Origin of the sequence: Actinokineospora terrae (assembly GCF_900111175.1) — a bacterium.
In the GTDB taxonomy this organism is placed as follows: Bacteria; Actinomycetota; Actinomycetes; order Mycobacteriales; family Pseudonocardiaceae; genus Actinokineospora; species Actinokineospora terrae.
In genome coordinates this window covers 13,003-69,883 of the sequence record NZ_FOGI01000019.1, presented here as the reverse complement: position 1 = coordinate 69,883, position 56,881 = coordinate 13,003, and the positions used below count along the sequence as shown (strand labels likewise).

Genomic DNA, 56,881 nt, shown 5'->3' with positions numbered 1-56,881 from the left:
GCGCTGGAGACCGCGATCCTCGCCCCGCTCGCCTTCGGGTACCTGGTGTTCACGCACGCGGGCGGCGGCGGGACGTTCGGCCACGCGGGCTGGCTCAACGCCGTGCTGCTCGCGGGCACCGGCCTGATCACCGCCATCCCGCTGCTGCTGTTCGGCGCCGCGGCGACCAGGGTGCCGATGACCACCATGGGCCTGCTGCAGTACTTCGTGCCGATCATCCAGTTCGGCATCGGCCTGCTGATCTTCCACGAGCGGATGACCACCGCGCGCTGGGTCGGCTTCGGCCTGGTCTGGCTGGCCCTGGTCATCATCACCGCCGAGTCGCTGGTCGCCCGCCGCCGCCTCGGCGCGCGCCGGGTGGCCGAGCCGACGCCCGAACTGGTCTAGCGGTCGACGAGCCTGCGGACCAGCTTCAGCCCCGACCACACCGCGTCGACCGCGCACACCTTCACGTCGACCAGGCCGTGGTCGAGGGCGTAGCCCCGCACGCCGTTCTCGTCGAGGTCGGTCGGCACCTTCGCGGCCTTCTTCTGCCAGGCGACCCACAGCGCGCCGTCGACCTTGAGCCGCGACACCGACGGCTCCCACCCGCGGACCAGGTCGGCGGTCCACGGGCAGAACAGCAGCACGACGTCGTAGGGCTCCCGGCCTGGCCGGGTGTGGTGCGGGGCGCCGAGGTCGAACCCCGCGGGCGCGCCGGTGACCAGCACCCGGGACTGCTCCTTCACGCCCAGCTTCGCGGCGAGCGGCTTGCCCGAGTACCCGGCGGTCATACCCGGACGAGCCGGTCCGGTGCGGGGTCGACGGTGTCCTTGGCGCTGAGGAACGCGACGAACATGCCGACCAGCAGGGCCGCGCGACCCCAGACGCCGATCATCACCGCCTGCGCCGCGAAGCCCTCGTAGATGCCGGAGGGCTGCTTGGCCGCGATCTGGGCGAACCAGAGGAAGATCCCGATCCCCATCGCCAGGTCGGCGACGCAGTACGCGGCGATCCAGCCCCAGCGCAGGTTCAGCAGCACGAACATCGGGACCAGCCACAGCGTGTACTGCGGCGAGTGGACCTTGTGCAGCAGCAGGAACCCGCACAGCATGGCCGCCGACACCGCGATCCACGGGTAGGTGCCCTCGCGCTGGAAGCGGAGCCAGCCGATGATGCAGGCCACCGCGAACGAGGCGAACACCAGCACCAGCGACACGACGGTGATGTAGTCGTGCACGGCGGTGTTCTGCGGGTCCGAGTCGGGGCGCAGCGCCCAGAACCAGATCGAGTTCGCGGTGATGTCGGCCTTGCGCTGCCCCTGGAAGACGAACGAGGCGAGCCAGCCGTCCGGTCCGATCAGCGCGAACGGCAGGTTCACCGCGATCGCCGTGCCCATCGCCACCAGCGCCACGCGGATCATGCCCACGACATCGCGGCTCTTGCCCGGGGGCAGTTCACGGCCCTCGCGGCCGCCGGTCAGCACGTAGAGCATCAGCGGCAGCACGAAGATCGCCGGGTAGATCTTGAACGCGAAGCCGAGACCGAGGAAGACAGCGCTCACCGTGGCTCTTTGCACCAACGGCCGCGCCACACCGCGCTTACCCCACCCGCGGTGCACGACGTAGACGGCGGCGACAGCGCAGGCCACGACCGGGAGCTCCCAGTTGTGGAACGCGTACATCACCAGCGGTGGCGACAGCACCCAGATCAACGCGCGCCACCGGGACAGCCTGCCGAGCAGCCACGCGGTCACCAGCCCGAACGGGGCCATGATCAGCGCGGAGGCCAGCAGGAACTCGGCGTCGGTGTGCGCGAACAGCGCGCCCGCCCAGATCAGCAGGCCGGTCAGCACCGGGTACTCGACGGTGCCGCCCTCCAGCGCGCCGTCCGCGGTGATCCTGCCGTGCACGTACGGGAACACGTGCCGATCGATGTCGCGGCCGATCCACAGGTACTGGATGTCGGAGTAGCAGACGTCGGCGTACTTGCGCTCGTCGAACCCGGGCTGGCTGCGGCCCCAGGTGTCGAACTGCGGGCCGGTGCAGCGGTCCTTGTTGGCGAACCCGAGCAGCAGCGTGAGCCCGCACAGCAGCACGACGACCGCGAGCGCGCCGCGGCCGAGCCTGGCGGCGCCCCCCAGCCGAGCCGGGGTGCCCTCCGGCTCGCCTGCCGGTGCGGCGGCGGTGACGCCGGCGGGCACTGTGCTCACCGTCCGAGCGCCTCACGCAGGAACGCGATATCCGCGGCTTGGCCGTCGGCCGGGGTCTCGACCACGACCGGCGCGCCCGCGGCGGCGACCACGGCGACCAGCTGGTCGGCGTCGATGGTGCCGGTGGCGATGTTGTCGTGCCGGTCGCGCGCGGAGCCGAACTCGTCGCGGGAGCTGTTGAGGTGCACCAGGTCGACCCGACCGGTGATCGCCTTGACCCGCTCCACGATGCCGACCAAGTCCTCGCCTGCGGCGAACGCGTGGCAGGTGTCCAGGCAGAAGCCGGCGCCGAACTCGGCGACCGCGTCCCAGAGCCGGGCCAGCATGTCGAACCGGCGGGCCATCGCGTTGTCGCCGCCCGCGGTGTTCTCGATCAGGATCGGCACCCCGAACCCGCCCTCGGCGTGCTGGCGCTCGAAGAACTTGCGCCAGTTGTCGATGCCGACCTGCGGGTCCTCGCCCTTGTTGACGTGCCCGCCGTGCACGACCAGGCCCTTGGCGCCGACCTTGGCCGCGGCGTCGGCGTGCTGGGTGATCAGCTTGCGCGACGGGATCCGGATCCGGTTGTTGGTCGAGGCCAGGTTGACCACGTAGGGCGAGTGCACGAAGACCTCGACCTCGGTCGCGAGCAGCTCGTCGGCCCTCGGGTGCGGCTTCGGCGCCTTCCAGTCCTGCGGGTCGGCGAGGAAGAACTGCACCACGTCGGCGCCGCGTTCGCGGGCTGCGTCGAGCGGGTCGTCATCGCGGACGTGGGCACCGATGCTCATGGCCGGAAAGGGTAGTCGCCACCTCCGACCGTGGGACCCCTCGGTGGTCGGTCACTCCACGCCCACGTGGGCCTCCACCGGGGTCGCTTGCTCCAACCGGGCTAACGCGAAGCACTTTCGGGGAAACCTGTCCCGTGGACGTCACCATGTCGGGTTACAGTCGTTGTCTCCCAGTGAAGCTACTCGCCGGTATCCGGAGGATCTTCATGCTACGGCGTGGCAAGACTTACGCGGCCGGGTTGGTGCTGGTCCTCAGCGGCACCGCCACCGGCCTGCTCGCGGGCAGCGGCACGGCCGCCGCGGCGCCGCCCATCGTGGTGGGCAGTTGCGCGACCACGATCCAGGGCGCCCCCGGCACGCCGATCTCGCTGAGCCCCGCCGCCGTGCTCGACCCGGTGCTGCGCGTGGTCAACGCCGTCCCGCTGCTCGGCCCGACCCTGGCCACCGGCGTGCGCGGCGCGGTGACCTCCATGGGCAACATCCCCATCGGCGCCATCCCGGCAGCCAACACCACCATCCCGGGCAGCACCATCGCCGCGGCCGCCGTGCCCAAGATCCAGGAGGCCATCGCCAAGGTCCCGCTGATCGGGACGGCGCTCGGCGGGATCGTCTCCGGCATCCAAGGCGCGCTGACCGCGGGCTGCTCGATCACCGTCACCGTGGTCAACGCCGTGACCGCCCCGGTCCAGGACGGCGCCGGTGCCGTCGCGGGCGTGGTCGAGAAGGGCGCCGCCGCCCTCCCGCAGGTCGTCCCCGGCTTGCCCGGCGTGCCGACCAAGCCCGGCACCACCAAGCCCCCGGGCACCGGCGGCAACCCGCAGACCCCCGGCACCGGCGGACCGGGCACTCCCGGTCCGAACACCTCCGTCATCGGCGGCACCACCCCCGGCGGCCTGCCGCTCTACCGCTCCGGCTTCACCTTCGGCCGCTCGCCGATGACCGACTACTCGGGCATCCCGTACGCCCAGGCCGGGCTCTTCGCACCGTCGCCAGGCGTGCGCTACGGCGGCGCGGTCCCGGGCTACTCGCCCCAGTTCGGCATCCTCGGCACCGGTGACGCCGACGGCGTCCAGGCGGCCGGGCACGCGGAGGCGCTCGACGCCCCCTTCGGCCGCGGCATCGCGCTGCCGGTGCTCCTCGCCGTGTTCGCGCTCTCCGGGGTCACCGCCGCCCTGGTCCGGACCTGGGTGCTGCGCCGCACCCCCGCCTGACCACTCTGCGTTGTCGGTGGTCGGTGCTGCACTGGTCACCGGCTGGGTGCCGCACGGGGCGCGAGCGGCGACTGTTACGCTCCGTCGGCGAGACCCTCCTGCCGCGGAACGTCCGCGGCCGCCGAGTCCACAGGAGGTGAGTGGTCTTCATGCGTCATTACGAGGTTATGGTCATCCTCGACCCCACCCTGGACGAGCGCACCGTTGCGCCGTCGCTGGAAACGTTCCTCAACGTCATCCGCACTTCGGGCGGGAACGTCGAGAAGGTCGACATCTGGGGCAAGCGCCGGTTGTCGTTCGAGATCAAGAAGCACGCCGAGGGCATCTACGCGGTGCTCGACGTGAACGCCGAGCCGGACGCGGTCAAGGAACTCGACCGCCAGCTCTCCCTGCAGGAGTCCGTCCTGCGCACCAAGGTCATGCGGCGCGAGACGGCCTGACCATGGCAGGGGACACGATCATCACGGTCGTCGGCAACCTGACGGCGGACCCGGAGCTGCGGTTCACCCCCTCCGGCGCCGCTGTCGCGAGCTTCACCGTGGCGTCCACCCCGCGCACCTTCGACCGCCAGTCCGGCGAGTGGAAGGACGGGGAGGCGCTGTTCCTGCGCTGCAACATCTGGCGGCAGGCCGCGGAGAACGTGGCCGAATCGCTGACCAGGGGCGCGCGGGTGCTGGTGACCGGGCGGCTCAAGCAGCGTTCCTTCGAGACCCGCGAGGGCGAGAAGCGCACCGTCATGGAGCTTGAGGTCGACGAGGTCGGCCCCTCGCTGCGCTACGCCACCGCGAAGGTCAACAAGGTCAGCCGGGGTACCGGCGGCGAAGGTGGCGGCGGATTCGGTGGCGGCGGTCGCGGCAGCGGTGGTGGTGGCGGCGGTGGCTACAACGGCCCGTCCGCACCCCCCGACGACCCGTGGGGCTCCGCACCGCCCGCTGGTGGCGGCGGCGGCTTCAACGACGAACCGCCGTTCTGACCCGGGTCACGCACCCACACCCAGACGCTTGTCTCGACATAACCACTCAGGAGTTTCACCGTGGCCAAGCCACCCATCCGCAAGCCGAAGAAGAAGGTCTGCGTCTTCTGCAAGGACGTCAAGAAGGACCGCCCGGTCAACATTGACTACAAGGACACGACGCTGCTGCGCAAGTACATCTCCGACCGCGGGAAGATCCGCGCGCGTCGGGTGACCGGCAACTGCAGCCAGCACCAGCGCGACGTCGCCATCGCGGTCAAGAACGCCCGCGAGGTCGCTCTGCTCCCGTACACCTCGACCGCCCGCTGATCAGGAGGGGACGATCATGAAGCTCATCCTCACCACCGACGTCAGCGGCCTGGGCGGCCCTGGTGACCTCGTCGAGGTCAAGGACGGCTACGGCCGCAACTACCTGCTGCCGCGCGGCTTCGCCATCCTGGCGACCAAGGGCGCCGAGAAGCAGGTCCAGGTCATCCGCCGGGCGCAGGAGGCCAGCCGGATCCGCAACCTCGACCACGCCAAGGAGGTCAAGGCCGCGCTGTCCGCGCTGGGCAGCGTCCCGCTCAAGGCCAAGGCCGCCTCGGGGTCGGGCAAGCTGTTCGGCTCGATCACCACCTCGGACATCGTCGCCGCGGTCAAGGCCGCCGGTGGCCCCGTGCTGGACAAGCGCGCCGTCGAGGTCGCCGGTCACATCAAGACCGTCGGCAAGCACTCGGTCAGCGTCCGGCTGCACCCGGACGTCACCGCCGCGTTCACGGTCAACGTCGCCGCCGCGAACTGATCGACCACCGCTGATCCGCCCCGCTCGGTCACTCTGAGTGGGGCGGATCTGCGTGTGCGCAGTTGTCCACAGGTTGTGGTCACCCCACCGAGCTAACGGTCACGCGACACGCCGAAAACCGGCGGCGGCGCGACACGCCGGGGAACAGCCAGGCGACCTTCTCCACAAGTTGTGCACAGGCTTTGACCAGGGGTTTCTCCAACAAGCCAGAGACTTGTGCACAGGTTGTCCACACCCTGCCGGGTAGCTATGCGCAGCTCACCCGGTTCATCCCCAGGTTGTCCACAGAACCGTCCCCACCGTGGTTTGCAAGGGGCTGTTCGGGGGTCCTAGCGTCGCCTGGCGACCCGACGCGTGGTGGTAGACCACCACCCGAATGTCGTACCGACGACCTAGGGTCCGCGAACCACCGAGTCTTGCTAGGAGGGGCTGTCCGTGGCGCTGGCCGACGACCACTCCCTGCCGCCGGAGCCCGGCGAGCACGGGATGGACCGCAAGCCCCCGCAAGACCTGCGCGCCGAGCAGAGCGTGCTCGGCGGCATGATGCTGTCCAAGGACGCCATCGCCGATGTCGTCGAGGCGCTGAGCCCCGGCGACTTCTACCTGCCCAAGCACCAGATCGTCTACGACTGCGTGCTCGACCTCTACGGCAGGGGCGAGCCTGCCGACCCGATCACCGTCTCCGCCGAGCTGGAACGCCGCGCCGAACTGCGCAAGGTCGGCGGCGCGCCGTACCTGCACACGCTCATCTCCATCGTGCCGACCGCGGCCAACGCCGGGTACTACGCGGAGATCGTCGCCGAGAAGGCCATCCTGCGGCGGCTGGTCGAGGCGGGCACCCGGATCGTGCAGCTGGGCTACCAGGGCGCGGAGGGCGCCGACGTCACCGAGATCGTCGACCGCGCGCAGGCCTCGATCTACGAGGTGACCGAGCGCAGCATGAGCGAGGACTACGTCGCGCTCGAGGACCTGCTGCAGCCCACCATGGACGAGATCGACGCCATCGCCTCCCGCGGCGGCAGCTCGCTGGGCATCCCCACCGGCTTCGTCGACCTCGACGAGATCACCAACGGCCTGCACCCCGGCCAGATGATCATCGTCGCCGCCCGCCCTGGCGTCGGCAAGTCCACCCTCGGCCTCGACTTCGCCCGCTCCTGCTCCATCAAGCACGGCATGGCCAGCGTCATCTTCTCGCTGGAGATGAGCCGCACCGAGATCACCATGCGCATGCTCTCCGCCGAGGCCAAGATCCGCCTCGGCGACATGCGCGGCGGCCGGATGACCGACGACGACTGGACCCGCCTCGCCCGCAGGATGAGCGAGATCAGCGAGGCCCCCATGTTCGTCGACGACTCGCCCAACATGACCATGATGGAGATCCGCGCCAAGGCCCGTCGGCTCAAGCAGCGCCACGACCTCAAGCTGGTGGTCGTCGACTACCTCCAGCTGATGAGCTCCGGCAAGCGCGTCGAGTCCCGCCAGCAGGAAGTCTCCGAGTTCTCCCGCCAGCTCAAGCTCCTGGCCAAGGAGATCGAGGTCCCGGTCATCGCCATCAGCCAGCTCAACCGCGGCCCCGAACAGCGCACCGACAAACGCCCCATGCTCTCCGACCTGCGCGAATCCGGCTCCCTCGAACAAGACGCCGACATGGTCATCCTCATCAACCGCCCCGACGCCTGGGAGCGCGACGACCCCAGAGCAGGCGAGGCCGACCTCATCCTCGCCAAACACCGAGCAGGCCCCACCGCCACCGTCGTAGTAGCCCACCAACTCCACTACAGCCGCTTCGCCGACCTCGCCCAGGGCTGACCGGGAGCAAAAGTGGTGGTCCCCCGCGCCTACGGGGGACCACCGCGAGTCAGCGGCCCCATCCCGGAAAGAACGCGGCCCAGTCTCTGCCCCGATCATTTCCGCAGCTGTGCGCCACCTGTAGGGGAATCCGGCCCGATCACAGCCGCAGTCGGCCAAACAACCACCACCGCCACTCGGCGCTGAGGTCTGGTGCGCGCCCCGGCGATCCACCATGATCGACCGTGCGCGGTACGCATCGGGTTGCCCGTCGAGCGCCTACTCGACGGGCTGGTTCCCCCGGAACGGACCGCGGCCCCATCCCGGAAGCTCAGGAAGGCGTCTCGATGTCCACATCCCCCAGGTTCTGGCGGCGCGCCGCCAGACCGCCTCGACAGTCCCCCGGAGACCGGCTCGCCCACGCGGCGGTCGCGCCTGCGTTCCAGCTCGTCACCTTCGGTGGCATCTGCTGCTACGTCGAACTGCTGGTGAGCAGAGGCCACAGCCCGGTCACGGCCGCGGCGGCTGCCGTCTTGGCCGCTGTTGGTGCCGGAGTCGCGAACAGGCGCGGCGGTACGAGCCCGGCTCGTTGGTGAAGTGACACCCGTGGGCTCCGGCGGACCACCGCCGGGGCCCACGGGTCGACTCGAGGAACAGGGCATGGCTCGACCCGAGAAACCACTGGACCCGCGGGATGGCCCGGTTGCCGAGTTCGCGACCGGGTTGCGAGAGCTGCGGGCGGGTTCCGGCACGACCTACCGGGAGATGGCGGGCAAGGCGGGCTATTCCCCTGCGGTCCTGTCCCAGGCCGCCAGCGGGCAGGCCTTGCCGACCCCTGCCGTACTGCGGGCCTTCGTCCAGGCATGTGGTGGGGACGTCGCCGCCTGGGAGCGACGACTGCTAGCAGCCCGCTCGCAGCTAGACGACAAGGAGAAGCCACGACCACCGACGACCGTCTTCCTGGTCGACGACCACGAACTGGTCCGGCGCGGCCTGCGGCAGCTGCTCGAGGTCGAGTCGGACATCGAGGTGGTCGGCGAGGCAGCGACTGTCACGCAGGCTTTGGCGCGGATACCCGCGGTGCGGCCGACGGTGGTGATCCTCGACCTACGGCTGCCGGACGGTGATGGTGTGTCGGTGTGCCGAGCGATCAGGTCGGCGATGACCCCACCACCGGCGTGCCTGATCCTCACTTCGTTCTCCGATGACGAAGCCCTCTTCGGCGCGATCATGGCGGGCGCGAGCGGGTACGTGCTCAAGCAGACCTCGGGCGGTGACCTGGTCAGTGCCGTCCGCACTGTCGCGAGTGGGCGCTCCCTCCTCGATCTCGCCAGCGCCAGGGACCTGGTGGACCGCCTGGATCTCGGGCCGCGGGGTGACCACCGCTACGCGAGCCTGACCGAGCAAGAACGGAAGATCCTCGACCTGGTCGCCAAGGGGCTGACCAACCGGCAGATCGCGGGTTACCTGTACGTGGCAGAGAAGACGGTGAAGAACCACGTGTCGTCGTTGCTGCGGAAGCTGGGGTTCGAGCGCCGGACCGAGGCGGCGGTGTACGCGGCGTCGGCTCCTACCGGGATGGCTCACGCGAGCCGGGTGCTCGAACTGTTGAGGAAGCACGATCCCGCCTAGTCCTTGCTCCGAGTCGACCGTTCGTGGACTACCTGGGTGTAGGAGTCGACGAAGGTGGAGAGGAGGGTGGCGAAGGTGGTGCGGTCTTCGTCGGTCCAGGTGGACATGGTTTGGGCGAAGATTTGGCGGCGGGTGGTGTGGACGGTGGTGGCGTGGGCTTGGCCTGCGGGAGTCAGCGAGAGGAGTACTTGGCGGGCATCGGATTGGGAGGGGGTCCGGTGGGCTAGGCCTTCGGTCACGGCGCGGGCGGCGAGGCGGCTGGCTCGGGGTTGGTCCACGGAGAGCGCGGCGGCCAGGTCGGTGATGGTGCAGGGGCCTGCGGCCTCGAGGGTGTCGACGACCAGGGTGAGCGTGGGGTCGTGGGGGCCTGCGAGGGTGCGGCGGGTTTGCAGGCGGCGGATGGCGACCATCGCGCGCTCGACCTCGGACACGGCATCCATGCATGTTACTTTACATGTACTTGTAAAGAGACATGGAGTTGGGCATGCGGCCGATCGGGTACTGGGTCAAGGAGTTGGACGGGCAGCTCGAGCGGGCGTTCGAGCGGGAGTTGGGCGATGTCACGCGCCGGGAGTGGCAGGTGCTCAACGCGTTGCCGGGGGATACCGGGCCGTTCGATGGGGCTGAGGCGTTGCGGAGTGTTCGGCGGCGCGGGTGGGTGGAGGGTGATCGGCTCACTCCGGCTGGGGAGCGGGCGAAGGCGGAGTTGGCCGCTCGGGTGGCGCGCGTCCGGCAGGCCGTGACGGACGGGATCAGTGAGCAGGACTACCTCACCACGGTGCGGACGCTGGAGCGGATGGTGCGGAACCTGGCTCAGGAATAACCGCGCCGGGCCGAACGTCGTGATAGGTTGTTCAAGTTTCAACCATCAGGGGTGAGGTCATGGCGCAACCGGTGTTGTACCTCAGTCACGGCGCGCCGCCGTTGGCGGATGACGGGCTGTGGACTGGGCAGTTGGCGGCGTGGGCCGGGGAGCTGGGCAAGCCGAGGGCGGTGTTGATCGTCTCCGCGCACTGGGAAGAGGCGCCGCTGACCATCGGGGCCACGACGACCGTGCCGCTCACCTACGACTTCTGGGGATTCCCGCAGCGCTACTACCAGGTCCGCTACCCCGCGCCCGGTGCACCCGAGCTCGCCGAGCAGGTGCGCAAGCTGCTGCGCACCCCGGCCACCCCCGTCGCCGACGACCCCGCGCGCGGACTGGACCACGGCGCCTACGTGCCGCTGGTCGAGATGTTCCCCGACGCCGATGTGCCGGTGCTGCAGATCTCGATGCCGACGTTGGACCCGGTCGTCCTGGTGGAGATCGGGCGCAGGCTCGCACCGCTGCGCGACGAGGGTGTGCTGATCATCGGCAGCGGGTTCTTCACGCACAACCTGTCCGGTCTCGACCTGGGTCGCGATGCCGCGCACACGCCGCCGTCGTGGTCGAGCGAGTTCGACGACTGGGGGGACCGGGCGGTGGCGGCGCACGACCTGGACGCGCTGGTCGACTTCCAGCGCAAGGCACCGGCGGCGCGGTTGGCGCACCCCAGGACCGAGCACTTCGCGCCGCTGTTCGTCTCCCTCGGCGCCACTGTAGACAGTCAGGTCCAGCACCGCGCGGTCATCGACGGCTACTGGTACGGGCTGGCCAAGCGGTCCTGGCAGTTCGGCTGACGAGGAACGGCCCCCCGGAGCAGGTGCTCCGGGGGGCCGCTTCCGACTAGCGGGCTATCAGCCGAACAGGTTCGACAGGCGCGACTGGGTGTCGGTCAGCGACGACACGGGCAGCGCGGAGGTCGTGTCCAGGCCGGACAGGGCCGGGGTCTGGACGGGGAGCTGGTGCAGCGACGGCGCCTGGAACAGGTTGCCGGAGAAGGCACCGGCCAGGTTGTCGGTCGGCAGGTCGCTCAGGCCGGGGACGTCGGCGCGCGAGCGGCCCGCGGGGGTGACGTGCAGCGGCAGGTTGCCCGCGGTGGGCAGGCCGCCGCCGACGAGGTCACCGGCGAGGTCGGTGGGCAGGCCACCGGTCAGGCCGCCGCCGGTCAGGTTCCCGGTGGGGAGACCGCCGCCGGTCAGGTTCCCGGTGGGCAGGCCACCGCCGGTGAGGCTGCTGGTCGGCAGGCCACCGCCGGTCAGGCTCCCGGTGGACAGGCCGCCGCCGAGCAGGCTGCCCAGCGGGTTGCCGGTGGCGGAGCGCTGCGTGGGCAGGCCGAACACGCCGCCGAAGGGCAGCTCCGTGACGCCCAGGCCACCGGCGGTGGGCAGGCGCAGCGGGGCGTCCTCGTCGGTCGTGTTCTCGCCGACCACCGCGGTGTTGGTGTGCGTGGCGGAGGTGAGCGCGTCCGCGGCCACCTCGACCGGCACGTCGTAGACCGGGGCGTTGCCGCGGACCGGCGAGGTGAGGTGGATGCCGTTCAGGCTGCCACCGCGACCGCTGGTGTCGGAGGTGCCACCGATCTGGCCGGAGGTGTTGTTGTCCGAGATGCCGAACGCGTCGCTGCCGACCGCGGACACGGCGTCGCCGTGCGGCTGCACGAAGGCACCGGCCGGGACGTCGGCCAGGGTGCCGGAGAGGAACCCGTGGTCGCCGTTGGTGGTGAGGTCGCCACCGGCGTTGGTCGCGCTGACCGAGCTGGAGTTCGCCTTGTTGTCGCCGCCGACACCGGCGACCGCGGCACCGAAGGCCTGCACGAGCGGGCCTGCCTGGGCACCGATGAGGTTGCCGGAGAGGTTGCCGTCCTTGCCGTTGGTGGTGGCCGACGAGCCGGCCGAGGTGGTGACGTCGTTGGTGGCGCCAGCCTCGTTGTCACCCGCGACGGCGACCGAGTCGCCGAAGGCCTGGGTGGCACCCGCGATGGGGGCGGTGATCAGGTTGCCGGACAGGTTGCCGTCCGAGCCGTCGGTGGTGGCGACGTCACCGGTGGTGGAGTTGGTGACGTTGCTGGCCTGCGCCTTGCCGTTGCCCAGCGCGCTGACCCCGGCGCCGAAGGCCTGGATCGGGTTGCTGATCGGGGCCTGCGCGATGTTGCCGGAGCCGGTGCCGCCGATGCCGGTGCTCTTCGACGGGCCGCCCGCGCTGATCTGGTTCTCCAGCGCGGTGTCCGAGGTGGTGTTGGCGACCGCGCCCGCGCTGTTGCCGAACACCTGCAGCGGGGTGGAGACCGGCGCGTTGACCAGGTTGGCCGCGAGCACCGCGTCGTCGTCGGCGGTGTTGGCGTCGCCGCCCGCGCTGGAGAACTTGGTCTCCGTGGCGTAGATGTCCTGGTCACCCAGGGCGCCGACGCCGTTGGCGATCAGCTCGGCCGGGGCGGTCACCGGGATCTGGCCCGAGTTGCCGCCGCCGACGGAGTCGTCACCGGCGGTACCGGCGTCGCCGCCCGCGCTGGTGGTGGTGATGTTCTCGCAGGCGATGTCGGAGTCGCCGACCACGACGCCGCCGTTGGCGCACGAGTCGATCGGGGCCGACACCGGGCCGTTGATCAGCGAGCCGCCGAGGACGCTGTCGTTGCCGCGGGTGATCGCGGTGCCGCCCGAGCTGGTGTCGATGACGTTGTTCTGGTCGGTCGACGCGTCGCCGATGACGCCACCGGCGTTGCCGATCACGCTGGTCGCCGCCGACACCGGGACGACGCCGATGGCGCCGCCGAGCACCGAGTCGGTGCCGTCGGTGCGGTTGCCGCCGCCCGCGCCGGTCACCAGGTCCGAGCTGCAGACCGCGTCGGACTGGCCGACCACGACCGCGGAGGTGCAGTCCGAGGTGACCGGGGAGGCGATGCCCGGCTGCAGGATGTTGCCGCCGCCGGTGGAGTCCGTGCCGTTGGTGTGCACGTAGACCGGGTTGCCCGCGAAGTCGGGGCTCTCCTGGCCCGCCTGCGCGGTGGTGGAGTTGATCGAGTCGGACTCCGCCTGGCCCAGCACGCCGAGGGCGGTGCCGGTGCCGCGCACCGGGGCGGCCAGCGGGACGAGCCCGCCGTTGCCGGACAGGGTGCTGTCGGTGCCGTCGGTGTAGACGACGCCGCCGACGAGGCTGTCGGAGGTGGTGGTCGACTCGGCGTCGGCGTTGCCGCCCGCGGCGATCGCGTTGCCGTTGAGCTGCACCGGGGTGGTGGCGTGGCTGCCGACGACGTTGCCGGAGATGGCCCCGTCGGCGCCGTTGGTGGTGTAGTCGCCGTCCACGGTGGAGCTCTGGGTGGCGGTGTTCTCGGTCTCGGCGTCACCGGCGACGCTGACCGCGTTGCCGGTCACCTGCACCGGCGCGGTGTAGTCGAGGCCGATGATGTTGCCCGCGATGGCGCGGTCCTCGCCGGTCGTGGTGACCGGGCGGGAGATCGAGGTCTCCTGGGTGGAGTCGTTGGTGACCGACGAGTCGCCGCCGAGGGCGATCGCGTTGCCGGACACGTCGACCGGGACGGCGACACCGCTGACGATCTTGTTGCCGCGCAGCGGGGCGTTCTGGTCGGTGGCCAGCCGCTGGGTCGCGGTCTCGGCCAGCGGGGTGACGAGCGAGCCGCCGGGCACCGCGGCGAGGACCTCGCGCGGGCTGGTGGAGATGGTGCGGTTGACCTCCGGCAGGTGCTTGTCGCCGAGGACCGTGCCGATGGAGTTGTTCTGCACGCGGCCGTCGACAACGATCTTCGCGTCCAGCGCCGACTGCGGCGTGTGGTCGGGGTTGATGTTGTCGTCCGCGGAGGCGATGCCGGTGCCCAGCATCAGCAAGCCACCGGTGACCAGCGCGGTCTGGAATCCGCGCTTAGCCCAGGTCTGCATCTGGTGTTTCTCCTTCATCTGGGGTGAGCAGGCACGGGTGACCGCGACGCGAGAGGCGTCGGAGGCGGGGTCACCCGCTATTTCGGGGGGTATGTCGCGGGCACTGGACCCGCAGGTGTGACGCGGCCTGGCACGGCGGACGTGGGCGCGTGACCGTGGGGAGCGGTGCTCCCGGCCGCGCCGTGGATCAGTCGGGCGTGACGCCGGGCTGCGCGTCGACGGTGGTGGCGGCCGCGACCGGAGCGGTGCGCGGCGCGCTGGCCGAGGTGTCGGCGGAGTCGGCCGGGGTGGTGACGACCAAGCCGTGCCCGAGCCCGTCCGCCGCGCCTGCGCCGGGGTTACCCGGGTTGGTCGGAGCGGGCATGCTCATCGGCGCCAACGGGGCTGGGCCGGTGGGCAGGGCGGGGGCGTGCTGGTCGACCCGCTCGTCGGCGGTCTCGGGGGAGCCGCGCTGGGACAGGCCGGAGCCGGCGGCGCGCTGTGCGCCCGGTTCGTGCCGGGTGGCGAGCGCGCCGGGCTGTGCCTCGGCGGTCGCGGCCGGGGTGGCCTGCGTGACGACGGGGGATCCGAGGACCGGGGCGGACCCGGTCGGCTCGGGTGCGGGGGCCACCTCGGTGCCTGCGGCCGAGCCGCGCGTGGGCAGCTCGATCCGGGGGGCGCTGAGGTGGGTGGGCAACTGCTTGGCCAGGTCGCGGCCGAACTCCTCGACCGCGTGGGTCGCCTCGTGGCTGACCCGGGTGACCCGGCTGGCGTCGACCGGATCGCCGACGAGCGCGCCGACCTGGTCGGCGAGTTCGATCAGGCCCGCCTTGGCTGGGCCGTCGAGCGCGGGGACGACGTCGACCACCGACCGCAGGTCGTGCTGCAGGTCGGTCGCCACGTCGGCCCCGGCGGTCGCGGTGGAGATGGCCCAGGCCGCCGCGGTCGAGGCGAGGGTGCCGCCCAGGACGAACAGCGTGCGGGAGACGGCGCGCCGCACTGCGGTCGCCGTCCTCACCTGCTGGTCCTCGCGGTAGCCACTCATACCTGTCCGGGGTCGCCTTCTGATCCGGGGAGCACGGCTGGGGCGCCGTGCACCGGGAACACTGGCAGGGACACGCATCGTTATGCACGCGTGACTCAGGATGCCCACCGGATCGTGTGACGAACACAGCGTGTTTCCACAGATCACGCTGAGCTACTACGGCAGGTGATCGCGAGAATCGGTCGCACCTGTCCACAGCTGTGGATCAGCCGCGCTTGAGCACCCGGGTCGCGCCGGTGGCCGCCGTGGTCGCCAGGATCCAGCCCACGGCGATCAACACCCCCGAGATCCACTGGGACGCGCCGACCATCCGCCACTTGTTGTCCTGGCCCAGGTCGATGATCGGGAGCAGCAGGTCGGTGGCCAGCAGCGGCGGGTTCCACACCGGGTTCACGTCGTTGTCGAGCTTCTCCATGACGTGGTCGCTGAACCACAGCATCCCGAGCAGCCAGAACAGCGCGAGCCACACCATCGCGAGCCAGGGCCGGTAGCCGTATCCGACGGTGATGTCCTGTAGCCGCCCCCAGAGCCGACCGGCCAGGTGCAGTTCGGCGTAGCGGCGGCGCTGACGTTCGAGGTGGATCTGCTGGGCGAGTTCCTCCTCGCCGCCCTCGGAGTAGACAGCGGCAAGTCGCTCGTAGGGGCCAGGGGCGAAGTCAGGCTGAACCTTGCGCAGCCACTGCAACCGCGTCTTGACCGGAACATCGGGGATGGCGGTAAGAGCAGTGAAGGTGAAGTCCTCTATCTCCACTCCACCCGTGGCCGCCCACAGCCCAGGTCCATCGATGACGGACACGACCGTCGCGCGCGTAAGGATCACCGTGCCCTGCGGGGGACGCCGTTCGGGGAAGACGAGCACGAGCTCTTGCGCGGACAAGCCGTAGGCGGACAGCGCCTTGTCAGTAAGAAGATGTCCGGGGCGAGTGCGTCCCCCGAGTCGGGCGCCCGCGAAGGTCGCCATCTTGCCCACCTCGACCAGCCGGACCCGCACACCGCCGATCGCGCGGAAGCCGTGACTACAGAGAAGGTCCTTGCCAACGGTCGCGACGCGCGCGTCCAGCGACGGTTTAAGCGAGCCGTCCGGACGTAAGCGGGGCTTGGTGAGCTGCGCGCCCGAGCAGTCGAGGCTGGAACCGATGTGCGCGTTCTGCAGCCGGATGGACCCGCTGGCGCGGACCTTGCGTAAGAACAAGGTGCCGCCCACACGCAGCCGGTCGGCGAAGAGGACGTCGATGGCCGGACCGCGTAACCGGGCGCGGGACAGGCTCGCGCTGCCGTGCACGTAGGCGTCGACGAGTCGAACCTGCCCGTAGGCGCGCAGCGCGGTCCCCGGGTTGCCATCGGAGTCGACCTTGCCGCCGACCGCGCCGCGGGCCTCGACGTCGCCGCGCACCTCGATGCCGTCCGCGACGAGGGCGATCGGCACCCTGGTCACCGCCCGCCGCTCGGCGAAGGCCTTCGCCAGCTCGTCCACCGCGGCCCGGTGCCCGATGGTCGCGCCGGAGAGGAGGAGGTGCCCGCCGATCTGGGCGCTGCGCAGTCCCACGGTGCCGCTGGCGGTGAACCCCTCGTCGAGCTTCACGTCCCCGTCGACCCGCAGCCGGTCGGCGTCGAGGATGTAGTGGTCGTCGACCGTGCCTCTAGGCAGCACCCGGACATGTCCGTCGCCACCGCCACCGTCGTGCAGCTGCGCACCAGAGAACACAGCATCACCGCCGATGCGCGCGCCAGACAGGATTACCGTGCCCGACGCGTCGAACTGCCCGCCGCCCACATCGCAGAACAGGTCTCCAGCGACTACGAGCCCCGTTGCCTCCAACGCCGTGCCGGACGGGTGGGACAACCTCGCGCCGGTTAGGCGAACGCTCCCGCCGATGTTCGCCCCGCGCAGTCGCAGCTCGCCGAACACCCGCAACGCCACCGCGTGGACCGACCCGGAGACGCGCAGCCGGGCACCCAGCAGTGCGGCGGCACCGGTGTTGCGCAGCACCGCGCCCGCCAGGCGCAGCGTCCCCTCGACCGTCGCGTCGGTCAGGTCGAGCACGCCGGAGCAGGTGAAGCCCGCCTCCAGCAGCAGGTCGCTGCCGACCCGGAGGTTGCGCGCGTACAACCCGGGCAGCCTGCACCCGCGCAGGCTCAACGCGACCAGCCGGGCCATCCGCAGCACCGGGGCGTGCTCGAACTCGCACCGCTGCAACGTGATGACCGACCCGACCGCGCGTCCCTCGATGTCGAACCGGCCGGTGACCGCGGCGTTGTCCAGCCGCATCGCGGGCATCGCGCCGACGCCGAGCGGGTAGGCGCCGACCAGCAGCGCGGCCAGCACCTCACCGCGCACCGCCCGGTCGTCCCGGCCTGCGAGGTCGAGCCGCGAACCCGAGTCGAAAGCCTCTCTGACCGCCTGCTCGGTGTCGGTAAGATCCTCCAGCGGCACGTAGGCGGTCACGGACCCCATCACATCAGACAACTTGTTCCCCGAGGACCCGTTCAACCGATTACGGTGATCGGCGATGACCAGAAACCGCGTCGCGGGTCTCAAGCACCGCGCCACGCTCCCCAGTTCCGACGTCACCACGCTCGTGCCCAAGGGCCTGCGGGTCAGCGCCGCGCTGTCCTGGCGGTTCCTGGTGATCATCGGCGCGCTGTACGTCATCATCTGGCTGCTCGGCTACTTCGCCCACGTCGTCATCCCGGTCGCGATCGCCTTACTGCTGGCGGCGCTGATGGCCCCCGGCGTCGGCAAGCTGGTCGAGTGGCGGGTCCCGAGGTCGCTGGCCACCGCGATCGTGCTCGTCGGCGGTCTCGCCGTGGTCGGTGGCGTGCTCACCTTCGTGATCACCGAGTTCACCAACGGCCTGCCGCAGCTGCAGAGCCAGGTCAACGACTCGCTGGACACGATCCAGAAGTGGCTGTCCAACGGCCCGCTGCACCTGCGCCAGGACCAGATCAAGTCCTTCCTGCAGAACGCCATCGACACCATCAAGGCCAACCAGTCGGCGATCACCTCCGGCGCGATCACCACCGCCGCCACCATCGGCGAGGTGCTGACCGGGCTGCTGCTGACCCTGTTCATCCTCATCTTCTTCCTGTTCGACGGCGGCGGGATCTGGCGGTTCGTGGTGCGCGGCGTGCCGGGCATCGTGCGCGACCGGGTCGACGTCGCGGGCAAGCGCGGCTTCTCGTCGCTGGTCAGCTACGTGCGGGCGACCGCGGCGGTGGCGGTCTTCGACGCGGTCGGCATCGGCATCGGCCTGTGGATCGTCGGTGTGCCGCTGTTCGTGCCGCTGGCCGCGCTGGTCTTCCTCACCGCGTTCATCCCGATCATCGGCGCCCTCATCGCAGGCACCGTCGCGGTGCTGATCGCGCTGGTCGCCAACGGGTTCATCTCGTCGCTGGTCGTGCTCGCGATCGTCATCGGGATCATGCAGATCGAGAGCCACGTGCTGCAGCCCTGGCTGCTCGGCCGCGCGGTGAAGCTGCACCCCCTCGCGGTCGTGCTCGCCATCGGCGTCGGCCTCATCGCCGCGGGCATCGCGGGCGCGCTGCTGTCGGTGCCGCTGCTCGCCGTGCTCAACGCGGGCGTCCGGTCGCTGATCAACGAGGGCGAGACCGATCCGGACGAGGTGGACGTGCTCGACGACGCCGCGTCCCAACCCAACGTGGTCGAGGACGACGAGGAAGCCGAGTCGGACGCGGACGAGGAATCCGCGAGACCGTGAGCTCGCCCCGCGCCGTGCGCAAGGACGCGCTCAAGCCGCTCTGGCGCGCCGCCGCACTGCTGCGGGTGATCACCTGGCTGTTCGCGGCAGGCGTCGTGCTCGCCCACGCGGGGGAGTACGCCAGCACCGTCCTGGCCTGGGTGACGATCGGCGCGATGGCCTGCTGGACGGTGGCCACCTCGGTCTACTACCTGCGGCGCAGCAAGGTCGCGCTCTGGTTCACCCTGCTCGACCTCGGCGTCTGCTGCGGCGTGATGTGCGTGTCGCGGCTGGTGCTCACCCACGACCAGCTGACCGTCCAGGTGGTGCCGCTGGTGCCGACCGTGTGGGTGACGGCTGTGGTCGCGGTGGGCGCGGTCCGCTCCGGCATGATCGGCGGCACGGTGTTCGGCACGGTCATCGCCGCGTTCAACTACGGCGTGCGCGGCTACTTCGACACCGACCTGACCAGGGACTTCGTGCTGCTGGTCGGGGTCGGGTTCGTGGTGGGGCTGGCCTCGACGACGTCCAAGCAGTCGGCGGAGCGGCTGGCGATGGCGATGCGCGCCGAGGCGGCCACCGCCGAGCGGGAGCGGCTGGCGCGGACCATCCACGACAGCGTCCTGCAGGTGCTGGCCCGAGTGCGCAAGCGCGGCCGGGAGCTGGGTGGCGAGGCCGCGGAACTGGCCGAGTTGGCGGGTACGCAGGAGGTAGCGCTACGCGCGCTGGTCGCCGCCGCGCCGCTGGAGTCGACCGCGAACGGTCAGGCCGACCTACGACCGAGGATCCAGGTTCTGGCGACTGACCGGTACCAGGTAGCCGTACCTGCGACGCCAGTCCTTGTCCCGGAGTGCGCCGCGGCGGAGCTGGCCTACCTGGTGCGTGAGGCGCTGGAGAACGTGGACCGGCACGCGGGCGACGACGCTAGAGCGTGGGTCTTGGTGGAGGACCTCGGTGACGAGGTAGTGGTGAGCGTGCGCGACGACGGGGTGGGAATCGCCGCAGGCAGACTCGACGACGCCGAAGCGCAGGGCAGGCTTGGCGTGGCCCGTTCGATCCGGGGGCGGGTCGCGGAGCTGGGCGGTACCGCGACCTTGGAGACCGGGCCCGGCCTGGGCACCGAGTGGGAGGTCCGGGTCCCGATGCGGGGGAGGAACTGTGGCTGAGCGCGCGATCTCGGTGATGGTCGTCGACGACCACCCGATCTGGCGGGACGGGGTGGCGCGGGACCTGTCCGAGCGCGGCTTCGAGGTGCGGGCGACCGCAGGGGACGCGCCGTCCGCGGTCCGGATCGCCCGGGTGGTGCGGCCGGACGTGGTGCTGATGGACCTCAACCTGGGCGCGGGCTCCGGGGTCGACGCCACCCGCGAGATCACCGCCGAGTTGGCCGAAACCAAGGTTCTAGTGCTGTCCGCCAGCGGAGAACACAGTGACGTGCTGGAAGCAGTCAAGGCTGGCGCATCCGGTTACCTGGTCAAGTCCGCGTCGGCGGAAGAGCTGGTGGACGCAGTTGGCCGTACCGCTGTCGGTGACGCTGTCTTCACCGCGGGCCTCGCCGGGCTGGTGCTCGGGGAGTACCGCCGGATGGCAGCCGCCCCGCAGGAGACCTCCGCGCCCCGGCTGACCGACCGCGAGACCGACGTCCTGCGGCTCGTCGCCAAGGGGCTGACCGCCAGGCAGATCGCCGACCGGCTCGTCCTCTCGCACCGCACCGTCGAGAACCACGTGCAGTCCACGCTGCGCAAACTCCAGCTGCACAACCGCGTCGAACTGGCCAGGTACGCCATCGAGCACGGGCTCGACGGCGACCCGCCGCAGTAGTCTGGACCGGTGAGCACCGAATCCCTCCCCGCCCCGATCAACCCGCGGGACCTGCGGGTCTCCGACGCCGAACGGGAGCACGTCGTCGGCATCCTGCAGAAGGCCATCGGCCACGGGATGCTCACCCTCGACGAGTTCACCGCCCGCACCGACATCGCCCTGGCCGCCAAGACCAGGGCCGACCTCAACACCGTGCTGGTCGACCTGCCCGGCGTGGTCAACCGCGAGCCGGGCAGCCCCACCTCGATCCCGCCGCAGGAGTTCCGCGCCAGGATGTCGAGCATCAAGCGCGAGGGCGCCTGGCACGTGCCGCGCGAGATGGTCGTGCACAACTGGATGGGCTCCAGCGAGTTCGACTTCACCGAGGCGGTCATCCAGCACCCCGAGGTCACGATCAAGCTCGACGTGACCGGCGGGTCGGTCGAGCTGCTGCTGCCCGCGAACTCCGGCTGCGTCGCCGACGACGTCGAGGTGATCGCGGGCAAGGTCGAGAACAAGGTCGGCGCCTCGCAGGGCGGGCCGGTGTTCGTGCTGACCGGGCGGCTCAAGGCCGGGTCGGTGAAGATCAGGCGACCCAGCTACACCCGCATCGGGTCGCTGACCATCCGCAAGCCGTGGAGGATCAGCTGGGACACCTGAGGCCGCCCACGCGCGCCGACTGTGCAGGTGCGCTGACGTAGCAGTGCGGAAAGTCCCGATGGACCGCACCGAGGCGTCGGCGCGAGACTCCCGCGCGGGGGGTGTCCCACCCGCCGCAGGGAGGACGACGTGAAGGCTCTGGTCAAACCAGCCCCCGGTCCCGGGCTGGAACTGCTCGACGTACCCGACCCGACCCCGGGTCCCGGTGACGTCGTGCTGCGGGTGCTGCGCACCGGCATCTGCGGGACCGACCTGCACATCGACGCCTGGGACGACTGGGCGGCGAACACCGTCAAGGCGCCGCTGGTGCTCGGGCACGAGTTCGTCGGCGAGGTCGTCGAGGTCGGCGCCGCGGTCACCAAGGTCTCGGTCGGCGACCTGGTCAGCGGCGAGGGGCACCTGGTCTGCGGCCGCTGCCGCAACTGCCGGGCCGGTCGCAGGCACCTGTGCGCGAACACCGTCGGCCTCGGCGTGCACACGATCGGGGCGTTCGCCGAGTACGCGGTGCTGCCCGAGGGCAACGCCTGGGTGCACCGCCACCAGGTCGACCTGGACGTCGCGGCGATCTTCGACCCGTTCGGCAACGCGGTGCACACGGCGCTGCAGTTCCCGGTCCTCGGCGAGGACGTGCTGATCACCGGCGCTGGCCCGATCGGGCTGATGGCCGTCGCGGTCGCCAAGCACGCGGGCGCCAGGCACGTGGTCGTCACCGACGTGAGCGAGCCGCGGCTGGAACTGGCCCGCAAGATCGGCGCCACGGTCGCCCTCGACGTCAGCGCCAACCGGATCGCGGCCGTCTACGACGAGCTGACCATGACCGAGGGCTTCGACGTCGGCATGGAGATGTCCGGCCAGCCCTCCGCGCTGCGCGAGATGATCTCGAACATGACCCACGGCGGCCGGATCGCCATGCTGGGCCTGCCCGCGCGCGAGATCGCCGTGGACTTCAGCGCCGTGGTGCTCAAGATGATCACCATCAAGGGCGTCTACGGCCGGGAGATGTTCGAGACCTGGTACGCCATGTCGGTGCTGCTGCAGGCCGGGCTGGACCTCTCGCCGGTGATCACCCACCGGTTCCACCACACCGACCACGCCGAGGCGTTCGCCACCGCACGGGGTGGCGACTGCGGCAAGGTCATCCTCGACTGGGAGAGCTGATGTACGGCGCGATGCGCGAAGACCTGCTCGGGACCATCGACGAGATCCGCGCGGGCGGGCTCTACAAGTCCGAGCGGGTCATCACCTCGCCGCAGCAGGCCGCGGTCCGGGTCGGCGGGTCGGCGGCGGTGCTCAACTTCTGCGCGAACAACTACCTCGGCCTCGCCGACCACCCCGCGCTGGTCGCCGCGGCCAAGCAGGCGCTCGACGAGTGGGGCTTCGGGATGGCCTCGGTGCGGTTCATCTGCGGCACGCAGGCACCGCACAAGGAGTTGGAGGCGCGGATCTCCCGGTTCCTCGGCACCGAGGACACCATCCTCTACAGCTCCTGCTTCGACGCCAACGGCGGCCTGTTCGAGACCCTGCTGACCGACCGGGACGTGGTGATCTCCGACGAGCTCAACCACGCGTCGATCATCGACGGCATCCGGCTGTGCAAGGCGGGCCGCAAGCGGTACCGCAACCGGGACATGGCCGACCTGGAGAGGCAGCTGCAGGACTCCGCCGACGCCCGCTACCGCCTGATCGCCACCGACGGCGTGTTCTCGATGGACGGCTACCTGGCCCCCTTGGACGAGATCTGCGACCTCGCCGAGCGGTACGACGCCCTGGTCATGGTCGACGACTCCCACGCCGTCGGCTTCATGGGCGCCACCGGCCGCGGCACCCCGGAGCACTTCGGCGTCGGCCACCGCGTCGACATCTACACCGGCACCCTGGGCAAGGCCCTCGGCGGCGCCAGCGGCGGCTACACCTCCGGCCGCGCCGAGATCGTCGAACTCCTGCGCCAGCGCTCCCGCCCGTACCTGTTCTCCAACTCCCTCGCCCCGTCGATCACCGGCGCCGCCCTGGCCGCGCTCGACCTGCTGGACTCCTCGGCCGACCTGCTGGTCCGGCTGCGCGAGAACAGCGCGCTGTTCCGCTCCCGGATGACCGAGGCGGGCTTCGACCTCCTCGACGGCGAACACGCCATCATCCCCGTCATGATCGGCGACGCCGCCGAAGCCGCCCGCATGGCCGACCTCCTCCTCGACCAGGGCATCTACGTCATCGGCTTCTCCTACCCCGTCGTCCCCCACGGCAAGGCCCGCATCCGCACCCAGATGTCCGCCGCCCACTCCCTCGAAGACGTCAACCGCGCCGTCGACGCCTTCATCGCCGCCCGGGACAAGATGGCCTGAGCGCGCTGTCTGATGTGGTCGGTCACCTGAGGCACTATGTGCAGGTGATCGACCCTCGACGGCTGCGGGTTCTGCGGGCTCTTGCTGACCACGGCACTGTGACGGCGGCTGCGCAGGCTTTGTACCTGAGCCCGTCTGCGGTGTCGCAGCAGTTGGCGTCGTTGGAGTCTGAGGTCGGGCAGGAGCTGCTGCAGCGCAAGGGCAGGCGGGTGTGGTTGACGTCTGCGGGGGAGTTGTTGGTCGAGCACGCGGACGCGGTGTTGGCCGAGTTGGACCGGGCGGAGGCGCGGCTGGCGGCGTTCGGGGCCGGTGAGCTGGGGCAGGTGACCATCGCGGCGTTCGCGTCGGCGATCACCAACGTGGTGGCACCGGCGATCGCGGCGCTGCGGGGGTCGGCGCCGGGGGTGACCGTGCTGGTGCGCGACGCCGAGGGGCAGGAGAGCCTGCCGATGCTGCTCGACGGCGAGATCGACATCGCCATCACCATGCACACCGGCCACACCCCGACCGAGCACCGCATCGTGTGGGACGTCCTGTACTCCGAGCCGTTCGACGCGGTCCTGCCGCCCGGCCACCCGCTGCTGGACCGGTCCGAGGTGGCCATCGCGGACCTGACCGCCGAGGACTGGGTGGTCCCGCTGCCCGGCAACCCGTGCCGCGACGTCCTGCTCGCCGCCTGCGCCGCCGCCGGGTTCACGCCCAGGGTGACCCACACGTCCGACGACTTCACCGCCCAGGCCGCCCTGGTCGCGGCGGGCGTCGGCGTGGCGCTGATCCCCCGCACCGCGCTGCGCGCCATCTCCGGCTGCCGCGGCATCCCGGTGACCCCGGACCCGCCCCACCGCCGCGTGGTCACCGCGACCCGCCGCGGCCGCGAGACGCACCCGCTGCTGCTCGTCGTGCGCAAGGCGCTGTCCGAGATCTCGATCTAGCGGGCCGGTCTGGATGCGACACCGGCGTCGGTCGCTCGGGGGGCTACGCGACCGACGCCGGTGACACGCCCGGCTCTCACCGGGGACCTACGCACCCCGCTCATGGGGTACGTCACAACTGACGCACAGTGTGGCACTCCGGATCCGCTTGGCTACCTGATCGTTCACACTTGCGCACGTTCGCTAATGGCAATGGCCGCTGACTAGGGTGTATGCCGTGGGTGGCACTCTTGTGGTAGTGGGCTCGGCGAACGCGGATCTGGTGGTCGCGGTGGCCCGTCGGCCCGCGGCGGGGGAGACGGTGCTCGGGGGTGACACCCGGGTCGTGCCGGGCGGGAAGGGCGCGAACACGGCCGTCGCGGCGGCTCGGCTCGGGGCCGCGGTTCGCTTCGTCGGGGCGGTCGGGCGGGACGCGTACGGGGACCTGCTGCTCGGCTCGCTGACCGGGGCCGGGGTCGACGTGAGCGCGGTGCGGCGGGTGGAGCGGCCGACCGGGGTCGCGGCCATCGCGGTGACGCCGGACGGGGAGAACTCGATCATCGTGTCGCCCGGGGCGAATGGCGCGCTGCTGCCGGAGGACGTGCGGCTGGACGGGGCGCGGGTGGTCGTCGCCTCGCTTGAGGTGCCGGTACCGGTGGTGGAGCACGCTGTCTTGGCGGCGGAGCGGGCGGGGATAAGAGCGGTGGTGAACCTGTCGCCGGTGGCTGTGTTGTCGCCGGACGTCTTCGCTGTGCTGGATCCGTTGGTGGTCAACGAGCACGAGGCCGCCGGATTGGGGAACCTCTTGGCGCTAGGGGTCCGTTCTGCCGTGGTCACGCGAGGTGCGCTTGGCGCGGATGTCGTCACCGCCGAAGGCATCACTACCGTGCCCGCACCCAAGGTCGACGTCGTCGACACAACCGGCGCGGGCGACGCGTTCACCGGCGCACTGGCGGTAGGCCTAGCGAACGGGGAACGCCTGGTGGACGCGGTGCGGATGGCGGTGAAGGTCGCGTCGTTGTCGGTAACCCTGCCTGGCGCGCAGCCCTCTTATCCCACGCAGGCGCGGATGAACAGGTCAGCCAACTCCCGGCCGTAGTCCTCCGAATCGGCCCCATCGATACCGCTGGCGATGGTCCTGGCCATGACCCGGACGTCGAACTCGGCGAAGACGCCCTCCCGCTGGCCTTGCGTCAACTGCCGGGCGAGCCTGCCGACGCGGAAGTCCGCCAGCACGGGCGCGAGGTCGGGCAGGTTCTGCGCGATCTCCCGGATGACCTTGACCTGGGCGGGGTGCGTGCGCAGCAGGTCGACCTGGGCCTCGATGTAGCCGCGCAGCATCCCGACCCGGTCGGTGACGCCGTCAAGCCGGGCGGTCATCCGCTCGTCGACGGTGCCGATCGCGGCGATCAGGACGGCCATCATCAGGTCGTTCTTGTCCCGGAAGTGGTACGAGATGAGCCGCGTGCTGCTGAGCCCGGCGTGCTCGACGATCCGGGCGTACGAGGCCCGCTGGTACCCCGCCGCGGCGATGACCTCGGTCGCCGCCTCGGTGATCTGCTTGCGGCGCGCCGCCTCGGTCACTGTTACCTGCATGAGTAAAGAATAACACGGCCGAGTAAATCGGGGTTCGGCGAAGATGGGCGGCATGGACCTGCCCGACGTCTCCCTGCCCGACCGCGGCGTGCCGCGCGCCGAGCTGTTCGCCGACCTGCGCACCCGCAAGACCGCCGACGCCGACTGGCGCGGCGGCCGCACGTGGAGCCTGGTGTACCCGGCGGGCGAGGACGTCGACGCGGTGCTGAAGGAGGCCAACAACCTCTACCTGTACGAGAACGCGCTCAACCCGTTCCGCTTCCCGTCCCTGGCGGACATGGAGCGCGAGGTCGTCGCCATGACCGCGGGCCTGCTCAGCGCCCCGGCGGGCGCGTCCGGCTCGATGACCTCGGGCGGCACCGAGTCGATCATGCAGGCGATCCGGGTGGCGCGGGACCGGGCGAAGGCCGAGCGCGGCGTCACCGACCCGACGCTGGTCGTACCCCGCTCGGCGCACCCGGCCTTCGCCAAGGGCGCCAAGTACTTCGGCCTAGAGCTGGTCCACATCCCGCTAGCCGACGACCTGCGCGCGGACGTCAACGCGGCCGCGGAACTCATCGACGACCGCACGGCTCTAGTCGCGGGCTCAGCCCCTAACTACCCGCACGGCGTGGTGGACCCGATCCCCGAACTGGCCGCTTTGGCTGCCGCACGCGACATCCCGTTCCACACCGACGCGTGCGTGGGCGGCTTCCTACTGCCGTTCATGCAAGACGCGCCCCCGTTCGACTTCCGCGTCCCCGGCGTCACCACCATGTCCGCCGACATGCACAAGTACGGCTACGCCACCAAGGGCGCGTCAGTCCTCTTGCACCGCAACGGCGACCACGTCCTCCAGTACCAAGCCTTCCTCTACCAAGACTGGCCCGGCGGCCTCTATGGCTCCCTAGCCCTAGCAGGCGCCCGCCCCGCCGCCCCCATCGCCGCCGCGTGGTCCGTCATGCGCTATCTCGGCACCGACGGCTACACCCGCCTGGTCAACCGGATCCTCGCCACCGCCACCAAGATCCGCGCAGAACTCACCGACCTCGACCTCACCACCCTCGGCAACCCCGTCGCCTCGGTCATCGCCTTCACCGCCCCCGAGATCATGCCCATCGGCGACCGCCTCGACGACCTCGGCTGGCACCTGGACCGCCAGAACCACCCCGACGCCCTGCACCTGATGATCTCCCCAGAACACGACCGCGTGATCGACACCTTCCTCGCCGACCTCCGCACCGCCACAGCGAATCCCGGCACCTCCCGGGGCACCGAGGCCCGCTACAGCTAGCCGCGTTCCTGCTAGACGCGTTCGAGTTCGCGGTCGTCTTCGGGGGATTCGATCTCGGAGAGGCCTGCGCGTTCCTGGAGGCGGCGCAGGGGGCCGGGGGCCCACCAGGCGGCGTCGCCGAAGAGGCGGAGGATGGCGGGGACGAGGAGCATGCGGACGATGGTGGCGTCGAGGAAGAGGGCGACGATCATGCCGAGGCCGATGAAGCGCATGCTCTGCAGGGAGGACATGCCGAAGGCGCCGGTGACGACGCCGAGGAGCAGGGCGGCGGCGGTGATCATGCGGCCGGTGCGGACCAGGCCGGTCCTGATGGCGTCCGGGGTGGACAGGCCGGAGTGGCGGGCCTCGACCATGCGGGCCAGCAGGAAGGTCTCGTAGTCGGTGGAGAGGCCGAAGACGACGGCGCCGATCAGGACCATCATCCCGGCCTGGGCGGGTTGCGGGGTCACGTCGAGCAGCCCGGCGCCGTGACCCTCCTGGAACACGAAGACCAGCACGCCGAAGGTGGCCGACAGGCTCAGCGCGCTCATCACCACGGCCTTCACCGGCAGCAGCACCGACCCGAACGCCAGGAACATCAGCACCAGGGTGGCCAGCACCAGGATCCCGACCATCCACGGCACCCGGTCGACGATGCCGCTCACCGAGTCCGCCACCAGCGCCGGGTAGCCACCGACCAGCACCTGGGCCGACGACGGCAGGGCGCGCAGCCCGTCGATGGCCGCGCGGGCCTCCGGCGAGGACGACTCGCCCGACAGCGGCGCGGTCAGCAGGACGACGTTGTCGCGGGCGCCGCTGGGGGCGACGTCGGCGACGCCGGGGACCTGCTTGGCGGCGGTGACGAACGAGCCGATCGCGGCGTCGTCCGGGGTGCCGGGGAAGCGCAGGACGATCTTGGCGGTGTCGTTGCCCGCGGCGGGGAAGTTGTCGGCGATGGCCTCGGCGGTGGCGCGGTGCGGGTCGCCCGGGGGGAGTTGGCGTTCGTCGGCGCCGCCGAAGCGGGCGTGGCCGAAGGGCAGGGCGAGCAGTACGAGGACCGCGACGATGGGGATGACGAACAGCAGCGGGCGGCGCATGACGGCGTCGGCGACGCGGCCGAGGAAGCGCGGTTCGGTGCGGTCGGCGCGGCGCCAGGGCAGCGACAGCTTGTCCACCCGGTGCCCGAGGATGCCCAGCAGCGCGGGCAGCAGGGTCAGCGAGACGACCGCCGCGATGGCGACCGCGGACATGCCGCCGTAGGCCATCGACTTGAGGAAGTCCATCGGGAACACCAGCAGCCCGGCGAGGGCGATCACCAGCAGCGTCGCGGAGAACGCCACGGTCCGACCGGCCGTGGCGACCGTCCGCCGGACCGCCTCGGCCGGGGTGCGGCCCCCGGCGAGCTCCTCGCGGAACCGGCCGACGGTGAACAGGCCGTAGTCGATCGCCATGCCGAGCCCGAGCAGGGTGGCGACGTTGACCGCGAACGTGTTGACCTCCAGCCCCAGGCTCAGCAGCCGCAGCACGCCGAGCGAGCCGAGGATGGCCATGGCGCCGACGAGCACCGGCAGCGACGCGGCGACCAGGCTGCCGAAGATCAGCACCAGCAGGATCAGCGTGACCGGCAGCGAGATGGCCTCGGCGACCGCGAGGTCGGCGTTGGACCGCTCGGTCATCGCCTGCTCGGTCGGCACCTTCCCGCCGACCTGCGTCTGCACCCCGGACACCGGCAGCGCGTCCTCGATCGCGGCGAACGAGTCCTGCCTGGCGTCGAAGGTGTCGCCCGCCAGGGTGATCGTGGCCATCGCCAGTGTCTTGTCCGCGTTCGCGAGCGCGGGCACCTTGGCCGACCAGTAGTCGACCCGGGCGGCCACGGCGGACGACGGCAGCGCGTCGAGCGCGGAGGTGACCTTGTCGGCCACGGCCGGGTCGTCCACGTTCGGGGCGCGGTAGAGGACGACGACGTCGGCGGGCTTCTGGCCCAGCTCGTCCTCGATGATCTGGTTGACCTGCGACGACTCGCTGGCCGGGTCCTCGTAGCCGCCCTGGGTCAGCTTGTCGAAGACGCCCAGTCCCCACAGGCCGCCACCGAGGGTGACGACCAGGGTGGTCACCAGCACGACCCAGCGCCTACGGTGGATCACCGATCCCCATGATGCGAACATTGGGTGCTTCCTCCGCTATCGCCGGATCAACGCACCGGCGGTCCAGCGACCACCGGGAGGCCGGTTAACACCGTTCACTCGTTCGTGGACACTACGGTGTAGTTAACGGCGTTCACAAGAGCACGGGGTAGGCACATGACGCAGGCCACACGCCGCGAGCGCGATCGGGCGGCCACCGATCGGGAGATCCGCCAGCAGGCGCGGTCGCTCCTCGTCGACGACGGCCCCGCCGCGGTCACTTTGCGCGCCATCGCCAGGGAACTCGGCATCACCGCCCCCGCGCTCTACCGGTACTACAGCTCCCGCGAGGACCTCATCGAGCACCTGCGCGCCGACGTGTGCGCCGACCTCGCCGCCGAGCTGGCAGGCGGCCTGTCCGCGCTGGCCGAGACCGACCACGTCGGCCAGGTCCTCACCGTCTGCCGCGGCTTCCGCCGCTGGGCGCTGGCCCACCCGCAGGAGTTCACCCTGGTGTTCGCCTCGCCGTCGCCGCCGGGCGTGCACTGCCCGGTCAGCGCGCAGGAGCAGGTCAGGGACTCGTTCGGCCGGATCTTCCTGACCGTGGCAGGCCGGGTGCTGGCCAACGGCCTGCCCATCACCCGGCCCGACCACGACGTGCCGGAGGTCCTCGTCGCCGACCTGACCCACTTCCGCGACGAGCTGCTGCTCACCATCACCGAGTCCGGCGTCGACCTGGGTGCCGACCAGCTCGGGGTCGGCACCGCCTACGTCATGCTGCAGTTCTGGGTGCGGCTCTACGGCCAGGTCGCGCTGGAGGTGTTCGGCCAGTTCCCGTTCCCGGTGTCGGACGCGGAGCCCCTGTTCGAGTCCATGCTGACCGACCTCGTGCGCGACGTGGGGCTCTAGACCTCAGAGCCGGACGGCCAGCGCCACGACCTGGGTCACCTGGGTGGCGCTGAAGTTGTCATCGCTGATCAGCAGCAGCGACCGCTCACCGGTGCGCAGCCGCGGCCCCCAGCTGATCCCCTCGATGTTGTCCACGGTCGAGAGCCCGAGGTCGGACAGGTCGACCAGCAGCCGCTTGCGGACCGGCTTCACCCCGGCCGGGTCGGCCAGGTCGCGGTTGGCCACGTTGGTGGCGCCCGAGGTGTCGACCTCGAACACCCGCACCTTGTTGCCCACGCCGGTCACGAACGAGCGCTCCACGACCAGGAACCGGGTCGGGTCGATCGGGTCGACGGCCAGGATCGCGGTGACGCCGGTGGAGGCGAACCCGGTCGAGGGGTTCGGCTTGGCGAACACCGGCTCCTGCGGGTACGCGTACTGCGCGAGCTGGCGACCCGCGCGGGTCTGCACGACGATCCGCGACAGCGACCCGTGCTCGGTGTTGGCCTCGGGGCCGTCCTGCAGCAGCGGGCCCTCGACGGCGGTGACGACCAGGCTGCCCGCGGCGGCGTAGGTCAGGCCCTCCAGGACCAGGTTCTGGCGCGGCCCCCGGTCGGCGGTGATCTTCAGGTTCGCGGGCAGCGGCAGCTCGCGGGCGAACGAGCCGTCGCGCTCGGCCGAGCGGACCGAAGGGTCGATCAGCAGGTTCGGGCGGCGCTCGCCCTCCTGGCTCCAGGTGTAGTCGCCGGTCCACGGGTCGACCCGGATGTCCTCTGGGTCCACGGTGGTGCCGTCGCCGGTGGACAGCGGCGGGTAGGTCTTGCCGTCCGGGCGCAGCAGCGCGTGGGTGCCGGTCAGCTCGACCGGGCCGACACCGGTGGCGGTGACGTCGATGCGGGCGGTGTAGAACCGGGCGGGCTGCCGGTCGGACCGGTCGTCGCTGATCAGGACGTACCCGCCGGTGCGCGGGTCGCGGTCGATGCCGGAGAGGCCACCGACGGTGGTGCCCTGGAAGACCAGCGCGTTGGGGACCGTCCGCTCACCGATCAGGCGGACCTTGTGCTGCGGGTGGGCGGCCGCGGGGGCGGCGAACACCCCGACCGCGACGACGGCGACTGCTGCTGCTCTGGCGACTCTGGCGGCGTTCGACATGACGGGAAGCACACCGCACCAGGGTGTCCGCCGAGTGGCCTGGCGACGACCTCTTACCATCTGGACGTGAACCTCGTGCCGATCGCGCCCCTGGTGGCCGGCCTCCCGCTCCTCGTCATCGGCGTACTCGGCCTCACCGAACGCCTCCCGCGCAACCGCTTCGGCGGCGTCCGCACCCCGGCGGCCCTGCGCAGCCCCGAGGCCTTCCGCACGGCGAACAAGGTCGCGGGCCTGCCCACCCTGGTCGCGGGCCTGGTCGGTGTCGTCGGTGCCGCGGCGGCCTTCGCCCTGACCAGCACCGCCGCGGTCCTGACGATCTCGGTCATCGCCGTCATCGGCCTGGTCGTGATCACCCTCGCCGCGGGCGTGCTGGGCAACCGCGCCGCCGAGGCCGTCCCCGAGCCGAAGCCCGCCCTCCCGGCAGGCTGCGCGGGCTGCCAGTGCGGCACCTGCGACGTGCTCACCCGCTCCTAGTTCTCCCGCACGTCACCCGGGTGGGTGGCCAGCAGCGCCAGGGGCATGCCCTGGCGGCGCAGGACCCGGCCCCAGAGGTCCTGGTCGGCGGGGGCGACGACGTCGGTGGGCAGGGCGGGGACGACTATCCAGTCGCCCCGGTCTATCTCGCCCGCCAGTTGGCCGACGTCCCAGCCGGAGTAGCCGGCGAAGACGCGCAGGCCGCGGAACTTGGGAGCCAGGGCGTCCGGGTCGGCGTCGAGGTCGACCAGCGCCACGGGCCCGCGCACGCCGATCAACCCGCGGACGCCGTCGACCGCCACCCCCGTGCGCATGGCGGCCAGGCACAGCGCGGTCTTCTGCTCCACGGGACCACCGACGAAAACGGCACCGGGTTGGGTGACGTGCGGGCCCCAGTTCGGCAGGACGTCGTCGACCGGGACTTCACTCGGTCGGTTGAGGACAACGCCCAACGTCCCCTCGCCGCGGTGATCGATCACGTAGACCACCGTGCGGCGGAAGTTGCTGTCGAGCAGGCTGGGCGCCGCTACCAGCAGCGTCCCCGGTTCGACGTCGACATCGGACGGCACGACGACATGATCCCATCCGGACGGGGATCGCCGGGACCGGAGTTGGGAACCGCCGAAACCCCGATGGGGATGACACAACACCATCGGGGGCTACCCGGCCCGGCCGGGAACATCGGCGCGCCCCCGCGCGTTGGACACTGCGGTCGGCGCCTTCGTGTCCCCCGGGCTCAACTAGAACCGCCTTCGTGGAATACCGCTCGGCTGGAGCCACGTCGCGCAACTCGCCGTGAGGCGACCGGGTGTCGGCCAGGATGGGCGGCCCTTTCGGGGGCCGCCCATCCCTATAGGCTCAGCCGTCGTGAGCACGGCCAGGACCGGATCCGACCACGAGTCCCACCACGCGCGGGTCGGAGCCCGGGCGCTGCTGGCCCTCGGTGGTTTCCGCAGGCTGCTGTTCACCCGGTTCTCCGCCCAGTGGGGTGATGGCCTGTTCCAGGCCGGGCTCGCGGGCGCGGTCCTGTTCAACCCGGAGCGCGAGGCCGACCCGCTGGCGATCGCCGCCGGGTTCACCGCGCTGCTGCTGCCGTACTCGGTCATCGGGCCGTTCGCCGGTGCCCTGCTGGACCGGTGGGACCGGCGCCGGGTGCTGGTCGTGGCGAACGTCCTGCGCGGCGCGCTGATCATCGCCTCAGCCGTGACGGTGGCCGCCGGCGCGAACGGGGCGACGTTGTTCACCCTCGCCCTGGTCGTCATCGGCGTCAGCAGGTTCATCAATTCGGGGCTTTCCGCCTCGCTCCCACATGTCGTCCCGGTCCGGAACCTGGTCGAGGCGAACGCCTTGGCCACCACCCTCGGCGCTGTCATCGCGGTCTTGGGCGCAGGCTGCGCGGTAGGCCTAAGGGCGATCTTCGGCGACCACAACGTCGGGTCCGGTATCACCACCGCCGTCGCGTGCGTCGGTTCCGCCGGCTCAGCCTGGTTCGCGATCCGGTTCCACCGGGGAGCGCTCGGCCCCGACGAGGTCGACGAGCCGACCCAGACCGTGGTCGCCGTCGCGCGCGGCCTGTTCGACGGCGGCCGGGCCGCGATCAAGACCCCGACCGTGCTCGCCGCGTTCGTCGCGCTGCTGGCGCACCGGATGGCCTTCGGGGTGGCGCTGCTGCTGACCGTGCTGCTCATCCGGTTCCGCTTCGACGCCGGACTCGGCGGGCTCGGCCAGGTCGCGGGCCTGTTCGGCGCGGGCATCCTGGTCGCGGGCCTGGTCACCGCCCGGATCGTGGCCGCCATCGGCAGGCGCCGGGCCATGGCGGGTGGGCTGCTGCTCGGCGCGGTCGCGGTGGTCGGGTTCGGCCTGCCGCTGACGATGCCGACCACGCTGGCCGCGGCGCTGGTGATCTCCTTCGCCGGGCAGGTGGTGAAGCTGTGCACCGACGCCGCGGTGCAGCGCGACATCGGTGACGAACTGCGCGGCCGGGTCTTCGCCCTCTACGACACCCTGTTCAACGTCGCCCAGGTCGTCGCGATCGCGCTTGCCGCGCTGGTCGTCGCCCCGGACGGCGCGTCACCGCTGCTCGTCCTCGGCGCCGGTGCCTGCTACCTCGTCGGCGTCGGCGGTTTCGCCCTGGTCAGCCGCGGCCACGCCTAGTCCCTGCGCGCGCGCCCAGGACAGCAGGGCGGCCACCGCGTCGTCGTAGTCCAGCGGGCCCTGGTCGAGCCGCAGCTCCTTGAGGAACGACCAGGCCTTGCCGACCAGCGGGCCGGGCGGGATGTCGAGCAGCCGCATGATCTCGTTGCCGTCGAGGTCGGGCCGCACCCGGGCCAGGTCCTCGTCGGCGGCGATCCTGGCGATCCGCTCCTCGAGCCCGTCGTAGGTGCGCTGCAGCGCACTCGCCTTGCGCCGATTGCGGGTGGTGCAGTCCGCGCGGACCAGCTTGTGCAGCCGGGAGAGCAGGTCGTCGGCGTCGGTGACGTAGCGGCGGACGGCGGAGTCGGTCCACTCGCCCTTGCCGTACCCGTGGAAGCGCAGGTGCAGGAACACCAGCCGGGCGACGTCCTCGACGACCTCCTTGGAGTACCGCAGCGCCCGCAAGCGCTTTCGGACCAGCTTGGCGCCGACGACCTCGTGGTGGTGGAAGCTCACGCCGCCGCCGGGGACGTGCCGCCGGGTGTCCGGCTTGCCGATGTCGTGCAGCAGCGCCGCCAACCGCAGCACCAGGTCCGGCTCGCCGGTCTCCAGCGCCACGGCCTGGTCGAGCACCACGAGCGAGTGCTCGTAGACGTCCTTGTGCTGGTGGTGCTCGTCGATCTCCAGCCGCATCGCCGGGAGCTCCGGCAGCACGTGCGCGGCGAGCCCGCTGTCGACCAGCAGCTCGACCCCGACCCGGGGGTGCGCGCCGCAGAGCAGCTTCGACAGCTCGGCCTGCACCCGCTCCGGGGTGATCCGGGTGATCTCCCCGGCCATGTCGTGCAGCGCGTCGAGCACCCTGGGCGCGCAGGTGAAGCCGAGCTGGCTGACGAAGCGGGCCGCGCGCAGCATCCGCAGCGGGTCGTCGGCGAAGGACTCCTGCGGGGTCGCCGGGGTGTCGAGCACCCGCTTGGCCAGCGCGTCGAGCCCGTCGTGCGGGTCGATGAACTGCCTGGTGGACAGGTCGATGGCCATCGCGTTGACGGTGAAGTCGCGGCGCACCAGGTCGGCCTCGATCGAGTCGCCGAAGCGGACCTCGGGGTTGCGGCTGACCCGGTCGTAGGCGTCCGAGCGGAACGTGGTGATCTCGCACTGGGTGCCGCTCTTGGCCGCGCCCACGGTGCCGAAGGCGATGCCGGTGTCCCAGACCGCGTCCGCCCAGCCGGTGACGATCTTCATGATCGCCCGCGGCCTGGCGTCGGTGGTGAAGTCGAGGTCGTTGCCGAGCCTGCCCAGCATCGCGTCGCGGACGCTGCCACCGACCAGGTAGAGGCTGTGGCCCGCGGCGGCGAACCGGGTGGCCAGGTCGTCGGCGACCGGCGACACCCGCAGGAGTTCGACGACGGCGTTGCGGGCGGCGTTGGTGGTGGCGGACGTTCGGGACACGGTGGACGAGCGTATCCGCTCCGCGACGCCCCGGGTCGCACGCCCGCCCCGACTGCGCCGTTCGCACTACCATCGCGGGCATGCCCCCGTCGTCCGGCAGGTCCCGAGGTGCCCGGTCCGGGCGCCGGTTCCGGCGGCGCGGGCGCAGGCTGACCACGGTCGACGAGACCTCGGCCGGTGGGCTCGTGGTCGACCCGGCGACCAGCACGGTCGCGCTGATCGGGCGGCTGGACCGGCGCGGGCGGCTGCTGTGGTCGCTGCCCAAGGGCCACATCGAGCCGGGGGAGACCCCGGAGCAGACCGCGGTGCGCGAGGTCGCCGAGGAGACGGGCATCGATGGGGAGGTCATCCGCCCGCTCGGCACCATCGACTACTGGTTCGTCGCCGACGGCACCAAGCGGATCCACAAAACCGTCCACCACTTCCTGCTGCGGGCCTACTCTTTCGAGCTGTCGGACGAGGACATGGAGGTGACCGAGGTCGCGTGGGTGGCACTCGACGAGTTGGACGACCGACTCGCCTATGCCGATGAGCGCCGTCTGGTCCGCAAGGCCCGACAACTACTCTCCGAGCATCCGCTCTCACCCGATCCGGTTGAGCGAGACCTACCTGAAGTCGGACGGGCCTGACCCGATGGCTGGAGAGAAGCCGTGACCACTCGACTGCGCCGCGCCGGTCTCGCGGCGCTGGCCGCTGTCTGCGCCGTGCTCGGCGCGCCCATGACCGGCCAACCCGCCGCCGCGGAACTGGCGGCACGACTCCGTGTCGACATCGACCAACTCGTCCCCCGCGTCGTCGAGGCGAGTACCCAAGCAGTGACCATCAGCGGCCGGATCACCAATTCGGGTGACCGCCGGGTGGACAAGATCGAGGTGCGCCTGCAGCGCGGCGACGTCCTCGACACCGAGGCCGGGCTGCGCACCGCGCTCAGCGACCCGCAACGCACCGACGCACTGACCCGACCCGCGATCAGCTCCGCGTTCCAGCCCGTTGCGGGCGCGCTCGACCGGGACCAGAGCGTCCCGTTCACCATCACCGTCCCCGTCAACTCCGACAAGGGCGCACTGAAGCTGGACAAGCGCGGCGTCTACCCGGTCGTGCTCAACTTCAACGGCGTCCCCGACTACGGCCGCGCCGAGCGGGTGGGCGCGCTGAGCACCCTGCTGCCGGTCCTCGCCGTCCCCGGCGGCGGCGCCGCGGTCCCACCAGCGCAACCCACCCAGCTCAGCGTCCTGTGGCCGCTGATCGACGAGCGCCCGCGCCGCGTGCAGACCCCGTCCGATGGCAGCCGCACCGTCTTCGCCGACGACGGGCTGTCCGCGTCGCTGTCCAGCGGGCGGCTGTTCACCCTGGTCGACACCGTGCGCACGGCGGCGGCGGCGAATGCGTCGGCGCTGCGGTCGCTGTGCTTCGCGATCGACCCCGACCTGCTCGACACCGTCACCGAGATGACCGCGGGCTACTACGTCCGCGCCGCTGACGGGACCGTGTTCCCGGGCAACGGCGCTCACACCGCGCAGCTGTGGCTCGACCGGGTCAAGGAGCTCACCCGCGGCCAGTGCGTGATAGCGCTGCCTTACGCCGACGTAGACCTCGCCGCGTTGACCCGGGCGAACGCGGGCGCGCTGGTCGACATCGCGCTGCGGGAGACCGCGTCGGTCGAGGCGACCCTCGGCACCAAGCCGCTGACCAGCACGGTCTGGCCGGATGGCGGCACGCTCGACCAGCGCACCCTGTCCATCCTCGCCGCGAGCGGCCGCACCACGGTCATCTCCGACGCGGCCAAGGTCACCGAGCCCCAGGGCGACCTGCCCTACACGCTCGGCCAGAACCTGCGGGCCATCCCGTACGACCAGCTCGTGGCGTCCTCGCTGGCGCCCAAGGCCCAGGTCGACGACGCGGGCGTGAAGACGTCCTCGATCCAGAACGGCCTGGCCACCCTGGTCTTCCGCGGCGGTTTCCAGTCCGCCCCCGGCCAGTCGGTGCTGGTCGCCCCGCCGCGCCGGTGGAGCGCGACCTCGGCAGAGCTGACGGTGTTCTTGCAGACCATGTGGTCGCTGGAGAGCCAGGGCTTCATCCGCCCGCTGGGCCTCGACGGCCTGGTCAGCGGGCCGGACCGGGGCACGGCCACCGCGTTGGAGTACACCGCGACCGACAGCGCGGCCGAGGTGCCCGCCCCGGTGACCGCGCAGATCGCGGCGGTCGACGCGGTGCAGCGCGACCTGGTGGAGAACGTGCTGTTCGAGGACGACACCCGCCAGGTCGATCCGAAGGACCTCATCAAGCCGATGCGCTACGCCCTGGTCCGGTCCGGGTCGACCGCGTGGCGGGGCGAGCCCGACCTCGCCCGCCGGGCGGCTGGTGCGGTCGACGACCAGGTCAAGGCGCTGCTGGCGCAGGTGTCGGTGACCGACGCGGGCAGGCCGCTGTCGTTGGCGTCCAAGGACAGCCCGCTGCCGGTGTTCATCACCAACGGCCTGCCGGTCACCGTCCGGGCGAAGATCAACGTCGGGGTCACCGCAGGCCTCAAGCCGGAGCAAGCCGTCGTCGTCCGCATCCCGGCCCAGGCGGGCATCCCGCGCTACCTGCCTGCCGAGGTCACCCGCTCCGGTCGCTTCACCGTCACGATCTGGCTCACCACGGACAGTGGCACCCTGCTCGGTAAGTCCTCCCGGTTGGAGTTGAACTCCACCTCGTACGGCAGCATCACCATCGCGGTCACCGGAACGGCCGCCGGTGTGTTGGTGATCCTGGTCGGTTTGCGGCTTTTCCGCCGGATCCGGGCGGCCGGGCGGGCGCGGGCGGCGGCCGAGAGCGACCTCTGAGCGCGGCTCGGAGCAGGGGACGGGCGATGGACAGGACGGCGGCAGTGGCCAAGGACGAGCCTGCAGGCGGGGCGACGCCGTCACTGGCCAAGGCGAGCGGGTCGATGGCCATCGCCACGCTGGTCAGCCGGATCACCGGGTTCGGCTGGAAGATGGTGATGGCCTGGCTGATCGGCATCAACGTCGCCACCGACTCGTTCACCATCGCCAACACCCTGCCCAACATCATCTTCGAGCTGCTGCTCGGCGGGGTGCTGGCCAGCATCGTGGTCCCGCTGCTGGTCCGCTCCCAGCAGGACCCCGACGGCGGCGCGGAGTACACCAGCAGGCTGCTCACCGTCGGCATGACCGGGTTGGCCGTGGGCACGGTGATCGCGGTCGCCGCGGCCCCGCTGTTCACGGCGATCTACGTCGACAGCTCCACCGACAGCGCCAACCCGGGCCTGGTCACCGCGTTCGCCTACCTGCTGCTGCCGGAGATCCTGTTCTACGGCCTGTTCGCCCTGCTCTCGGCGATCCTGCAGGCCAAGCACGTGTTCGGCCCGACCGCGTGGGCGCCGGTGGTCAACAACGTGGTGATCCTGGCGACCCTGGTCACCTTCTGGCTGATGCCGGGCGACATCTCGCTCGACCCGGTGCGGATGGGCGACCCGAAGCTGCTGGTGCTCGGCCTCGGCACCACGCTGGGCATCGTCGTGCAGGCGGTGGTGCTGCTGCCCGCGCTGCGCCGCATCGGTTTCCGGTTCCGCTGGACCTGGGGCATCGATGCCAGGCTGCGCGAGTTCGGCGGCCTGGCGCTGTGGATCCTGGGCTACGTCGCGATCAGCCAGATCGGCATGGTCATCACCCAGCGGGTGCTCACCGCAGCCGCGAAGGGCGGCGTGACGATCTACTCCAACGCCTGGCTGCTGTTCCAACTCCCGTACGGGGTCATCGGCGTCTCGCTGCTGACCGCGATCCTGCCCAGGATGAGCAAGGCCGCCGCGGACGGCGACACCCAGCGGCTGGTCGACGACCTGTCCACCGGCAGCAGGCTCTCGGCGGTGATGCTGGTCCCGATCAGCGCAGTGCTGACGATCACCGGCGCCGCGCTCGGCGTCGCCCTGTTCGGCGCGGGCGAGGCGGGCATCGAGCAGTCGCAGCGGCTCGGGCACGCGCTGGCGTTCTCCGCGTTCGGCCTGCTGCCCTACGCGCTGGTGATGCTGCAACTGCGGGTCTTCTACGCGATGAAGGACGCCCGCACGCCGACGCTGATCATGGTCGTGATGACCGCGGTGAAGGTGCCGCTGCTCTACATGTGCGGCGCGCTGGTGGACGAGGACCAGGTCGTCATCGCGGTGCTGCTGGTCAACTCGCTGACCTTCGTGGTCGGCGCGGTGCTCGGCCAGATGTGGCTGTGGGTGCGGCTGGGGAACCTGCACAGCAAGAAGGTCGTCAAGGTGATCGCGGTCTGCGTACTGGCAGGCGCAGTGGGCGCGGCCGCGGCGTGGGGGTTGAGCGCGGTCGCGCTGCCCACGGTCGACTCGCTGACCACGGCGTGGGTGAACCTGCTCGTGCAGGGACCGGTGGCCTGCGTGGTGGCGTTCGGTGTGCTGGTCGCGCTCAAGGTTCCCGAGCTCAAGCCCGCGACGAGCCGAATCACCCGACTGGTGCGCAGGGGCTGACCCGCTCCGTCACCGGTGACCGGCCGGATTCCCGTAGGCTCGGAAACCGAGGCGGCAGGTGGAGAGAGTGGTGACGACGAGGCGGACCGAGTACCCCGTTGGCGAGGGAGCGGCTGGCAACCAGGCCAGACCGGGCTTCCTGGTCCCCGGCAGCGCGGTCGGCGACGGTCGGTACCGGTTGCTCGCGGAGTTCGGGCTCGACGAACGGGTCGACGCCCACCTCTGGCGGGCGCAGGACAACCAGCTCCGCCGCGACGTCGGCCTCACCCTGCTGGTGGGTGACCCGGCCAACGCGACCGCGGCTGGCGCGGCCCGCAAGATGCTGGAACGCACCATGCACGCCGCCCGCATCACCCACCCGGGGACCTCCCGGGTGCTCGACGTGCTCGGCCCCGGCAACGGCATCGCGCCGACCGAGGGCCTGCTGGGCATCGTGGTCGCGGACTGGTCGCAGGGCACCGACCTGGTGGACGTCATCGCCGAGCACCCGCTGCCGCCCTCGACCGCGGCCAGGCTGCTCGAGCCGCTGGCCGCCGCGGTGGAGCTGGCGCACCACTCGGGCATGGTGCTGGGCGTCGACCACCCGCAGCGGGTCCGGGTCACCCCGGACGGTGTGCTGCGGCTGTCGTTCCCCGGTCCGCTGCCCGAGGCGACGCTGCAGGACGACGTGCGCGGCCTCGGCGCCATCCTGTACCTGCTGCTCACCGGCCGGTGGCCGCTGCGCAACGCCCCCGGCCTGCCGCACGCCCCGCTGACCCCGGACGGCCAGGTCGTGCCGCCGCGCGCGCTGTTCCCGTACATCCCGTACGAGCTGTCCTCCGCCGCGGTCCGCAGCCTCACCGACGACGCGACCGGCGGCATCCGCACCAGCTCCGGCCTGCTGCGGGTGCTGGAGCGGGCGAGGCTCAACGAGGACGCGACGCAGAGCATCAGCGCGATCCCCGACGACACCGACGCCGAGGACGACGACGGCGCGCTGTGGACGACCAAGCGCCCGCACAACGACCGGGCCAAGCGGCGCAAGCTGGCCATCGGGGTCACCGCGCTCGCCGTGGCCACCGTGGGCGTGCTGGCCTGGCTGGGCATGCAGCTGATCAGCTTCTTCGGCGACGACAGCGCGGGCGCCGGTGGCCCGACCGTGGTCGCCTCCGCGCCGGGCAACGCCGAGAACAACCCCAAGCCGCCCAACCCCGGCGCGCCGATCCAGGCCGCAGGCGTGCAGGTTTACAACATCAAGGGCACCCCGGACAGCCCGCGCCGGGCCAACCGGGCCGCCGACGGCGACCCGAAGACCTCGTGGAAGACCGACAAGTACCAGCAGCCGTTCCCGGCGCTCAAGCCCGGCGTCGGGCTGATGGCCGCGTTCGCCGAGCCGGTGCCCTTCGCCGAGGTGGTGATCGACTCGCCCAGCTCGGGCACCGTGGTCGAGATCCGCACCGCGCCCTCGGAGAAGCCGGGCCTGGATGAGACCAAGGTGATCGGCCGGGCGACGTTGCAGCCGGGCCAGACCCGCCTGCAGCTCGACAGCGCCGAGCCCACCCAGCACCTGCTGATCTGGATCACCACCCTGGGCGAGGGCAACGTCTCCGAGATCACCGAGATCGGCTTCCTGCGCGCCCAGTAGCCACCCCGCGCGCCGGTCGGCACAACGCAGGTCTTGGCTGGCCCACCCGTGCGGCACGGTGGCGGGTCGGCGACCGCGCAGCGGTCGGCGAAACGCAGGTCTTGGCTGGTCCAAGTGCGGTTCGGCGGGTTGGCGACCGCCCTATACGCTGTCCGGGTGACTGCCTCCGCCAGCTCGGACGCCGACCTCATCGCGGCGCACGCCGCGGGAGACCAACACGCCTTCGCCGAACTGGTGCGCAGACACCGGGACCGGATGTGGGCGGTGGCGCTGCGGACGTTGCGCGATCCCGAGGAGGCGGCGGACGCGCTGCAGGAGGCGTTCATCTCCGCCTTCCGGGCCGCCGGGTCGTTCCGGGCCGAGTCGCAGGTCACCACCTGGTTGCACCGGATCGTGGTCAACGCCTGCCTGGACCGGGTGCGCCGCAAGCAGGCCCGCCCGACGGTGGCGCTGCCGGAGGCCGGACCGGGTGAACCGGTTACCCCGCGTGACGCGATGGCCGAGCGCGAGACCCGGCTCGTGGTGCAGACCGCGCTCTCCGAGTTGTCCGAGGAGCAACGGGTACCCATCCTCTTAGTGGACGTCGAGGGCTATTCGGTGGCCGAGACCGCCAAGCTGCTCGGCATCGCGGAGGGCACCGTCAAGTCCCGGTGCGCCCGGGGGCGGGCCAAGTTGGCCAAAGTTCTCGGACATCTGCGGAACCCCGATGCAGATGCGAACGTCCCAGGTGGCGCTGTCGCAGACGGGCGAGACGTGCCGCACAGGCGCCACTGGGAGGGACGATGACCGACGAGCATCGGGGCACAGGGGGCCCCGACGGGCCGCCATGGTCAGTCGACCTGTTGGCGGATCTGCACGCCGGTGTCCTCGACCCAGCGCGCAGCGCCCGGCTGTGGGCCCGGGTGAACGTCGACCCGGAGGCCAAGGCCGTCATCGACGCGCTCGACTCGGTCAAGGCGGGGTTGGGTGAACTCGCTGTAGCACCGGCGCCGCCGATGCCCGCGCACTTCGCCGCCCGGCTCGACGCCGCGCTCGACGGTGAGGCCAGGCGGGCCTTCGGCGGGGTCGCCGTGCAGGACCCGCCCCGACCGGGTGTCGCGCCGGTGCTCGACATGGCCGAGGCGCGCCGCAAGCGGGGCAGGCGCACCGCGTGGGGCGTCGGGTTGCTGACCGCGGCGGCGGCCGCCGTCGCCATCGGCTACGGGGTGCTGCCCAAGACCCAGGAGACCGGCGGGACCGCCGCGCCGGTGCCGTCCGCGCAGCTGTCCGACGAGGCGCCGCTCGCGGTGAGCAGGGGCAACGTCGGCGAGGTCGCCGGCAAGCTGACCACCGGCAAGACCAAGGACTACGGGCCGCTCAAGGACGAGGCGGGCCTGAAGAAGTGCCTGTCGAGCAACGGCTTCGACGCCAAGGTCGCGCCGCTCGGGGTCCGGCCGGTCACCTACGACGGCAAGGCCGCGGTGATGGCCGTGCTCCTGGTGTCGGGCGACAACGGGCGCCTGCAGGTCCTGGTCGTGCAGCCGGACTGCACCCAGCTGTTCAACGACAAGATCGGCCGCTGATCCCCGAGCCCGCCCCGGACGCCTGATTCCCGCGTCCGGGGCGGGCTTCGCACTGTTCAGGGCCGCTGTAGCGGAGCGGGTACGCCGCCGTGCGCGCCATCACCGCGCGGGGGTGGAACAACCGCCGCCTACGATCGCGTTGACACCAGTGTGACCGGGCGGCTCCGTCCGGCGAAGGTCAATGGAGGGCAGATGCCTGCGGAAGCGGACCAGATCCGAAACCTGATCATCGTCGGCTCCGGACCCGCGGGCTACACCGCGGCCGTCTACGCCGCGCGCGCCCAGCTCGAGCCGCTGGTGTTCGAGGGCTCCCAGTTCGGCGGCGCGCTGATGACCACCACCGAGGTGGAGAACTTCCCGGGGTTCCGCGACGGCATCATGGGCCCGGACCTGATGGAGCAGATGCGCGCCCAGGCCGGTCGCTTCGGCGCCGAGCTGCGCGCCGAGGACGTCGACACCCTCGAGCTCGACGGCCCGGTCAAGTACGTCGTCGCGCACGGCACCCGCTACGCCGCCAAGGCCGTGGTGCTGGCCATGGGTGCCGCGCCGCGCTACCTGAACGTGCCCGGCGAGCAGGAGCTGCTCGGCCGCGGCGTCTCCGCCTGCGCGACCTGCGACGGCTTCTTCTTCCGCGACCAGGACATCGCCGTCGTCGGCGGCGGTGACTCGGCGATGGAGGAGGCGCTGTTCCTCACCCGCTTCGGCAAGACGGTGACGATCATCCACCGGCGGGAGGACTTCCGCGCCTCGCGGATCATGCTGGAGCGGGCCAAGGCCAACGAGAAGATCCGCTGGCAGCTCAACTCCGCGGTCACCGAGGTGCTCGGCGACGGCAAGGTGCAGGGCCTGCGCCTGCGCGACACCGTCACCGGCGAGGAGTCGGTGCTCGACGTGTCCGGCTTCTTCGTCGCCATCGGCCACGACCCGCGCAGCCGGCTGGTCGCGGGCAAGGTCGCCATCGACGACGAGGGCTACGTGCTCACCGAGGGCCGCACGACCTACACCAACGTCGACGGCGTGTTCGCCGCCGGTGACCTGGTGGACCACACCTACCGGCAGGCCATCACCGCCGCCGGGTCCGGCTGCGCCGCCGCGATCGACGCCGAGCGCTGGCTGGCCGAGCACGGCACCGCCGAGGCGGAGGTCGCGCCCGAGCTGGTCGGCGGCGGCTACGCCCCCACGAACTGACCCCACCCCAACCCACCCCGAGGGAGCCACCCAGATGGGCGCCAACACCGTCACCGTGTCCGACAAGTCCTTCGTCGAGGACGTGCTGCAGAGCGACAAGCCGGTCATCGTCGACTTCTGGGCGACCTGGTGCGGCCCGTGCCGGATGGTCGCGCCGGTGCTCGAGGAGATCGCCGCCGAGTACTCGGAGAAGGTCACCGTCGCCAAGCTCGACATCGACGCCAACCCGGGCACCGCCCGCGACTACCAGGTCCTGTCCATCCCCACGCTGATCGTCTTCCAGGGCGGCCGCGCGGTGAAGACGATCGTCGGCGCCAAGCCCAAGTCGGCGTTGGTGAAGGACCTCGAGGATTACCTCGGCTGAGCAGGCAACCCGGAACCGGGGTCCGTGCGTCTCGTTAGGCGACACCGGGCCCCGGTTTTCGCGTGGTGGGGCGACCCGCCCGCCATCCCAGCGGGGGAACCGAACACCGGCAAGGCACAATGGGTGACCTGTCGGGTCGCGCACCGGTCACCCGGTGCCCAAGACGAGAGCGAGGGTGCATGCGGGTACTGCGCCGCGGCGACGAGGGACCGGCCGTTGCCGAAGTTCGGTCCACGCTGGCGGCGTTGGGCCTGTTGCCCCCGGTCAACGGGGTCACCGACCAGTTCGACCACGCCGTCGAGCACGCCGTCCGGGCGTTCCAGCAGCACCGCGGCCTGATCACCGACGGCCTCATCGGCCCGGCGACCTACCGCGCGCTGCGTGACGCCACCTACCAGCTCGGCGGTCGCCCGCTGGCGTACCTGGTCTCCGCCCCGATCACCGGCGACGACGTGGCCACCCTGCAGGAGCGGCTGCTCGAGCTCGGCTACGACGCGGGCCGGGCGAACGGGGTGTTCGGCGCCCAGACCGAGGCCGCCCTCCGCAACTTCCAGCGCGACTACGGCCTGACCGTGGACGGCATCTGCGGCCCGGAGACCATCCGCGCCCTGCGCCAGCTCTCGCCGCGCGCCCGCGGTGGCCGCCCGGTGCTGCTGCGCGAGCAGGAGCGCGTCCGCCGGTCCGGGCCGCGGCTCACCGGCAAGCGCATCGTCATCGACCCCGGTCACGGCGCCCACGACACCGGGGTGTCGGTGGACGGCGTCAACGAGTCGGAGCTGATGTGGGACCTGGCCCGCCGGTTGGAGGGCCGCATGGTCGCCACCGGCATGGAGGCGCTGCTCTCCCGCGGTCCCGACCAGTGCCCGGACGAGTCGGCCCGCGCCCAGTTCGCCAACGAGGCGGGCGCCGACCTGGTGCTCTCGCTGCACTCGGACGCCAACGCCTCGCCGCTGGCCCAGGGCCTGGCCTGCTTCCACTTCGGGTCCGGCAACGGCACCGCGACCTCCACGCTCGGCGAGGCCATGGCCGGGCTGATCCAGCGCGAGCTGACCAAGCGCACCGGCTTGCGCGACTGCGGCACCCACCCGAAGACCTGGGAGCTGCTCCGGCTGACCCGCTGCCCGGCGGTCCGCATCGAGATCGGGTACCTCAGCAACACCGAGGACCGCACCCGGCTCACCGACCCGGCCTTCCGCGATGTCGTCGCCGAGGGCATCGTCGTGGCCGTGAAGCGCCTCTACCTGCTCGGCGAGAACGACCAGCCCACGGGCAGCTTCACCTTCGCCGACGTCCTCGCGCACGAACTCGCCAAGGCCGAGTAGCGCAAACGCTTTCCCCCAGGTCACACCCTGTGCCGCCCACCCCAGGTGGGCGGCACAGGCGCGTTCAGGGCGAGCGCTGCAGGACCGGCGACGCGGTGCTGATGGAGACGGTGCCCAGGAGCCGTTCGAGGGCGGCCTCGACGTCTTCCTTCCAGGTGATGCCGGTGCGCAGTTCCAGGCGCAGGCGGGGCCACCGGGGGTGCGGGCGGACCGTCTTGAAGCCGACGCTGGTGAGGAAGTCGGCCGGGACGACGCAGGAGTGCTCCTCGTCCGGGCGGGCGTCACCGAAGGCCTCCACGGCGCGCACGCCGCGGCGGGTGAGGTCCTTGACCACGGCCTGCACCAGCATCCGGCCGAGCCCGCCGCCGCGGAACTCGGGCAGCACGTGGAAGCCGGTGAGCACCACCGCGTCCGGGCTGATCGGCGAGGTCGGGAACGCCGAGGCGCGGGGGACCGCGTTGGGCGGGGCGTAGAGGACGAACCCGACCGGGAGCTTGTCGCTGTAGACGACCCGGCCGCAGGAACCCCAGTCGAGCAGGACGCTGGAGACCCAGGCCTCCTTCTCGAGCTCGGTGGTGCCGAACTCCTCCGCCTGCTCCTTGAGGTGCGGCGCGAGTTCCCAGTAGACACAGCCCCGGCAGTGCTTGGGGAGGTGCTCCAGGTTGTCCAGCGTGACGCCGACGACGCGTCGCGACACCCCAACCTCCCGTGCTCGCGGAGACTTCTCGCGCGCCCGCAGGGAGGACGCCGATTGACCCGACCCAGAATAGGGCGATGTGACCTGCGTCGGAACCGCAGGGCGCAATCTCAGGGGTAAGTCACTCCTCTGGTTACACTGTTTTCGCTGGACCACCCCCTGGGAGCCACCCATGAGCACCTCCGGACCGTCGCCCGATCGGCTGGGCGCCCGCAGTCTCGACCCGCACCTCGGCCGGTACGCGGCCCGTGCGGAGGGCATGACGGCATCCGAGGTCCGAGCACTCTTCGCGGTGGCCAGCCGCCCCGAGGTGGTGTCGCTCGCCGGGGGCATGCCGAACCTGGCCGCGCTGCCGCTGGACTTCCTCGCCGACCAGATCTCCTCGATCGTCGCCGACGACGGCCTGGTCGCGCTGCAGTACGGCTCCGCGCACGGCGTCCCGGTGCTGCGCGAGCAGATCTGCGAGGTCATGGCCCTGGAGGGGGTCACCGGCCACCCGGACGACCTGGTGGTGACGGTCGGCTCGCAGATGGCCCTCGACCTGGTGACCCGGATCTTCATCGACCCCGGCGACATCGTGCTCGCCGAGGGCCCGTCCTACGTGGGCGCGCTGGGCACCTTCGCGTCCTACCAGGCCGATGTGCGGCACGTGGTGATGGACGAGCACGGCCTGGTCCCCGAGGCGCTGCGGGCCGCGCTGACCGCCGCCGCGCAGGCGAACCGGCGGGTCAAGTTCCTCTACACGATCCCGAACTTCAACAACCCCGCAGGCGTGACCCTCGCGGTGTCGCGGCGGGCCGAGGTGCTCGACATCTGCGCCCGGCACGACGTGCTGGTCATCGAGGACAACCCGTACGGCCTGCTCGGCTTCGACGGCCAGGTCTACCCGGCGCTGCGGTCGATGGACTCCGACAACGTGATCTACCTCGGCTCGTTCTCCAAGACCTTCGCCTCCGGCCTGCGGGTCGGCTGGGCGCTGGCGCCGCACGCGGTGCGGGAGAAGCTGGTGCTCGCCGCGGAGTCGGCCGCGCTGTGCGCGCCAACGCTCAACCAGCTGGTCGTGTCGCGCTACCTGGCCACCCACGACTGGAAGGGCCAGATCAAGTCGTTCCAGACCATGTACCGCGACCGCAGGGACGCGCTGCTGGCCGGGCTGGAGCAGCACATGCCCGCCGGGTGCACCTGGACGAGACCCGATGGTGGGTTCTTCGTCTGGCTGACCGTCCCCGAAGGGGTGGACACCAAGGCGATGCAGCCACGCGCGGTCACCGCCCGGGTCGCCTACGTGCCCGGCACCGGCTTCTACGCCGACGGGTTCGGCAGCAGGCAGATGCGGCTGTCGTTCTGCTACCCGCCGCCGGAGCGGATCACCGAGGGCGTGCGCAGGCTGGCCGGGGTGCTCGCCGACGAGCTGGACCTGCTGCACACCTTCGGCCCGACCGCGAGCCGGTCGCTGTCCGGCCCGCAGACCCCGGCACCCGACACCGCCTGAACCGCAAGGACCCCTACCACTCGCGCGTGTACCTTCGGGGCCGCCGCGAGTCCGCTGTGCCGCCACAAGGGAGATCACCGTGTCCGACCGCTGGGTTGCCGTCCTCGCCGGGGGCTTGTCGCACGAGCGCGACGTCTCCCTGCGCTCCGGGCGGCGGGTGTCGGCGGCGCTGCGCCACGCCGGGCTGGCGGTGGAGGAGTGGGACGCCGACGCGGGCCTGCTGCCCAAGCTGCGCGAGCACCGGCCGGACGCGGTGGTGATCGCGCTGCACGGCGGTGAGGGCGAGAACGGCTCCATCCAGACGATCCTGGAGCTGCTGGACATCCCGTACGTGGGCACGGACGCCGGGTCGTGCAGGCGGGCGTGGGACAAGCCGACCGCGAAGTCCGAGCTGCGCCGGGCCGGGATCCTGACCCCGGACTGGGTGGTGCTGCCGCAGAGCGCGTTCCGCGAGCTGGGGGCGCAGCCGGTGCTGGACGCCATGGTGCAGCGGTTGGGCCTGCCGATGATGTTGAAGCCGGACCAGGGCGGGTCGGCGCTGGGCGCGCAGGTCGTGCGCGCAGCCGCGGAGCTGCCGACCGCGATGGTCGGGTCGCTGGCCTACAGCGACGCCGTGCTGGCCGAGGCGTTCATCGACGGCGTGGAGGTCGCCGTCACCGTGGTGGAGGGGCCGGGGGGACCGGAGGCGCTGCCCGCCGTGGAGATCGCGCCCGCGTCCGGCGTCTACGACTACACCGCGCGCTACACCGCCGGGCTGACGACCTTCCACACGCCCGCGCGGCTCGACGACGCCACCGCGGCGAAGGTGGCGGAGCTCGCCGTGTCCGCGCACGAGCTGCTCGGTCTGCGCGACGTGTCGCGGACCGACGCGGTGGTGAGCTCGACCGGCGAGGTCTACTTCATCGAGGTGAACCTGTCGCCCGGGCTGACCGAGACCTCGCTGCTGCCGATGGCGGCGGAGGCGGCGGGCCGCTCACTCGGCGCGATCTACGCCGGGTTGGTCGACCGCGCCATCAACCGCTGACAGCACCGGTTTCGGCAACCGTCACCGTGACGTATCGCCCTGGTGTGGTTCCCTGCGGCGATTTCATGCCTGATTTATCCCATTTTCCGCCATCATGGCGACGATCCGCTCGAGGTCGTCGACCGAGCCGAACTCGACCACGATCCGGCCCTTGCGCTTGCCCAACTCCACCTTGACCCGGGTGTCGAACCGGTCCGAGAGCCGGTTGGCGACGTCCTGGAGCCCCGGCGCGTGGATCGGCTTGCGCGGCGCGGGCTTGGGCCGGGCCGGGGGAGCGCCCTTGGCGAGGGTGACCGCTTCCTCGGTCGCCCGCACCGACAGCCCCTCGGCCACGATCCTGGTCGCCAGCTCTTCCTGACTGCCCGGGTCCTCGAGCCCGAGCAGCGCCCGGGCGTGCCCGGCGGAGAGCACGCCCGCGGCGACCCGGCGCTGCACCGGCAGCGGGAGCCGCAGCAGCCGGATCGTGTTGGTGATGACCGGCCTGCTGCGCCCGATCCGGCTCGCCAGCTCCTCGTGCGTCACCGCGAACTCGTCCAGCAGCTGCTGGTACGCGGCCGCCTCCTCCAGCGGGTTGAGCTGCACCCGGTGGATGTTCTCCAGCAGCGCGTCGCGCAGCATCGCGTCGTCGGCGGTCTGCCGGACGATCGCCGGGATCCGGTCCAGCCCGGCCCGCTGCGAGGCGCGCAGCCTGCGCTCGCCCATGACGAGCTCGTAGCTGTCCGCGCCGAGCTCCCGGACCACGATCGGCTGCATGAGGCCGAACTCGCGGATCGAGTGCTCCAGCTCGGTCAGCGCCTCCTCGTCGAAGGCCTGCCGCGGCTGCTTGGGGTTCGCCGTGATCGCGGCGGTCGGGATCTCCCGGTACACCGCGCCCGCCACCACCTCGGGTGCGGGCGCGGTGTCGACGGACTCGCCGTTGCGCGCCGCCGGGCTGGGCAGCTTCAGCCCACCGGTGGGTGCGCCGGTCGGTGGGCCCTGCGGGATGAGGGCGGCCAAGCCGCGCCCCAACCCGCCCTTGCGTCCGGCCGGTCCACTCATCGCGGCGCCTCCGCTCCTCGTTCGGCAACTTCACGGGCGGCGTCCAGGTAGCTCATGGCGCCGCGGGAACCGGGATCGTAAGCGAGGACCGACTGCCCGTACCCCGGCGCCTCGGAGACCTTGACGCTGCGCGGGATGACGGTGGTCAGCACCGTGCTGCCGAAGTGGTGCCGGACCTCGTTGGTCACCTGGTCGGCGAGCTTGGTCCGGCCGTCGTACATGGTGAGCAGGATCGTGGAGACGGTCAGCGAGCGGTTCAGGTGCGCCTGCACCAGCTCGATGTTGCGCAGCAGCTGGCTCAGCCCCTCCAGCGCGTAGTACTCGCACTGGATCGGGATCAGCACCTCCTGCGCGGCGACCATCGCGTTGACCGTCAGCAGGCCGAGCGAAGGCGGGCAGTCGATGAACACGTAGTCCGGGTCGAGCATGTCCAGCGCCTCGTCGGACAGCGCCTCCTTGAGCCGGGACTCCCGGGACGCCATCGACACCAGCTCGATCTCGGCACCGGCGAGGTCGATGGTGGCGGGCACGCAGTAGAGCCGGTCGGACTGGTCGCTCATCTGCGCGGCCTCGGCCAGGCTCACCTCGCCGAGCAGCACCTCGTAGACCGAGGGGGTGCCGGAGCGGTGCTCGACGCCGAGCGCGGTGCTGGCGTTGCCCTGCGGGTCCAGGTCGATGACGAGCACCCGCAGCCCGTGCAGCGCCAGCCCGGCGGCCAGGTTCACCGCCGAGGTCGTCTTGCCGACGCCGCCCTTCTGGTTGGCGACGGTGATGACCCGGCGGTGGGTGGGGCGGGGGAACATCTTGTCGGGGTGCTTCACCCGGGTGGCCCGGGCGGCTTCCTCCGCTATCGGGGTCCACCCGGCGACCGAGGCGGGGGAGGGCTGGGTCATCGTCAGCGCACCTCCCCGGCGGCTCCGGTGTTCGCCGCCTGTTTCACGTGGAACATCCTTGCTCCGATCTCAGCCTCGGTGTGCACCCTGATCCTTCCTCGCCCGACGGCCCGACCCGGCCGTGGACTGCACGCGTTCGATGAGCACCACGGTCGTCGGCACGTCGAGCACCTCGGCACCGCAGCTCTCGACCCTCGGCGCACCGCCCCCCACAGCGGCGACCTCGGCCCGGTCCCGGTCCACTTCCTCCGCGGCGCTCGCGCCCTTGAGGGCGACCAGCAGGCCACCCTGCCGGAGCAGCGGGAGACACCAACCGGCGAGCTTGGCCAGCGGGGCGACCGCCCGGGCGGTGACCACCTCCGCCCCGGACACCCGTGACCTGATCCCCGGCTCCTCGGCCCGACCGCGCAGAACGGTCACCGAGGACAGGGCAAGAGTCTCCACGACCTCGTCGAGCCACGCCACCCGCCGCGCCATCGGTTCGACCAGCGTCACCCGGAGGTCGGGCCGGGCGATGGCCAGTGGCACGCCGGGCAGGCCCGCCCCCGATCCGATGTCGACCACGGTGGCCCCTTGCGGGATGACCTCCTGGATCACCGCGGAGTTGAGGAGGTGCCGGTCCCAGAGCCGGTCCACCTCCCGTGGTCCGATCAGGCCGCGCTCGACGCCGTGCTCGGTGAGCAGCCGGGCGAACCGGTCAGCCACCTCGACCCTGTCGCCGAACACGTCCACTGCGACTGGCGGCTGCTCTGCTCCGGTCATACCCCATCCGATGTTCCACGTGAAACCATGCTCGACCCGATTGTCCCTGACGCCACCCACCGGAGCACCGGTGGCCCGTCCTGTTTCACGTGAAACAGCCAGGCACGAAAAACGCGGCCCACCGGAGTCCGGCGGGCCGCGTCGAGGAGTGCGGGTACTGAGGAGTGCGGTACTACTGGGGGAAGACCACCACGCGGCGGCGGGGGTCCTCGCCCTCGCTCTCGCTGTGCACGCCCTTGATGGTGGCGACCGCGTCGTGCACGACCTTGCGCTCGAACGGGGTCATCGGCTGGAGCCGGACCCGCTCGCCGCTGGAGACGACCTTCTGCGCGGTGGCCCGGCCGAGGTCGGCCAGCTCCTCCCGGCGGTCGGCGCGCCAGCCCGCGATGTCGAGCATCAGCCTGCTGCGGTTACCGGTCTCCTGCTGCACCGCCAGCCGGGTCAGCTCCTGGAGGGACTCGAGGACGTTGCCGCGGGGACCGACCAGCTTCTCCAGGTCCTCGCTGCCGTCGATGCTGATGACCGCGCGGCCCGCCTCCACGTCGAGGTCGATGTCGCCGTCGTAGTCGAGGATGTCGAGCAGCTGCTCCAGGTAGTCACCCGCGATGTCGCCTTCCTGGACCAGCAGCTCCTCGGTCGAACTAGTGGCGGCACCCTCCGCCGCAGCACCACCGTCGGCGATCTTCTCCGCCGCCTGCACCGTCTCCGGCACGGTTCACTCCTCTCCAGGCCGAGGCCCGCCTCAGCGGTTCTTGCGACCTGACTTCTTGCTACGGGATCGGTCCGAGATCAGACCGGGAATCTGGGTGCCGCCCTTGTCGCCGTCCGCGGCTGCCTGGGTCGGCTTCGCGGTGTCGGGCTTGGCCTCGGTGGCGGCCTCGGGCGCGCCGTCCTCGGAGGTGGCCGGGGCGGTGGGGGTGACCGGCCGCTTGCGGGGCTGGGTCGGCTTCTGACCGGGCTTGGGCGCGGCGGCGGCGCGCTTCTCCTGCGCGACGGCCTTCTTGGTGGCTTCCTCGGCGTCGATCTTCTTGTAGACGAAGCGCTGCTGCCAGAGCGTCCAGCCGTTGTTCGACAGCCAGTACATGATCAGGCCGATGGGGAAGAAGAAGCCGCCGACGAGCACACCGAGCGGGAAGACGTAGAGCGTCAGCTTGTTCATCATCGCGGTCTGCGTGGTGGCCGCGTCCGGGTTCTGCCGGGACACCGAGTGCCGCGCGGTCAGGTGGGTCAGCGCGCTGGCGAGCAGCATCAGCGGGATGGCGACCAGGACGACGGTGGTCCGGTCGACGCCGAACTTGGCCAGCTCGGTGGCGGGCTGGGTGATCCAGTTGCTCAGCCGGGCACCGAACAGGTCGGCGTCGATGTAGGACGAGACGCCGCGCTCGTCGAAGAAGTAGTTCTCGGTCTTGCCCGGCTTGAACTCGCGCAGCACGTGGAACAGGCCGATGAACACCGGGATCTGCAGCAGCATCGGCAGGCAGCCGCCCAGGGGGCTGACCCCGTGCTCGGCCTGGAGCTTCTGCATCTCCTGGGCCTGCTTCTGCCGGTCGTTGGCGTACTTCTTCTGCAGCTTCTTGATCTCGGGCGCGAACTCCTGCATCTTGCGCATGGAGCGGACCTGCTTGACCGTGGGCTTGAACATGATCGCCCGCAGCGTGAAGACCAGGAAGACGATGCTCAGCGCCCAGGCGATCGCGCTCGATTCACCGAACACGTGTCCGAACACCCAGTGCCAACACCACATGATGAAGGACACCGGGTAGTAGATGAAATCGAGCACAGGACTACTCCTCGGCGACTGTCTGCTCAACCGGGCTCGGCCCGGACTCGGTCTCGGTTCTCCTCGGCGGCACCGGGTCGAGGCCACCGGGGTGCCATGGGCCGCAGCGGAGTAAGCGGCGCGCGGCGAGCCAGGACCCGCGCAGCGCGCCGTGCACGGTCAGCGCCTCGACGGCGTAGGCGCTGCAGCTGGGGTGGAAGCGGCAGGCGGGCGGGAGCACCGGGGAGATCCAGCGCCGGTAGACCCGCACCGGGACGAGCAGCACCCTGGCCACCGGTCCCGGGCGCGCGGCGGCAGCGCGGTCGTCCACCGCAGTCGCTCCACTCACGCCCCACCGCCATCGTCGGCATTGCTCGGTACGGCCAGCCGCAGCCTGCGGATCGCGGCGTCGAAGTCCTGGCCCAGTTCCGCGCTCGTCGCCGCTGCCGCAGGGGACAGGGCACGCACGACCAACGCACTGCCCGCGGGCAGAGTTCCGATCCGCGCGCCCACCACGTGCCGCAACCTGCGCGCCACCCGGTGCCGCACGACCGAGTTGCCCACGGCCTTACTCACGACGAAACCGACCCTCGGCGCCGTGGTGGTGCTCGGCGCCGACGGGTCGGCTTCGTGGGGTTCTGTTGCTGCCCCGGCCGTGATGGCGTGCACCACGAGCCTCGGCCGACCGGCGCGCCGCCCGCGCCTGGTCACCAGCCGGAAGTCCGCGCTGTTGGTCAGCCTGCAGGCCGCGGGGAGCACGGCGACCGACTGGGGTCAGGCCGACAGCTTGTCGCGGCCCCGGCGGCGGCGGGCGGCGATGATGGCGCGGCCCGCGCGGGTCCGCATGCGCAGGCGGAAACCGTGCGTCTTGGCGCGGCGACGGTTGTTCGGCTGGAAGGTGCGCTTGCTCACGGCTCGTTCTCCCGGTACTCATCAGCTCTAGCAGGTCTGCCCGCCCCCGGCCGGTCGGTGGCCGAGGACTGAAGGTCGCCGCGCGCGGGGCACACGGAACTCACCCGCCGCAAGCGGGAGACCAGTTGAGAGTACGCACCGACCCGGGCAGGCATCAAACCGGGGGTCGTCGGATGGGCTCCGACCTGGGCGGTGGTCGTATCTTGTGGCCACCGACATCCGTTGTTACCGTGCGGGCTCCTGGTCGGCCGCGCCGGGGGTTGGGAGCCCTGCCGCGCCGCTGCCACCGGGCCACTGAGTACCTTTGACCCCCCGGCACGGGTGTCCCCTGGGTCCGCCGTACCTTTCGTGCACAGTTGTGGACAACCCTGTGGATGCCCGTTTGACGGCGGTCACGCGCCGGGACCAGCCTTACCGCCAATGCCGACGAGGGGAGGGGAGCAGGCGCCGATGTCGGAGCACCAGATGAATCTCGGGGTGGTCTGGGAGCAGGTCGTCCGCGAGCTGTCCGCGGGCACCCTGTCCCCGTCGCAGCGGGCGTGGATGCGGATGACCAGGCCGATCGGCCTGCTCGACGGGACCGCCCTGCTCTCGGCGCCGAGCGACTTCGCCAAGGAGGCGATCGAGCGCGCGCTGCGCGAGCCGATCACCAACGCCCTGTCCCGCCGGTTGGGCCGGGTGGTGTCGCTGGCGGTGAAGGTCGACGCCGCGCCCACCGCGCCGAGCGCCTCCGCCGCGCCGCCCCAGGTGGTGACCGCGCCGGTCGTGTCGCCGTCCCCGGTGGTCACCGCCGAGGTCGACGGCGACACGCTGACCATCCCGGCCGCCGACGTCGCCGCGCTCGACGCGCAGAGCGACACGTTCGACCCGCCGAACGGCTTCGGCTCCCCGCACGGGTTCGACCCGGCGCACGGGTACGAGTCCCCGCACGGCGACAACTCGTTCCACAACGACACCGACGACGACGGCGAGGAGGTGGACGAGGAGGGCGACGCGCTCGCCACCGTCCACGAGATCTGGCCGACCTTCACCGGTCAGCCCCCGGCCAGCGGGCAGCCGTTCACCGCGCCCGCGCAGCCGCAGACCTCCAAGACCAGGCTCAACGAGAAGTACACGTTCGACACCTTCGTCATCGGCGCGTCGAACCGCTTCGCCCACGCCGCGTCGGTCGCGGTGGCCGAGGCCCCCGCGCGGGCGTACAACCCGCTGTTCATCTGGGGCGAGTCCGGCCTGGGCAAGACCCACCTGCTGCACGCGGTCGGGCACTACGCCCAGCGGCTGTTCCCGGGGATGCGGGTGCGGTACGTCTCGACCGAGGAGTTCACCAACGACTTCATCAACTCGCTGCGCGACGACCGGAAGGTGGCCTTCCAGCGCCGCTACCGCGACATCGACGTGCTGCTGGTGGACGACATCCAGTTCCTGGAAGGCAAGGAAGGCACCCAGGAGGAGTTCTTCCACACCTTCAACACGCTGCACAACGCGAACAAGCAGATCGTGGTCTCCTCCGACCGGCCGCCCAAGCGGCTCGAGACGCTGGAGGACCGGCTGCGCACCCGGTTCGAGTGGGGCCTGATCACCGACATCCAGCCGCCCGAGCTGGAGACCCGGATCGCGATCCTGCGCAAGAAGGCCGCCCAGGACCGGTTGGCCGCCCCGGCCGAGGTGCTGGAGTTCATCGCGGCCAGGGTCGAGGCGAACATCCGTGAGCTCGAGGGCGCGCTGATCCGGGTGACCGCGTTCGCCTCGCTCAACCGCCAGCCGGTCGACGTCGGCCTGGCCGAGATCGTGCTGCGCGACCTGATCCCCGACTCGCAGGCGCCGGAGATCAGCGCCCCGACGATCATGGCCGTGACCGCGGAGTACTTCGGCGTCTCGATCGACGACCTGTGCGGCCCCGGCAAGACGAAAGCGCTTGCGCAAGCCAGGCAGATCTCGATGTACCTGTGCCGCGAGCTCACCGACCTGTCGCTGCCCAAGATCGGCCAGACCTTCGGCGGCCGCGACCACACCACGGTCATGCACGCGGACAAGAAGATCCGCAAGGAGATGGCCGAGCGCAGGCGCATCTACGACCAGGTGCAGGAGCTGACCTCCCGCATCAAGCAGCGCGCCCGCGCCTGACCCGCACGCGGCGCCTCCCGCACGCGGCGCCTCCCGCACG

Annotated in this window: 55 protein-coding genes and 1 pseudogene (1 of these 56 cut by a window edge); 35 read left to right on the top strand and 21 right to left on the bottom strand. The window is 71.3% G+C overall.

What is annotated here, in order from left to right; translation table 11 throughout:
• Positions 1-387 carry the final stretch of an EamA family transporter RarD gene (gene rarD / locus BMY07_RS31890; RefSeq protein WP_092786772.1) on the top strand. The gene continues 522 nt to the left of window position 1, outside the view, so 387 of the gene's 909 nt are visible here — the last part of the coding sequence; its start codon lies beyond the left edge, outside the window; it ends in the stop codon at positions 385-387.
• On the opposite strand, the gene BMY07_RS31885 is transcribed toward rarD, so the two are convergent.
• From BMY07_RS31885 to BMY07_RS31875, 3 genes are read right to left on the bottom strand one after another with little or no spacing between them, the layout of a single operon-like run.
• Positions 384-773, bottom strand: a complete 390-nt coding sequence (locus BMY07_RS31885) for a DUF3052 domain-containing protein (RefSeq protein WP_092786770.1) — start codon at positions 771-773, stop codon at positions 384-386. The two genes, rarD and BMY07_RS31885, sit on opposite strands and share 4 nt — an antisense overlap.
• Positions 770-2,191, bottom strand: coding sequence for a glycosyltransferase family 87 protein (locus BMY07_RS31880; RefSeq protein WP_425426383.1), 1,422 nt, complete (start codon positions 2,189-2,191; stop codon positions 770-772). Before BMY07_RS31880 ends, BMY07_RS31885 begins: the two co-directional genes overlap by 4 nt.
• Positions 2,188-2,958, bottom strand: a complete 771-nt coding sequence (locus BMY07_RS31875; RefSeq protein WP_092786768.1) for a deoxyribonuclease IV — start codon at positions 2,956-2,958, stop codon at positions 2,188-2,190. The genes BMY07_RS31880 and BMY07_RS31875 overlap by 4 nt, the downstream gene beginning before the upstream one ends.
• 206 nt (positions 2,959-3,164) lie before the next feature.
• Between BMY07_RS31875 and BMY07_RS31870 the strand changes: the two genes are divergently transcribed.
• The 8 genes and pseudogenes from BMY07_RS31870 to BMY07_RS31840 all read left to right on the top strand — a co-directional run bounded on the left by BMY07_RS31870 (position 3,165) and on the right by BMY07_RS31840 (position 9,343).
• Positions 3,165-4,169 carry a hypothetical protein gene (locus BMY07_RS31870; RefSeq protein WP_092786766.1) on the top strand — a complete coding sequence of 335 codons (1,005 nt, stop codon included), beginning with the start codon at positions 3,165-3,167 and terminating at the stop codon, positions 4,167-4,169.
• Positions 4,170-4,318: 149 nt separating this feature from the next.
• Positions 4,319-4,609, top strand: a complete 291-nt coding sequence (gene rpsF / locus BMY07_RS31865; protein WP_092786788.1) for a 30S ribosomal protein S6 — start codon at positions 4,319-4,321, stop codon at positions 4,607-4,609.
• 2 nt (positions 4,610-4,611) lie between these two features.
• Positions 4,612-5,142: a single-stranded DNA-binding protein gene (locus BMY07_RS31860; RefSeq protein ID WP_092786764.1), complete on the top strand. Its 531-nt coding sequence runs from the start codon at positions 4,612-4,614 to the stop codon at positions 5,140-5,142.
• A gap of 60 nt (positions 5,143-5,202) precedes the next feature.
• Positions 5,203-5,451: a 30S ribosomal protein S18 gene (rpsR, locus tag BMY07_RS31855; protein ID WP_054053205.1), complete on the top strand. Its 249-nt coding sequence runs from the start codon at positions 5,203-5,205 to the stop codon at positions 5,449-5,451.
• Positions 5,452-5,464: 13 nt separating this feature from the next.
• A complete protein-coding gene (gene rplI / locus BMY07_RS31850) occupies positions 5,465-5,923 on the top strand; it encodes a 50S ribosomal protein L9 (RefSeq protein WP_177215921.1) in 459 nt (152 codons plus the stop codon).
• Between the two features lie 435 nt (positions 5,924-6,358).
• Entirely contained in the window at positions 6,359-7,732 is a 1,374-nt protein-coding gene (gene dnaB, locus BMY07_RS31845; RefSeq protein ID WP_092786760.1) for a replicative DNA helicase, read from the top strand.
• Between the two features lie 639 nt (positions 7,733-8,371).
• Positions 8,372-8,581 (top strand): annotated as a pseudogene (locus tag BMY07_RS36010) (helix-turn-helix domain-containing protein); the annotation flags it as partial.
• Between the two features lie 27 nt (positions 8,582-8,608).
• Positions 8,609-9,343, top strand: coding sequence for a response regulator (locus tag BMY07_RS31840; RefSeq protein ID WP_245782775.1), 735 nt, complete (start codon positions 8,609-8,611; stop codon positions 9,341-9,343).
• Here the strand turns inward: BMY07_RS31840 and BMY07_RS31835 are convergent.
• Complete coding sequence (locus BMY07_RS31835) at positions 9,340-9,783, bottom strand: MarR family winged helix-turn-helix transcriptional regulator (RefSeq protein WP_092786756.1); 444 nt, start codon at positions 9,781-9,783, stop codon at positions 9,340-9,342. The two genes, BMY07_RS31840 and BMY07_RS31835, sit on opposite strands and share 4 nt — an antisense overlap.
• Positions 9,784-9,827: 44 nt before the next feature.
• Here BMY07_RS31835 and BMY07_RS31830 point away from each other — a divergent pair, with 44 nt between their 5' ends.
• Both BMY07_RS31830 and BMY07_RS31825 read left to right on the top strand, forming a co-directional pair.
• Positions 9,828-10,166 carry a hypothetical protein gene (locus BMY07_RS31830; protein WP_218150856.1) on the top strand — a complete coding sequence of 113 codons (339 nt, stop codon included), beginning with the start codon at positions 9,828-9,830 and terminating at the stop codon, positions 10,164-10,166.
• Positions 10,167-10,225: 59 nt separating this feature from the next.
• Positions 10,226-11,002, top strand: coding sequence for a dioxygenase family protein (locus BMY07_RS31825; protein ID WP_092786752.1), 777 nt, complete (start codon positions 10,226-10,228; stop codon positions 11,000-11,002).
• A gap of 57 nt (positions 11,003-11,059) precedes the next feature.
• On the opposite strand, the gene BMY07_RS31820 is transcribed toward BMY07_RS31825, so the two are convergent.
• The 3 genes from BMY07_RS31820 to BMY07_RS31810 all read right to left on the bottom strand — a co-directional run bounded on the left by BMY07_RS31820 (position 11,060) and on the right by BMY07_RS31810 (position 17,574).
• Positions 11,060-14,095, bottom strand: coding sequence for a beta strand repeat-containing protein (locus tag BMY07_RS31820; RefSeq protein ID WP_092786750.1), 3,036 nt, complete (start codon positions 14,093-14,095; stop codon positions 11,060-11,062).
• 187 nt (positions 14,096-14,282) lie between these two features.
• Entirely contained in the window at positions 14,283-15,092 is an 810-nt protein-coding gene (locus BMY07_RS31815; protein ID WP_143073739.1) for a hypothetical protein, read from the bottom strand.
• A gap of 232 nt (positions 15,093-15,324) precedes the next feature.
• Positions 15,325-17,574 carry a translocation/assembly module TamB domain-containing protein gene (locus BMY07_RS31810; protein WP_092786746.1) on the bottom strand — a complete coding sequence of 750 codons (2,250 nt, stop codon included), beginning with the start codon at positions 17,572-17,574 and terminating at the stop codon, positions 15,325-15,327.
• Between the two features lie 55 nt (positions 17,575-17,629).
• Between BMY07_RS31810 and BMY07_RS31805 the strand changes: the two genes are divergently transcribed.
• From BMY07_RS31805 to BMY07_RS31770, 8 genes are all read left to right on the top strand, one after another.
• The gene (locus tag BMY07_RS31805) at positions 17,630-18,838 is read left to right on the top strand and encodes an AI-2E family transporter (protein WP_092786744.1); all 1,209 of its coding nucleotides are present in this window, start codon (positions 17,630-17,632) and stop codon (positions 18,836-18,838) included.
• Entirely contained in the window at positions 18,835-19,983 is a 1,149-nt protein-coding gene (macS, locus tag BMY07_RS31800) for a MacS family sensor histidine kinase (RefSeq protein ID WP_092786742.1), read from the top strand. Before BMY07_RS31805 ends, macS begins: the two co-directional genes overlap by 4 nt.
• A gap of 16 nt (positions 19,984-19,999) precedes the next feature.
• The gene (locus tag BMY07_RS31795; RefSeq protein ID WP_092786786.1) at positions 20,000-20,638 is read left to right on the top strand and encodes a response regulator; all 639 of its coding nucleotides are present in this window, start codon (positions 20,000-20,002) and stop codon (positions 20,636-20,638) included.
• A gap of 9 nt (positions 20,639-20,647) precedes the next feature.
• Positions 20,648-21,277, top strand: coding sequence for a DUF1707 SHOCT-like domain-containing protein (locus BMY07_RS31790; protein ID WP_092786740.1), 630 nt, complete (start codon positions 20,648-20,650; stop codon positions 21,275-21,277).
• A gap of 129 nt (positions 21,278-21,406) precedes the next feature.
• Positions 21,407-22,435, top strand: a complete 1,029-nt coding sequence (gene tdh, locus BMY07_RS31785) for an L-threonine 3-dehydrogenase (protein WP_092786738.1) — start codon at positions 21,407-21,409, stop codon at positions 22,433-22,435.
• Entirely contained in the window at positions 22,435-23,616 is a 1,182-nt protein-coding gene (locus BMY07_RS31780) for a glycine C-acetyltransferase (protein WP_092786736.1), read from the top strand. The genes tdh and BMY07_RS31780 overlap by 1 nt, the downstream gene beginning before the upstream one ends.
• Before the next feature lie 44 nt (positions 23,617-23,660).
• Positions 23,661-24,548: a LysR family transcriptional regulator gene (locus tag BMY07_RS31775; protein ID WP_092786784.1), complete on the top strand. Its 888-nt coding sequence runs from the start codon at positions 23,661-23,663 to the stop codon at positions 24,546-24,548.
• Between the two features lie 217 nt (positions 24,549-24,765).
• Entirely contained in the window at positions 24,766-25,626 is an 861-nt protein-coding gene (locus BMY07_RS31770) for a ribokinase (protein ID WP_092786734.1), read from the top strand.
• Here BMY07_RS31770 and BMY07_RS31765 read toward each other — a convergent pair.
• Positions 25,578-26,123 carry a TetR/AcrR family transcriptional regulator gene (locus BMY07_RS31765; protein ID WP_092786732.1) on the bottom strand — a complete coding sequence of 182 codons (546 nt, stop codon included), beginning with the start codon at positions 26,121-26,123 and terminating at the stop codon, positions 25,578-25,580. The genes BMY07_RS31770 and BMY07_RS31765 overlap by 49 nt on opposite strands.
• Positions 26,124-26,175: 52 nt before the next feature.
• Between BMY07_RS31765 and BMY07_RS31760 the strand changes: the two genes are divergently transcribed.
• Complete coding sequence (locus BMY07_RS31760; RefSeq protein WP_177215915.1) at positions 26,176-27,396, top strand: pyridoxal phosphate-dependent decarboxylase family protein; 1,221 nt, start codon at positions 26,176-26,178, stop codon at positions 27,394-27,396.
• Between the two features lie 11 nt (positions 27,397-27,407).
• Here BMY07_RS31760 and BMY07_RS31755 read toward each other — a convergent pair whose 3' ends face one another.
• The gene (locus BMY07_RS31755) at positions 27,408-29,519 is read right to left on the bottom strand and encodes an MMPL family transporter (protein WP_245782772.1); all 2,112 of its coding nucleotides are present in this window, start codon (positions 29,517-29,519) and stop codon (positions 27,408-27,410) included.
• Between the two features lie 156 nt (positions 29,520-29,675).
• Between BMY07_RS31755 and BMY07_RS31750 the strand changes: the two genes are divergently transcribed.
• Positions 29,676-30,407, top strand: coding sequence for a TetR/AcrR family transcriptional regulator (locus tag BMY07_RS31750; protein ID WP_092786726.1), 732 nt, complete (start codon positions 29,676-29,678; stop codon positions 30,405-30,407).
• Between the two features lie 3 nt (positions 30,408-30,410).
• Here the strand turns inward: BMY07_RS31750 and BMY07_RS31745 are convergent, their stop codons facing one another.
• Complete coding sequence (locus tag BMY07_RS31745; protein ID WP_092786724.1) at positions 30,411-31,538, bottom strand: esterase-like activity of phytase family protein; 1,128 nt, start codon at positions 31,536-31,538, stop codon at positions 30,411-30,413.
• 66 nt (positions 31,539-31,604) lie between these two features.
• Between BMY07_RS31745 and BMY07_RS31740 the strand changes: the two genes are divergently transcribed.
• Positions 31,605-32,012 (top strand): SdpI family protein, encoded by a 408-nt coding sequence (locus BMY07_RS31740; RefSeq protein WP_092786722.1) that lies wholly within the window; start codon positions 31,605-31,607, stop codon positions 32,010-32,012.
• Here the strand turns inward: BMY07_RS31740 and BMY07_RS31735 are convergent.
• The gene (locus BMY07_RS31735) at positions 32,009-32,581 is read right to left on the bottom strand and encodes a YqgE/AlgH family protein (RefSeq protein WP_092786720.1); all 573 of its coding nucleotides are present in this window, start codon (positions 32,579-32,581) and stop codon (positions 32,009-32,011) included. The genes BMY07_RS31740 and BMY07_RS31735 overlap by 4 nt on opposite strands.
• 298 nt (positions 32,582-32,879) lie before the next feature.
• Between BMY07_RS31735 and BMY07_RS31730 the strand changes: the two genes are divergently transcribed.
• Positions 32,880-34,166 carry an MFS transporter gene (locus tag BMY07_RS31730; protein ID WP_092786718.1) on the top strand — a complete coding sequence of 429 codons (1,287 nt, stop codon included), beginning with the start codon at positions 32,880-32,882 and terminating at the stop codon, positions 34,164-34,166.
• Here the strand turns inward: BMY07_RS31730 and BMY07_RS31725 are convergent.
• Entirely contained in the window at positions 34,083-35,591 is a 1,509-nt protein-coding gene (locus tag BMY07_RS31725) for a CCA tRNA nucleotidyltransferase (protein WP_092786715.1), read from the bottom strand. The genes BMY07_RS31730 and BMY07_RS31725 overlap by 84 nt on opposite strands.
• 80 nt (positions 35,592-35,671) lie before the next feature.
• Here BMY07_RS31725 and BMY07_RS31720 point away from each other — a divergent pair, with 80 nt between their 5' ends.
• From BMY07_RS31720 to BMY07_RS31680, 9 genes are all read left to right on the top strand, one after another.
• Positions 35,672-36,220, top strand: a complete 549-nt coding sequence (locus tag BMY07_RS31720) for an NUDIX hydrolase (protein WP_092786713.1) — start codon at positions 35,672-35,674, stop codon at positions 36,218-36,220.
• A 21-nt stretch (positions 36,221-36,241) separates the two neighbouring features.
• Positions 36,242-38,416 carry a DUF6049 family protein gene (locus BMY07_RS31715; RefSeq protein ID WP_092786711.1) on the top strand — a complete coding sequence of 725 codons (2,175 nt, stop codon included), beginning with the start codon at positions 36,242-36,244 and terminating at the stop codon, positions 38,414-38,416.
• 26 nt (positions 38,417-38,442) lie between these two features.
• Entirely contained in the window at positions 38,443-40,080 is a 1,638-nt protein-coding gene (gene murJ / locus BMY07_RS31710; protein WP_092786709.1) for a murein biosynthesis integral membrane protein MurJ, read from the top strand.
• A gap of 70 nt (positions 40,081-40,150) precedes the next feature.
• On the top strand, positions 40,151-41,704 hold the full coding sequence (locus tag BMY07_RS31705; RefSeq protein ID WP_177215914.1) for a protein kinase family protein: 1,554 nt from the start codon (positions 40,151-40,153) through the stop codon (positions 41,702-41,704).
• A 156-nt stretch (positions 41,705-41,860) separates the two neighbouring features.
• On the top strand, positions 41,861-42,490 hold the full coding sequence (sigM, locus tag BMY07_RS31700; protein WP_092786780.1) for an RNA polymerase sigma factor SigM: 630 nt from the start codon (positions 41,861-41,863) through the stop codon (positions 42,488-42,490).
• Positions 42,487-43,266 carry a hypothetical protein gene (locus BMY07_RS31695; protein ID WP_092786707.1) on the top strand — a complete coding sequence of 260 codons (780 nt, stop codon included), beginning with the start codon at positions 42,487-42,489 and terminating at the stop codon, positions 43,264-43,266. Before sigM ends, BMY07_RS31695 begins: the two co-directional genes overlap by 4 nt.
• Positions 43,267-43,458: 192 nt before the next feature.
• Positions 43,459-44,454, top strand: a complete 996-nt coding sequence (trxB, locus tag BMY07_RS31690) for a thioredoxin-disulfide reductase (protein ID WP_092786705.1) — start codon at positions 43,459-43,461, stop codon at positions 44,452-44,454.
• Between the two features lie 34 nt (positions 44,455-44,488).
• The gene (gene trxA / locus BMY07_RS31685) at positions 44,489-44,818 is read left to right on the top strand and encodes a thioredoxin (RefSeq protein ID WP_092786703.1); all 330 of its coding nucleotides are present in this window, start codon (positions 44,489-44,491) and stop codon (positions 44,816-44,818) included.
• 179 nt (positions 44,819-44,997) lie between these two features.
• The gene (locus BMY07_RS31680; protein WP_092786701.1) at positions 44,998-46,140 is read left to right on the top strand and encodes an N-acetylmuramoyl-L-alanine amidase; all 1,143 of its coding nucleotides are present in this window, start codon (positions 44,998-45,000) and stop codon (positions 46,138-46,140) included.
• Positions 46,141-46,204: 64 nt separating this feature from the next.
• Here the strand turns inward: BMY07_RS31680 and BMY07_RS31675 are convergent, their stop codons facing one another.
• On the bottom strand, positions 46,205-46,837 hold the full coding sequence (locus tag BMY07_RS31675) for a GNAT family N-acetyltransferase (protein WP_092786699.1): 633 nt from the start codon (positions 46,835-46,837) through the stop codon (positions 46,205-46,207).
• 172 nt (positions 46,838-47,009) lie between these two features.
• Here BMY07_RS31675 and BMY07_RS31670 point away from each other — a divergent pair, with 172 nt between their 5' ends.
• Together BMY07_RS31670 and BMY07_RS31665 are read left to right on the top strand one after the other, a co-directional pair.
• Positions 47,010-48,329 (top strand): aminotransferase-like domain-containing protein, encoded by a 1,320-nt coding sequence (locus tag BMY07_RS31670; protein ID WP_092786697.1) that lies wholly within the window; start codon positions 47,010-47,012, stop codon positions 48,327-48,329.
• A gap of 79 nt (positions 48,330-48,408) precedes the next feature.
• Complete coding sequence (locus BMY07_RS31665) at positions 48,409-49,353, top strand: D-alanine--D-alanine ligase family protein (RefSeq protein WP_092786695.1); 945 nt, start codon at positions 48,409-48,411, stop codon at positions 49,351-49,353.
• A 63-nt stretch (positions 49,354-49,416) separates the two neighbouring features.
• Here the strand turns inward: BMY07_RS31665 and BMY07_RS31660 are convergent, their stop codons facing one another.
• From BMY07_RS31660 to rpmH, 8 genes are all read right to left on the bottom strand, one after another.
• Positions 49,417-50,391 (bottom strand): ParB/RepB/Spo0J family partition protein, encoded by a 975-nt coding sequence (locus BMY07_RS31660; RefSeq protein ID WP_092786693.1) that lies wholly within the window; start codon positions 50,389-50,391, stop codon positions 49,417-49,419.
• Positions 50,388-51,284: a ParA family protein gene (locus BMY07_RS31655; RefSeq protein ID WP_092786691.1), complete on the bottom strand. Its 897-nt coding sequence runs from the start codon at positions 51,282-51,284 to the stop codon at positions 50,388-50,390. The genes BMY07_RS31660 and BMY07_RS31655 overlap by 4 nt, the downstream gene beginning before the upstream one ends.
• 69 nt (positions 51,285-51,353) lie before the next feature.
• Positions 51,354-52,046, bottom strand: a complete 693-nt coding sequence (rsmG, locus tag BMY07_RS31650; protein WP_092786689.1) for a 16S rRNA (guanine(527)-N(7))-methyltransferase RsmG — start codon at positions 52,044-52,046, stop codon at positions 51,354-51,356.
• 172 nt (positions 52,047-52,218) lie between these two features.
• Entirely contained in the window at positions 52,219-52,728 is a 510-nt protein-coding gene (locus BMY07_RS31645; protein WP_245782774.1) for a Jag family protein, read from the bottom strand.
• Positions 52,729-52,788: 60 nt separating this feature from the next.
• Entirely contained in the window at positions 52,789-53,826 is a 1,038-nt protein-coding gene (gene yidC, locus BMY07_RS31640) for a membrane protein insertase YidC (RefSeq protein ID WP_092786685.1), read from the bottom strand.
• 4 nt (positions 53,827-53,830) lie between these two features.
• Positions 53,831-54,154 (bottom strand): membrane protein insertion efficiency factor YidD, encoded by a 324-nt coding sequence (gene yidD / locus BMY07_RS31635; RefSeq protein ID WP_092786683.1) that lies wholly within the window; start codon positions 54,152-54,154, stop codon positions 53,831-53,833.
• The gene (rnpA, locus tag BMY07_RS31630; protein WP_092786681.1) at positions 54,151-54,564 is read right to left on the bottom strand and encodes a ribonuclease P protein component; all 414 of its coding nucleotides are present in this window, start codon (positions 54,562-54,564) and stop codon (positions 54,151-54,153) included. Before rnpA ends, yidD begins: the two co-directional genes overlap by 4 nt.
• A 15-nt stretch (positions 54,565-54,579) precedes the next feature.
• A complete protein-coding gene (rpmH, locus tag BMY07_RS31625; protein WP_018684246.1) occupies positions 54,580-54,717 on the bottom strand; it encodes a 50S ribosomal protein L34 in 138 nt (45 codons plus the stop codon).
• 450 nt (positions 54,718-55,167) lie between these two features.
• On the opposite strand from rpmH, the gene dnaA reads away from it, so the two are divergent.
• A complete protein-coding gene (dnaA, locus tag BMY07_RS31620) occupies positions 55,168-56,841 on the top strand; it encodes a chromosomal replication initiator protein DnaA (RefSeq protein ID WP_092786679.1) in 1,674 nt (557 codons plus the stop codon).
• Positions 56,842-56,881: the final 40 nt, after the last annotated feature.

Coding starts and splice junctions, on each gene's coding strand:
- trxB (WP_092786705.1), top strand. CDS start 43,459: ATGCCTGCGGAAGCGGACCAGATCCGAAACCTGATCATCGTCGGCTCC.
- BMY07_RS31870 (WP_092786766.1), top strand. CDS start 3,165: ATGCTACGGCGTGGCAAGACTTACGCGGCCGGGTTGGTGCTGGTCCTC.
- BMY07_RS31655 (WP_092786691.1), bottom strand. CDS start 51,284: ATGACCCAGCCCTCCCCCGCCTCGGTCGCCGGGTGGACCCCGATAGCG.
- BMY07_RS31765 (WP_092786732.1), bottom strand. CDS start 26,123: ATGCAGGTAACAGTGACCGAGGCGGCGCGCCGCAAGCAGATCACCGAG.
- BMY07_RS31875 (WP_092786768.1), bottom strand. CDS start 2,958: ATGAGCATCGGTGCCCACGTCCGCGATGACGACCCGCTCGACGCAGCC.
- BMY07_RS31745 (WP_092786724.1), bottom strand. CDS start 31,538: ATGTCGAACGCCGCCAGAGTCGCCAGAGCAGCAGCAGTCGCCGTCGTC.
- BMY07_RS31795 (WP_092786786.1), top strand. CDS start 20,000: ATGGTCGTCGACGACCACCCGATCTGGCGGGACGGGGTGGCGCGGGAC.
- trxA (WP_092786703.1), top strand. CDS start 44,489: ATGGGCGCCAACACCGTCACCGTGTCCGACAAGTCCTTCGTCGAGGAC.
- BMY07_RS31750 (WP_092786726.1), top strand. CDS start 29,676: ATGACGCAGGCCACACGCCGCGAGCGCGATCGGGCGGCCACCGATCGG.
- BMY07_RS31825 (WP_092786752.1), top strand. CDS start 10,226: ATGGCGCAACCGGTGTTGTACCTCAGTCACGGCGCGCCGCCGTTGGCG.
- BMY07_RS31660 (WP_092786693.1), bottom strand. CDS start 50,391: ATGAGTGGACCGGCCGGACGCAAGGGCGGGTTGGGGCGCGGCTTGGCC.
- BMY07_RS31835 (WP_092786756.1), bottom strand. CDS start 9,783: ATGGATGCCGTGTCCGAGGTCGAGCGCGCGATGGTCGCCATCCGCCGC.
- BMY07_RS31695 (WP_092786707.1), top strand. CDS start 42,487: ATGACCGACGAGCATCGGGGCACAGGGGGCCCCGACGGGCCGCCATGG.
- BMY07_RS31720 (WP_092786713.1), top strand. CDS start 35,672: ATGCCCCCGTCGTCCGGCAGGTCCCGAGGTGCCCGGTCCGGGCGCCGG.
- rpsF (WP_092786788.1), top strand. CDS start 4,319: ATGCGTCATTACGAGGTTATGGTCATCCTCGACCCCACCCTGGACGAG.
- BMY07_RS31885 (WP_092786770.1), bottom strand. CDS start 773: ATGACCGCCGGGTACTCGGGCAAGCCGCTCGCCGCGAAGCTGGGCGTG.
- BMY07_RS31760 (WP_177215915.1), top strand. CDS start 26,176: ATGGACCTGCCCGACGTCTCCCTGCCCGACCGCGGCGTGCCGCGCGCC.
- BMY07_RS31830 (WP_218150856.1), top strand. CDS start 9,828: ATGCGGCCGATCGGGTACTGGGTCAAGGAGTTGGACGGGCAGCTCGAG.
- BMY07_RS31670 (WP_092786697.1), top strand. CDS start 47,010: ATGAGCACCTCCGGACCGTCGCCCGATCGGCTGGGCGCCCGCAGTCTC.
- murJ (WP_092786709.1), top strand. CDS start 38,443: ATGGACAGGACGGCGGCAGTGGCCAAGGACGAGCCTGCAGGCGGGGCG.
- BMY07_RS31820 (WP_092786750.1), bottom strand. CDS start 14,095: ATGCAGACCTGGGCTAAGCGCGGATTCCAGACCGCGCTGGTCACCGGT.
- dnaA (WP_092786679.1), top strand. CDS start 55,168: ATGTCGGAGCACCAGATGAATCTCGGGGTGGTCTGGGAGCAGGTCGTC.
- rsmG (WP_092786689.1), bottom strand. CDS start 52,046: ATGACCGGAGCAGAGCAGCCGCCAGTCGCAGTGGACGTGTTCGGCGAC.
- BMY07_RS31805 (WP_092786744.1), top strand. CDS start 17,630: ATGACCAGAAACCGCGTCGCGGGTCTCAAGCACCGCGCCACGCTCCCC.
- BMY07_RS31680 (WP_092786701.1), top strand. CDS start 44,998: ATGCGGGTACTGCGCCGCGGCGACGAGGGACCGGCCGTTGCCGAAGTT.
- BMY07_RS31860 (WP_092786764.1), top strand. CDS start 4,612: ATGGCAGGGGACACGATCATCACGGTCGTCGGCAACCTGACGGCGGAC.
- BMY07_RS31780 (WP_092786736.1), top strand. CDS start 22,435: ATGTACGGCGCGATGCGCGAAGACCTGCTCGGGACCATCGACGAGATC.
- BMY07_RS31810 (WP_092786746.1), bottom strand. CDS start 17,574: ATGGGGTCCGTGACCGCCTACGTGCCGCTGGAGGATCTTACCGACACC.